The sequence below is a fragment of the Eikenella corrodens genome (assembly GCF_003990355.1).
GTDB classification, from domain to species: Bacteria; Pseudomonadota; Gammaproteobacteria; order Burkholderiales; family Neisseriaceae; genus Eikenella; species Eikenella corrodens_B.
Genome location: NZ_CP034670.1, coordinates 1,088,700 through 1,146,226, shown reverse-complemented (window position 1 = coordinate 1,146,226; position 57,527 = coordinate 1,088,700). Strand labels below are relative to the sequence as shown.

Genomic DNA, 57,527 nt, shown 5'->3' with positions numbered 1-57,527 from the left:
CGGCGAGCCGCAGACAGTACACACGTTACGGCAAGGCGAGCCAACACCGTACTGGTTTTTGTTAATTCACTATACCACGTTGCCCTGTCTTGCCGAACTTCTGTACCACCTTGTTCCAACCTGATTCCAATCCGCCATCCGGATGAGGCTGCCTGAAAAAAGTTTTGGCTTTCAAGCAGCCTTCACGCCCGAAGGCCGTCGCAGCCACTTCCGCCATCCGTCCCGCCGGCGGCTGCGCTATAATAGCCACCCCGCAACCACCCGCAGGCAGCCCGCTATGCAACCCTTTCCCCCCATCGTCCGCCCCCTCAAATTCTACGCCGTCGTGCCCGATGCCGATTGGGTGGCACGCATGGTCGAGGCCGGCGCAGACACCGTGCAGCTGCGCAGCAAAACCCTCACCGGCGAAGCCCTGCGCCGGGAAATCCGCCGCGCCATCGCCGCCACCCGCAGCTCGCACAGCCAACTTTTTATCAACGACCACTGGCAGCTCGCCCTCGAAGAAGGCGCCTACGGCGTGCACCTCGGCCAAGAAGACATGGACAGCGCCGACTTCGCCGCCCTCGCCCGCGCCGACATCCGCTTGGGGCTGAGCACCCACGACGAAGCCGAAATGGCCCGCGCACTAGCCGTGCAGCCCAGCTACGTGGCCTGCGGCGCCGTGTTTGCCACCCACACCAAAGCCATGCCCACCGAGCCGCAGGGGCTGGACAAGCTGCGCCGCTACGTGCAGCAGGCCGGCAATACCCCCACCGTGGCCATCGGCGGCATCACGCTGGAAAACGCGCCCGCCGTGCTCGCCACCGGCGTATCCTCGCTGGCCGTGGTCAACGCCGTCACCCACGCCCCCGACCCCGCCGCCGCCGTGCGCGTCTTCCAGCAATTGTGGCCGGAATAAGGCCGCGCACCATGCGGCCATCCGCAAGCGCAAACTGCCGCGTAAATTAAATCCCAATATCCAAAAGGCTACCTGAAACCGCATCCGCTTTTTCAGGTAGCCTGTATCACGAAAGCAAACCATATGTCCAACCGCCGACTGATTTACGGCTTCCACGCCGTCAACGCCCGCCTGTGGCAAAACCCCAAAAGCCTCACCGAGCTCTACGCCCTGTCCGGCCGCCACGATACCCGTATGCAGCAGGCTTTGGAAAAAGCCGCGCAGGAAAATATTCCCGTTCACTTCGTGGAAGCCGCCCGCCTCGATAACCTGTGCCGTCACGCCCGCCATCAAGGCATCGCCGGCTTTATCGACGCTTCACACAATCACGTCCACCTCGACGACGTGCTCGACAACCTCACCGAGCCGCCCCTGCTGCTCATCCTCGACGGCATCACCGACCCGCACAACCTCGGCGCCTGCCTGCGCGTGGCCGACGCCATGGGCGTGCATGCCGTGATTACGCCGAAAAACCGCAGCGTCGGCCTGAACGCCACCGTGAGCAAAGTGGCCTGCGGCGCCGCCGAAACCGTGCCCTACATCGCCGTCACCAACCTCACCCGCACCCTGCGCGAACTCAAAGAGCGCGACATCTGGATCGTAGGCACCGACATGGGCGGCGAAGCCGACCTGTTCCACTACGACATCCCCGCCGCCGTGGCCTGGGTGATGGGCAACGAAGGCGAAGGCATGCGCCGCCTCACCCGCGAACACTGCGACGCGTTGGTGTCCATCCCTATGCTCGGCACGGTGGAAAGCCTCAACGTTTCCGTGAGTACCGGCATGGTGCTGGCCGAAACCCGCCGCCAGCGCGTACTGAAGGCAGGTTGAAGCTAACAGCTATGAGTTTCAGGTAGCCTCAGGCCATCTTGGCTAGCTGAAAGCCCGGGCTTCAGCGAAACCAAAGCACTTCCCCACCGACACTCTATGCAGGCAGTTTATTCCGCCTATCCCTAAAATTTTCAAGTAGCCCGTCTAAAAGGCTACCTGAAACCCCAAACCCCAGCCAATATCATGCCCACCCAACGCCTCATCCTCGGCATCAGCGGCGCCGACGGCTTCCAATACGGCCACAAAGCCCTGCAACTGCTGCAAAACGCAGCCGATATCGAAACCCACCTCGTGATTTCCGAAGGTGCGGAACACACCTGCCGCCACGAAACCGCGCACCGCATCGAAGATGTTGCCGCGCTGGCAGACGTGGTGCACCCCGTCCGCAACCTCGGCGCCGCCATTGCCAGCGGCTCGTTTGAAACCGCCGGCATGCTGGTGGCCCCCTGCTCCATGCGCAGCCTCGCCGCCATCGCCCACGGCCTGGGCGACAACCTGCTCACCCGCGCCGCCGACGTTACCCTCAAAGAGCGCCGCCGCCTCGTGCTGATGGCGCGCGAAACCCCGCTCAACCTCGCCCACCTCGACAATATGCGCCGCATCACCGAAATGGGCGGCATCATCTTCCCGCCCGTGCCCGCCCTCTACCTGCGCCCGCAAAGCATAGACGAACTGCTCGCCCACAGCGTAGGCCGAGCCCTCGGCCTGTTCGGCATCCGCATTCCCGATTTGCCCCATTGGAGCGGCGGCACACCTTGAAACGGGAAACCGCCTGCACAATCTGGCAAAAGGCTACCTGAACATACCGGCAGTCACGCAGCCGGGATATTTCAGGTAGCCTATGAGACAGGCAAGAAAATAAATTCTTACTGCCCATACAATACAGTTTATATTTCTCAGGCTACCTGAAAGCCTGTGGGCATCCATGCCTGCCTTTATCGCCCTACCTATTTTTCAGGTAGCCCAACTCTGCCACTATAAGGAGTACCCATGTCCTTCCACACCCACGAACACAACCATGCCCACGCCCACAGCACCAACACCCGCATCCTGCGCGTATCGCTGGCCGTGATTGCCGGCTTCATGCTGGTGGAAGCCGCAGCAGGCTGGCTCAGCGGCAGCCTCGCACTCTTGTCGGACGCGGGGCACATGTTTTCCGATGCCGCCTCTCTCGCCCTCGCCCTGTTCGCCTTCAAATGGGCGGAAAAGGCTGCCAACTCGCAAAAAAGCTACGGCTACCAGCGCGTGGAAATCCTGGCTGCCGCACTCAACGGCCTCACGCTGGTGGTAATGGCGGCATGGATTTTGGTCGAAGCCGTTATCCGCGCCTTCAAACCCGTGCCCGTGGCGGGCGGCGCGATGCTGACGGTGGCTGTGCTCGGGCTGCTGGTGAACCTATTTGTCGCGTGGTATATGCTGCGCGGCGAGAAGGACAACCTGAACATGCGCGGTGCGTTTTTGCATGTGGTGGGCGATTTGCTCGGCTCTGTTGCCGCAGTGGCAGCCGGCCTGCTGATACAGTTGTACGGCTGGAACTGGGCGGACTTGGCGGCCAGTGCGGCGGTGGCCCTGCTGATTGGCAAAAGCGGCTGGGGCGTGCTGGCAGGCAGCCTGCACATCCTGATGGAAGGCACGCCCAAAGGTACGGATTTGGTGAAAATTGCCGAAGACATTCAGAAAATCAACGGCATATTGGGCGTACACGACTTGCACGCCTGGACGATTACCAGCAAAAAACACGCCATGTCCTGCCATGTGATTGTGCCCGGCAGCCTGACTGTGGCGGAGGCCGACATGCTGGCCAAACAGGTGCAGGCTGCAGTTCGGGCGCACGGCATAGGCCACATCACCGTGCAAACCGAACCCGCCGGCGGCGGCACGGCGTGCTGCCAAGCGTGCGAGCAGACGGCACACGAACACGAGCACATGCACGAGCATTAGCATTTTCAGGCAGCTCGAAAACCCGAACTCAGGCTACCTGAAAATCCGAAAAGCATCAGGCAGCGGCAGCTTTTGTTTGAATTGGCAATAGCCGTAGGTTGGATTCTCGAATCCGACACTCACTCAGAATGCCCTATTTCAAAGGCTACCTGAAACTTTCAGGTAGCCTTTTGTGATGCCGAAAACGGCTATTAAGCCTTACGCGGCTTCGGGCAATTCGAAGATTTCGCGCAGCAGTCTTTTGTAGAAGGCAAAAGCGGTGAGTGCGCCTTGCAGGGCTTGTTTGCGTTCGCTATCGGAAATGTCCAGATTGTTCAGCTGCTCGGCAAAACGGCGCCAGTGTTTGCCCCGGCCGTCGGCGTGCGGGCCGAGGTGGCGGGCACCGTGTTCGGCGTTGTAGCCGAGGTTGTTTTGCGCATCTTTAAACAAGAAGGCGGCACCCACGTTGGAGCCTTCGGCGCAATAGAGCCAGCCCAATGCTTCTGCACCTTCCGGTTTGGGAATAGGCAGGGAAACGGCTTTTTCGGCAGCGTTCAGATCTTGCAGGTCGAGGATGACGTCATCGTAGCGGGCAAGCTCGGCCAGGCCGGTGATTTTTTCGTTGAGCTGCGGGTTTTTGTAGATGTCGTCCACAATTTTGTGGAACACGGCTTGCAGCTGTAGGAAGCGGATGTAGTTTTCGGTGTTGTCGAAAGGTTTAACCGACATCACCAGCTCGTCCACGCTGTCGTGGGTGGTGCGGCAGTTTTCTTTCAGATATTGATTGAACGGGATATCTTGCATGGTTTGTTTTCCTTGTTTAGGTGTGTTGCTAACATCAATTTCAGGTAGCCTCCAAAGAAGTGCAGAGGCTACCTGAAAACATAAGCTTCAACGTAGTTGAAACAGTTTCCTTACTGCCAAGGTTTAAAACTTGGCTTCGATAATAAGACCGAAATTACGGCCGGGCGCGCTGAAACGCTCAAGGCCGGCATGGGCGCAGCCATCGTGGTGGGCGACACCGCTTCGGTCGGTACAGTTATCCACACGGTTTACTGTGCCGAATTCGCGAATGCTGCGCAGGGTTTCCCAAGTGTAGTAATGACGGTTGAACAGGTTGTAAATGCCCGCGCTAATCGTTACATGTTTCCTAAACTGGTAGCGGGCGGTTAAATCTACCAACCAGATATTGCTGCTGTGGCGTGCATAAGGGAAAACCCTGCCCGTATTGTCGTAGGAGGCAACGGTGTCTTCCGGTTTTTTGCGCGCAAAATAGCTAACGTTCAAATCCACGCCCCAACGGTTATCCGGCTGCTGGTAACCGATACCGATCACGCCGTTAAACGGCTGGATGGCGTTAATCGGAATATTGCCGTCGGCGTCGCCTTTGGTGTAGTTCGCGGCCAAGGTGGTGTACATACCGGCGGGCAGGCCGATGCTGTCGAGATTCCAGCGTGCTTTCAGCTCCAAACCTTTGATTTCGGCCTGGGAACGGTTCACGTTTTGGTAAACGTCGGCGTATTCGCGGTTACTCAAAGTTTTAGTGGTGTAGTTCCAGGTCATCACCTCTTTGTAGCCGCGATTCACGAAATCGATGAAATCGGTGTAGCGGGTGCGGTAGCCGGAAAGGCGCACATGTCCCCAATTGCCGTGCACATCGATGCCCAGCTCAACGTTTTTGGAGCGTTCGGCTTTCAAGTTCGGATTGGGCTCGACATAAAACAGAGTGTTGGGGAAATAGAACCACATTTCATCGGTGGTCGGCGCGCGGAAGCCGGTGCTGTATTTACCTTGCAGGGTAACCGACGGGCTGATGTTCCAATCCAATGCGGCCACATAGCTGGGCGAACTGAAGCGTGCCTGTTGGTTCCACAGGCCTTTGGCTTCAAGCTGGCCTTTCACGTCGGGGTTGAAACTTTCCGTATCCAGGGTGTGCATTTTGATGCGGTCATAGCGCACACCGAGGTTCAGCTTAAAGCGGTCGCTAAAGCGCAGGGTGTTGTTCCAATAAAGATTCGTGTTATTGGATTGGGTGCTGACCAAGAATTCTTTTTCATCACGGTCAGAAGCCAGGCGGTCGGGATAGAAAACATATGTCCAATAACTGGTGTTGCTATTGGTGTTGCGTTTGCGCGATCCGCCCACGCCGTAGGCCATATCCCATGTCAGGCTTTTGCCGAAATCGAAATGTTTTTCGGCGGCCACTTTGAATTGGTCGGTATCGTAACTCAGGCTGCGGCGGATAAAGTAGTTTTCGGCACTCCGCCCCATCCGTTGAATGTAATCTTGAGTGGGAATATCCCAAGTCAGGGTGGTCATGCGGATTTTCTGCCGGTCTAAGCTCACAGTCAGCTTGTTCCACGGCCCCCATTCCAGTAGGTTTTCGTATTCCAAGCCAACGCGGCGGCGGTAGGCCACGTCTTGGCGGTAGCGGTAGCTGGTGCTGTCATAAGCACCAAACAGATTAGAGAACTCATCCGTTTCCCGATCCTGTCGGGTGGTTTCGTAAATACCACTCAGATAGTTGCTATCGTTGAAGTGATAGCCGAGGCGGAACAGGTCGGCATGATCTTCAGTGTTTTGCGGGTCGGGGGTACCGCGTGCCACACCGCTATAGGTGGTGTAACCAAAGCGGTAGTTGTTGTTAAATCTCAGGTTTACATTTTCGGCTTTGCTGTGGTTTTTAGTCTCATGCCCGTTACGCACAGTGCCCACCACAAGGCATCAAACCCGCCCAGCCGACCGGCAGCGGTAATGCTGGCCAACCATTGTTCGGAGCGGCTCAGGTAGCCGGTTTTCATACCAACATAGTATGGCTTGTCTTCATCCACATAATCACGCGGCGATTTGGTGCGGTAAATCACCGCGCCGCCCAATGCGCCACTGCCGGCGGTAATGGAATCAGCGCCTTTGCTGATGGTTACCTCGCTCATGTGCTCCAATTCGGCAGCGTTGCGGTTGGTGTTGAAGTTGCCATATGCGCCAAACAGTTCTTGGAAAGCAGAAGAAGAGCGGCTTTCACCTTGGTCGAGGCCGTCCACTACGATAGCTACGCGATCTTTATCCACGCCGCGGATACTGAAACCATTGGAGCCGGCACGGCCGCCTTCGGCCACACTGATGCCGGGATCGTAGCGCACCATATCGCGGATGTCCTGCACCATTTCTTTATCCAGCTGCTCGCGGCGGATGCGTTCGCGGCCAAGCTGGCGCGGCGCATGCCTGCGACCTTGGATTTCGATGGTTTCCAATTGGGCGGAACCGGCATCGCCCGTTTCGCCCGCCGCCCAAACCGGAGCGGAGAAGATGCTGCACAGAGCCAAGAACAAAATACTTGGCCGGTGTTGGTGGATATGTGTTTTCATAATTCTGTTAGCGAATTGAAAATGGAATAAAGGCTACCTGAAAATAGGATTAGGGATTAACGGGAGTTAAATCGGTGGCCGTGGTATCCGGGTCGCGGCGAGGATCGGTGGCCGTGCCGCCAAATACGCTGTCGAGACTGCGGTTGCCGTTGAAAGTAACCTTGCCGCCGATTTCCGTACCGGCCGGGTTGTACCAACCGCTCGCGCCATAGAAGCCGCCGCTCACCTGGCCGCTCACTCCGCCGGAAGAGGCTGTGCCGCTGAACGTATTGCCGTTTACAGTAACATCGTTGAAATCGATGTCCGCGCCAAAATCGGCATTGCCTTTAATCGTGCCGCCCACTTTCCCGGTGTTGAAGTTAACGGTTAGCAGAGAGTTAACCCTACGTGCCGGATTGCTGTCGGTATTGTAGGACGAGGCCACAACCGAACCGTTTTTCACGCGGAAGGCCCAAACTTCGTAGGTAGCTTTGCCGGTGGGTGCGGTGGCGCCACCACGTTTCTGCATATCCGCCGTGTCGGCCAATATGCCGCCCGCGAATAGGTCGGTTTGCCCGTCGGCGCCAATCCATGCGCCATAACGCAGAGACTGCAGGTAACCTGCGGGGAAATTGGCATCACCGTTTTCACAACACACCAGCAGCTTGTTGCCATCGCTTGAGGTTTGCGGATTAAGCTTGGTGGGTTGGTTTTTGTCGGGCGTAAAACGGCTGGAGAAGTTTGGTGGATTAGTGAATCCATTGAAGGCATAACTTTTGCCGTTTGGCGCCTGATAGATGAATTTGTTTTCAGATGACGGCGTGCCCCAATACTCCACATACCACGACACATAGCGCAGCTGCCCGTTACCGGTTTGGAAGGTGGTGGGTGTTTCGCCCGTGCTGGCCGGGCCGAGGATTTTGCTGGAATCGGCCGGAGTCAGCGGCGGTACGGGAGCGGTACCGTCTGGAATGGTTACCCCGCCGCTGCCGGCACATCCTGCCAACGCAGCAGCCACAGACAAAGATAAAATCAGGTGTTTCATGCTTACTTAAATCCTGCCATTCGTTAAAAAGAATGGTAATATATCTCATTTCTATAAATAAGAAAACTGCTTTATTTGCACGAAATATCTAAACTTAACGAAACCTTATCTATTATATTTCATTATTTTCAAACAATTATTTATCATATGCAGATGAAAACGAGTGCGCTTCTGATTATTTCTACGTTGTGTGCAGCGCAACACAGCTGGGGCGATACCACGCCAGAACAGGACCAGAAGCGTTTTTTGCAAACGGGGCAGCAGCAGTGGCTGCGGCAGTTGGAAAACAATGCGCAAACGCCTGCAGCCAAAGATGGGCAGCAAGCCGCGCCGGTGCTCACACAGCAGGATTTGCTGGCACGGCCGCAGCTCTTGGCGCGGATGTTGGTGCAGGTATTAAACGGCCCGCCGCAGCCGGAATTGTTGGCGGATTTGACTTCACTGTATGCGCAAACGCCGCAGCCGGACACGGTATTGCTGCGGCGGGCGCAGGGGATGCAGGCTAGATATGCGGGCGACTATGCGCGCGCAGTGCAAATTTATCGGGAACTGGCGGCAAAAGAGCCGCAGGATGTTCGCATCCGCCTGGATTTAGCGGCAATGCTGGCAGAAGATAAGCAATGGCGCGAATCAGCACAGCTATTTGAAACTGTGCGGAGCGAGCAGGAGGTGCCGGCGGAAGTGCAGAATAATGTGCAGCATTATCTGAACCATATTGCCAAACAGCAGCAATGGCAGTGGAGCGGCGGGTTTTCGCCCTCGTTTGATAACAATGTGAACAACGCACCGCCGCCGCATTGCAGCCCGTTCGGTTGCAGCCGCGAACGCGCAGAAGATGCTGTGGGCGTGGCTTACAGCCTGGGGGTGGCGAAAAACCAGCCGCTGGCCGGGCATCATAACTTGCACGTGCAACTGGATGTGAGCGGCACCAATTATTATTGGAGCAACAAATCGGCCTACGACAGCGCCTACGGCCGTTTGGGTGCGGGCTGGTTCTGGCAGGATGCGCGGCAGCGGCTGTTGGTGATGCCGTTTTACCAATTCCAGCTCAGCGGCACCGACAACTGGGATGGCCGCAAACCGCAAAACAACCACACGCTGAAAATGCACATGTGGGCGCACGCCCCCGGGCTGCGCACGGAATACAGCCGCCTGCTCACCCCGCGCTGGCAGCTGCACACCGCACTGGATGCCTACCATCAACGCTATCGGATGGATACCAAAGCCGAAATGTATAACGGCTGGTATTTGGGCGAAAGTATTTCCCTAGCCTGGCGTGCCACAGCGCGCAACACGCTGTATGCCGGGCTGAATTTCAACCAGATGCTGCCGGAGCAATCCACCCTGAGCGGCAAGCCGAACAATGCCGCCTACCGCCGCCACGGCATCGGCGCCGGTTGGATTCATGATTGGGACGCACTGGGCGGCCTCTCCACTCGGCTCAACGTATCCTTTGCCGAACGTCGTTTCCGCGGCACCGCGCTAAACATCACCCCGCAAGGTTTCCCGCGCGAACAACGCCGCGACCACGAAATCCAATACTCCGCTTCGCTATGGCACAGAAATTGGACCATCCTCGGCCTCACCCCGAAGCTGAATTTCTCCTGGCAACACACCCGCAGCAGCCATGTGTGGGCAGAACGAAAAAGCCGGCAAGTGTTTGTGGAATTGGAAAAGCAGTTCTAGCAGAAGGCTGCCTGGAATTATTTCAACTTCACTTTCAGGTAGCCTTTTGCCTGTGTGATTGGGAAGGCTACCTGAAATCCTGCCTGCACCGTTTTAGCTTCATTGCAGCCCACGTTTTCAGGTAGCCCTTCCCTACGCCAAGCGATAAAATGCCACCCGTTTTCCACCCTAATCAAGCCAAGGATCAATATGCAATTCCACCTCCACTCCGCCGCCCTGCCCGCCAACCAAGCCGCCCGCCTGTATTTGTGCACCGCCGCCCCGGCCGATGAAACCGCCGCCCTGCTCTACGGCACGCTCACCGAAAGCGAACCCTTCGCCGCCGCCCACATTCCCGTTAACGGCAGCTTTGTCGATACCGCCGTGCTCAAGCTCGACAACACAGGGCGCGATACGCTGGCCAAAGCCTTCCGTCATGCCGCCGGTTGGGCACAGAAGCAGCCCGTGCTTACCATCGATTTGAGCGCCTTCTCCGCCGCCGAATTGGCCAACGCCCTCAACGTGCTCACCACCGCGCTGGGCGAAGCCGTATACCGTTTCGACCGCTTCAAAAAAACCGCCAAACCCGCCGCCTTGCAACAAGCCGATTTCTACGCCCCCGCGGCCGACCAATCCGCCCAAGATGCGCTCGGCCGCGCCCAAGCCCTGCTGCACGGCATCAATCTGTGCAAAGACCTCGGCAACACCGCCGGCAACATCTGCACCCCCGCCTATCTGGCCGACACCGCCCGCGCCGAAGCCCAAGCCGCCGGGGCGTCTGCCAAAATCCTCGGCACCGACTACATCCGCGAACACATGGGTTCGTTCTGGTCGGTAGCCAAAGGCAGTGCCCAAGAGCCGCGCCTCATCGAGCTTTCCTACTTCGGCGCGCCCGATAAAAACGCCGCACCCGTCGTGCTGGTGGGCAAAGGCGTAACCTTCGACAGCGGCGGCATTTCCCTCAAGCCCGGTGCCGAAATGGACGAAATGAAATTCGATATGTGCGGCGGCGCCAGCGTAATCGGCACCTTCATTGCCGCCGCCCGCGCCAAACTGCCTGTCAACCTCATCGCCGTCGCCCCCGCCTGCGAAAACATGCCCGATGCCGCCGCCAACAAGCCCGGCGACATCGTAACCGCCATGGACGGCACCACCATCGAAATCCTCAACACCGATGCCGAAGGCCGCCTGATCCTGTGCGACGCCCTCACCTACGCCGCCCAATTCAAGCCCGCCGCCCTCATCGACGTGGCCACCCTCACCGGCGCCTGCGTCATCGCGCTGGGCAGCGCCGCCAGCGGCCTGGTGTCCAATAATCAGGAACTGGCCGACAGCCTGCTCGAAGCTGCCCGCCAAAGCGGCGACAAAGCCTGGCAGCTGCCCTTGTTTGAAGAATACAGCGAGCAGCTCAAATCCAACTTTGCCGACCTGCAAAACATCGGCGGCCGCCCCGCCGGCACCCTCACCGCCGCCGCCTTCCTCGCCCACTTCACCCAAGAACAAACCTGGGCGCACCTCGATATCGCCGGCACCGCCTGGAAATCCGGCAAAGAAAAAGGCGCTACCGGCCGCCCCGTGCCGCTCCTATGGCAATACCTCTGCAACCTAGCAGGCGTGTAAGGCGGCAGTCATAAGTTTCAGGTAGCCTGTGGCAAGAAGCAGGTTACCTGAAAAATAAGCCATCATCTCCAAACTAGTAAAGAAAACGTCATGTTCCCAAATCACTTAAAACTCACTGCCATCCTACTTGCCCTCACTGCTGCCCTGGCCGTTGCGCCAGCATCAGCCAAACCAAACATACAGCCGAACCAAACTACCCAAAATACCGGCCAACGCAGCCGCCCGAGTGCCGAAGAACTGCTCAAAGAATACGGCGCGGAAAACAATCCGGCCTTCCAAAACCTGCTCGGCAACATCTATGCCTCCGACCAGGCAGGCACCCCCGACTATGCTCAGGCCAAAGCCATGTTCGAACGCTCCGCCAATGCAGGCGACCCGGAAGGCCAGGCCTCGCTCGGCTTGATGTATTACAGAGGCTCAGGCGTACCACAAGACTACCGGCAAGCCAAATTCTGGCTGGAAAAGGCCGCCGCCCAAGACCAGGCCGATGCCCAAACCCTGCTCGGCAGCCTGTACGACAACGGCTGGGGGGTGAAACAAGACTTTGCCCAAGCCCGTGCCTGGTACGAAAAAGCCGCCGCGCAAAACGAGCCCGCCGCACAAAATAACCTCGGCCTCATGTATTACGAAGGCAGGGGCGTGCCGCAAGACTATGCCCGAGCCAAAACGTGGCTGGAAAAAGCTGCCAACCAAGGCCTGCCGCAAGCCCAGTTTGCCCTCGGCAACCTGTACGAATCCGGCCAAGGCGTGCCGCAAAGCTACCGACAGGCACACCTTTGGTACGGCAAGGCTGCCGCGCAAGGCGAAGCAAACGCCCAAGTCAATTTGGGCTCCCTTTATTACGAAGGCAAAGGCGTGCGCCGGAACTACACCCAAGCACGCTCTTGGTTTGAAAAGGCCGCCGCACAAGGCAATGCCGACGGCCAAATCTTGCTCGGCCTACTTTATATGCAGGGATACGGTGTAAAACAAGATTACGCCCAAGCCCGTTCCTGGTTTGAAAAAGCCGCCGCACAAGGCAACGACGTCGGCCAAAGCATGCTCGGCTTTATCCATGAGCACGGCTTGGGGGTTCCGAAAAACTTAGAACAAGCCCGCGCCTGGTACGAAAAAGCCGCCGCACAAGGCAACGAAGATGCCAAAACTGCTTTGGAAGGGCTATAGCAGGCCGCCCGCTGAGCGCATTATAGTGGATTAAAATCGCAATGATACGGCGTTGCCAACGCCCTTATGTACTATCCGTACACGGCGGGCGTTGCCGCCTTGTCTCATTTTTATTTTAATCCACTATATTTTTCAGGTAGCCCCCGAAAAGGCTACCTGAAAATAAAGCCGCAACAAAATTAACCCTGTTTTTCTCCAATACCAAGGATTCCCATGAAAAAACTACTCCCCCTCCTCCTTGCCCTCACCGCCCTGCCCACCGCACTCTATGCCGCACCGGCCGACGATGCCGCGCGCATTAGTACGCTGGAGCGGCGTATTGCCGATTTGGAAGCGCGCATTGCCGTGTTGGAGCGCAATCAATCTGCCCGCAACGGCAATGTGCGCGAAGTCATCATTGAGCACCGCACAGGCCGCAATCCTGCTTATGTGTGCAGCATTACCCCGTTTAGCAAAACCTATGAAGCCACCAGCCACAACGAAGGCCTCGCCCGCGCCCAAGTCCGCCGAGCCTGCCAAGCTGAGCAAAACGCGATTTTCTGCGAGGATTCCGATATTAAATGCCGCCGTTATGATTGATTCGGGCAAGTGCGTCCATAGCCGATCAAATGGCAATCGATATAAGGCGGGTTAACGCCATATCGGAAGTTCAATGGATTCGCCATAAAGCCCCATAAAAACAGGCTACCTGAAAGCATAGCTCCAGCCGAGCTAAAACTTTCAGGTAGCCTCTTGCTCTTAGTGCAACGTTTCAGCTAGCTTTTTTATCCTGAATGGCAAACTGGCCATCGGCCGTATCAAGCCAGCGCATCCACAACGGGCGCAAGCCATACTTTACGGTTAAAGCCGCCAACAAACCCACCAGCAGCGCCCCGGCCATATTCAGCGGCCAATGCACGCCCAGATACACCCGCGACCACGCCACGCTCATTGCCACCATCAAACTGGCCACGCCCACCAGACGAGTTGGCACAAACAGGCACATGCTCATCAGCGGGGCAGTCAGCGAAGTCATGTGTTTGCTGGGGAACGACGAAGTGACGCTGTGCGCCAAAAAATTAGTGCCCAGCTGCATATCAAACGGCCGCGGCACATGCCAGCCCTTGCGGATCAGATAAGTTGCCGCCATGCCCAACAGCAGGCTGCACAGCACATTCAAGCAGATAACGCGCCGACAACGATGTTTCCAAACCAAATAAACCGCCACCGCAGCCAGCGTGATGGCGGTTAAATACTCTGCTATCAGCAAAGCCATCACTATGGTGCCGGGATGGTCATCATGATCGGCATTAATCAACAGAAACAAAGATTGGTTGATTGCGTGCAGAAACTCCATACCCAGCCCTTCCCTCTCAAGATCATTTAGATAAGTCGAACTATACTTATCTATAATTAGCAAAGAATTAGGGAATGTTTTATCCTGTTTGTCCGGCCAACCATGTATAACCATATTCCGCCTTTTCTATGCAGAAAAATACCTACCGGCGCAACAAGCTGCCGCCAAACGTCGCGCCGCAGAATTTTGCTGCGTTTTTCAAGTATTTTGGCCAATCCCCATTTAACTGTCCCCTATTCCCCTTTCTGCCACACATATAACCAAGATATAGTGAATTAAATTTAAATCAGGACAAGGCGGCGAGCCGCAGACAGTACACACGTTACGGCAAGGCGAGCCAACGCTGTACTGGTTTAAAGTTAATCCACTATATTATGAAGAAACAACTATTTCAGCAATAGATAAAGGCTACCTGAAAATTTTCAGGTAGCCTTTTCCCACCTACAACCAATCAACTCCGCTTCCGATACGGCATTGGCTCGTCTTACCGTATTGCTGCCCCACCTCGCCGCTTGTCCTGATTTTTGTTAATCCACTATAAGTTGGTTTGCTATATATGGCCGAACGGATCGCCAGGCGGGGTTGTGACAATTTGGTAGGCGGCAGGATTGTCGATGCCGAAATATTCGCCGTCGAACAGGTCGTTCCAGATTTCTTCGCAGCGCCGGCGGATTGGGGTTTGCCCGGTCGGGTCGAGCCATTCTTCGGCGCAGTGTTGCAGGGTATCGTCCGGCCAGAAATTGAGGCCGTAGCGAAAGCTTTCTTTGATGCGGATTTGCCGGGCAATGGGACACCCGAGGAAATGGGGGCGCAGGTATTCGTGCGCCCAACGGCGGACGCTGCTGCGGTTGGCCAGGTTGAGGGCGGTCAGCTCGGGGTAGAGTTCTTCGCTGTAGTAGAACGGGGAGATGTCGAGGAAGTGGCGGAGGTAATTCGGGCTGATTTTGAAGGTTTTCATGGTGTGCGGCCAGTTGGCAAAATTTGCCGTTATAGTGGATTAACAAAAATCGGGCAATGCGGCGAGCCGCAGGCAGTACAAATAATACGGCAGGGCGAGCCAACGCTGTACCGGTTTTTGTTAATTCACCATATTGTTTTCAGGTAGCCTGTTGCGGGAACGGGCTACCTGAAATTTTCATATCCGTTTGATTCGGGCATGTGGCTCAGGCGGCTCTGCCAAACTTGGTCTGCCCACCCGCCTGAAGGGAAATCATATGCTGTGCAGCAAGGCGGTCATGTCTTCGCGGCTGAAACCGGCTTCTACGGCGGCTTGGCCGAGCCGTTTGAGGATGACGAGGCGGATTTGGCCGGCTTGATTTTTTTTGTCGTGCTGCATGTGGGCAAGCCAGGTGTCGACCGCAAACTCCGGTGGGGCAACGGGCAATCGGGCGGCTTGCAGCAGGCGGATGATGCGTTCGGTATCGGCGGTTTTCAGGTAGCCTTTGCGCTCGGACAGGCGGGCGGCGAGTACCATGCCGGCGGCTACAGCTTCGCCGTGCAGCCAGTTGCCGTAGCCCATTTGGGTTTCGATGGCATGGCCGAAGGTGTGGCCGAGGTTAAGGAGGGCGCGGATGCCCTGCTCTTTTTCGTCCTGCTCGACGATGTCTGCTTTCATCTGGCAGCAGTGGCGAATGGTGTCGGCAAGGGCGGCGGGCTCTTGCCGCATGATGCCGGGCATGGCGTGCTCGAGTTTGGCAAGGAAATCAATGTCGCCGAGCAGGGCGTATTTGATGACTTCGGCCAGGCCGGCGGAAAACTCGCGCGGGGGAAGGGTTTGCAGGGCGGCGGTGTCGGCGATGACGGCTTGGGGCTGGTAAAACGCGCCAATCATGTTTTTGCCGAGCGGGTGGTTGATGCCGGTTTTGCCGCCCACGGAGGAATCAACCTGGCTGAGCAAGGTGGTGGGGATTTGGATGAAGGGAATGCCGCGCTGGTAGGTGGCGGCGGCAAAGCCGGCCAAATCGCCGATTACGCCGCCGCCGAGGGCGAGGATGGTGGTACGGCGGTCAGCATGGTGCTGCAACAGGCCGGTGTAGATTTGCTGGAGGGATTCGCTGTTTTTGTATTGTTCGCCGTCGGGCAGGATGATGTCGCAAACGCTGATGCCGAGTTGTTGGTAGGCTGCTTTGACGGGGGCAAGATAAAGCGGGGCAACGGTTTGATTGCTGATGATGGCGGCTTTGCCGCCGATATGTGGGCGGATGAGTTCGGCCAAGTTGTCGAATAAGCGGAAACCAATATGGATGGGATAGCTGTGACCGGGGGTATGGACGTGCAGGGTTTGCATTATCGGTTTTCTTTGATATGTTGTTGAATCAACTGCAACAGCTGCTTGGTGATTTGCGGACAGGAATGTTGCGGCGAAATATTGAATATAAGGTGGGCGGTTTCTCGGTAAAGCGGGTCGCGCTGTTGGTAGAGTGCTTGCAGCTTGTCGAGAGGATCGGCTACCTGAAGCAGCGGGCGGTTTTTGTCATGCTGGATGCGCCGATATAGGATTTCAGGGGTGGTGTGCAAATAGATCACCGTGCCTCGTGTATGCAAACAACGGCGATTATCGGGAGATAAAACAGCCCCACCACCGGTAGCGAGGGTAATGTGATGGCGGCGGGTCAATTCGTCAATAACAGCAGCTTCGCGCTTGCGAAAGCCGCCCTCCCCTTCCAGCTCGAAAATAGTAGGGATGGAAACGCCGGTACGTTGGCAAATCAGTTGGTCACTATCAATAAAATCGCGTTGCAACAATGCTGCCAACTGTTTTCCATGAGTGGTTTTGCCCGCACCCATCAATCCGATCAAAAAAATATTGCCTGCCATGGTATTCATGGCAGGCATTGTAACCGAATCAATCGGCAAAGTGTGGTTTAGTAGCGCAGAACGTTACCTTCAGTACCCATGATGCGCGGGGTGATGAAGATCAGCAATTCATTTTTGCTGTTATTGCGTTTGGTGCCACGGAACAAGTTACCAACTACAGGAATATCACCCAGCAGCGGTACTTTGTATTGGGAGTTAGAATTGTCTTCCTCATAGATACCGCCCAAGATGATGGTACCACCATCTTCCACCATCGCACGAGTGTTAAGTTCCTTGGTACTGATACACGGTGTTCCTAGCACACTACACCCCTGATCCACAGAGTCTTTATTCAGTTTGATATCCATAATCACATTACCGTCAGGTGTGATTTGGGGAGTAACAGTCAAGCCCAATACGGCTTCTTTGAAGCTGGTGCTGGTAGCTCCACTGGAAGAAGCTTCCTGATAGGGAATTTCCCGACCAGCTTTGATGGTCGCCTCTTTCCGGTCTTGAGTCAGCACGCGCGGGCTGGAAATAATCTTACCGCGGTTTTGTTCCTGCATAGCAGTCAATTCCAACCCCAACGCACCAGAGGACAACGCACGGACAATGGTAATGGAAGAGGTTGCGGCTGCAGCCGGCAAGTTCACGTTAGGGGCAATAGAAAAAGCTGTTCCGGTACCACCATTATTAGTGCCTAACCCGCTACCAATCTGAGTTGAGCCTGATGTTTTGTTATAACCAAACTTCACACCTAAAGCACGGGAAAAACCATCCGTAGCTTCAACAATACGAGCCTCAATCATCACTTGACGGGCAGGGACATCCAACTGTTCAATTAAACGCTCAAATTCCTTGATAACATTTTGGTTATCCTTAATAATCAAGGTATTCGTAGCCGGATCAATAACAGCAGAACCACGATTGCTCAACAAAGAGTTATTATTACCAGTATTTGATCCGCCATTCTCATTAATATTCAGTATTTTACGGAATTCATTAACATCTTTGTATTTCAACTGGAACGTACGAGATACTAGAGGACCAAGTTCTTCAATACGCTTAGCATTTTCCAGAGTCTCAACATCAATTTTACGGAACTCTTCAGCCGGAGCAACACGGATAATATTACCGTTACGACGCGATTCTAACCCGCGTGACTGCATTACCAAATCCAAGGCCTGATCCCAAGGCACATCCTTCAACGACAAGGTCATTTTGCCAGAAACGCTATCGCTGGCTACAATGTTCATATTGGACTCTTTAGCCAAAATCTGCAGGATGGTACGTACATCTACATCTTGGAAATCTAAAGAAACGCGTTTACCAGTAAAGTGATGATTACGGTTACGCAGACCATCTTCAGCTACGACAGATTTTGGAGAAACGGTAATAGTATATCGACCAGCAGACTGACTGGTTTTATGTTCCCAACCACCCTGGTTCTTAATGGTAATCTCTGTATCATTACCTAAACGGCGTAGACTGATAGTACGAACCGGAGTACTGAAATCGGTTACATCCAAATTACGTTGTGCAGCAATCGGCAATTGGTTATTTTTCAGCAAAATAACCAAGTTATTGGAACGCTGTTTGATTTCAGGAGTACCACGATAACCGGCAGTATTAATTTCAATCACGCCAGAATTACTTGCACCTTTGTGAAAATCAACGGCTACGTTGGCAGTATTGCTACCAAGAGCATTCTGACCAGCAGCAGGACGAGTTTCCGTTATACCAAGAGATTCTTGTTGAATTTGGTTGCTGGGAGGAGCAGCTCTTACAGTTGTAGAAACCCCTTGGCCAGATTCATTCAGATAAATCCAAACCTCATTGCCTCTGACTTCAGCATTGTATTGCCCCGGTCTATTCAAGTTAAGTAGAACACGGGTTTTATTGCTATCTTGAGCGACAGCAATTTGGTTAAGCAGAGCGTCGTTATATTGCAGTACTGGTTGGTTAAGATTGGCACCCGTATTTGGGAAATCCAAAGCAATCCGGGCAGGCGTAGTAGTAATAAAACCGCTCGGCTTCAACATATCCCGATCGAAACGGATTTTAATAACCTTCTGATTATTTGGTAAAGCAGAGACGTTAATATCTGTAATATTACCAGCCAGTACGCCTTGCATGGCCAAGCTCATACCTAAAGCGGTTAGATATTGCAGTTTTTTGATTTTCATAGCGTAAATCCCTTAGTAAGTTTAATTAGATTTTGATTGGTTAGAAGCGTCTGAAGCATTTAACTCCAATTCCGCTGTTCGACGTTGCCATGCACCATAGCTATCTTCAGTTACCTCCGACAAAATCAGTTTGTCCGGAGTAATAGCAGTAATCTGCCCATAGTTTTGGCCAAGATAATTGCCAACGCGTACGGTATAGGTGTGACCTCCTGCCTCAACGAAAGCGGAAACTTGCCCACCTCGTTTAATAGAGCCTACATAACGCAAGCTTTCTAAACTAAAGTTTTCCAAAATCTCTTTTGGTCTATCAGGATTTGGAGCATTAATACCAGATTGTTGGTTCACACGCAGCCGTTTAAGATCAAATATATTCAATCCATTAATGACAGGATCCACATACTCAGGAGACTTTGAAATAGTCGGTATCTGTGGTTGGCGCACCTTACTTTTTGCTTCCGCCTGAGCATTATCCATCCACTGCTGCAGATCGCCCTCGGTCAAAGAACAGGCCGTCAGCAAAAGAACTGCTGAGCACCATAGTATATTTTTCTTCATTATAAAGTCCTTTATAAAGAATCAGTCTTATCATTCAGCTTGTGACGCAGCCGAGGCAGCAGCTATCTCACTCAGAGCTAGCGCCTTATAAGTATTAGCGTTAGCAGTTAAGGTGAGTATGCCATTACTATCTTTTGCATCTGCAGGAGCAAGATTGATCTTATCTAAGGTTACGATACGGGACAGACGACCTACATCACGTATAAATTGTGCAATTTGCTCATAATTTCCTGAAATAGAAATTTCATAAGGTAATTGTTGTACGTTATCAAGATCCACCGGTGGCAAAGGTTTCACACTATTCATACGCATACTGTTTTTCGCCCCTGCCTGATGTAATTCCTGAATCAAATTTGGAATTTCTGCATCTGTAGGCAATTGTTTTAACAATACGTTGAATGCAGTACGGATTTTTTCCAACTCATCCTTCAAAACTGGCAGGTTGGCTGCCTGATCAGCTTTGCTCTGATACTCTTGCTTCAGCTGCTCTTCTTTTTGCTGCAAACCCTCATATTCCTCCCATTGTCCTTTAAACAAAGCAAAGTAGCCCGCAATCAAAAGGAGAACAACGATAACGATACCAGCACCAAGCTGAACCAGCTTGTTTTGTTTATATAGAGTATTAAGGTCAATTTTTTGTGCCATGATTTCACCCTTCCATTAATTTGCAGGAGAGGAAGTGGCTGTAGCGGATGATGCAGGTGCTACAGACGTATTAGGTACTGATGCAGGAGTATTGCTGGCAGTAGAAGCAGATTCTGACGACATTACAACGGGAGCAATATTTATTGAATCTCCGCTCATTGGTGCGGAAGCAACTGCTACAGTCAACTCAAACTCTTGTACAGACTCTACTTTATTGATGCTATCCAATGAAGGCTGGCCAAATACATTGGTACTTGGAATTACCCGCATAAAATCAGCAATTTTACTATCACTGGTAGCCTTACCAGACAGAGTATAAGTGCTAACATCCTTAGCCTTAATACCTGTTAGATAAACACCTTCCGGCGCAACAGTGTTCAGTGAATCAATCATCCTAGCTGCCTCAAAACGCTTATTCTCCAACTCTTCCACTTTCGCTTTCCGAGCTAAGAAATCACGCTTTTCAGCTTCTAAGGTTTCTACCTCCTTGATCTGAATATTTAACTGTTCAATACCGGCAGTTAGCTGTTGGTTGCGTGACTCTTGATTTAAGATTAGGCCACTAAGCGATACATACGTAAATACCAACAAACCGACACCAATCAAACCAGAAAAAATCATCAATCTAGTGAACTGGGCTTTTTTCTGCTTATCCTGCTCCTCACGGTAGGGGAGCATATTTAGTTGAATTAATGGAATCATTTCACAATCCTCTTACAGCCAATCCAAATGCAACGGTCAGTTGCCCGGATTCCAAATTAAATTTCGAAGTTCCGGCTTGTTTGCCGCCTTGCGTGCTAGCAATAGGCTCTACTTGCTGAGTAGAAATATTGGTTTGAGCATACACGCTTTTTGCAAGACCGAAAGGCTGCATAAACGGACATCCAGAAATTAAGATATGTTTAACGCTATCTTGGTAATCACTACTAACCGTGGTGTAATAAAATTGCAGAACCCTTTGAATTTCCTGGGTAAGCTGACTATTAAAATGATCAGCCACAGTACCTTGAAAATCTGCAGGTTTATTGCTTTTAAAACGCATACTCCATGCATCATCCTCACTCAATTTATATTGGCGTTGGATGTTATGAGTTAGCTGCTTATTACCAAAATTGGTTTCTTGCTTATATACAATATTGCCATTTTGGAGAATTAAAGCTTTGGTCTGATCCTCATCCACATGGAAGATAGCCAGTTTTTGATGCTCCAAATCGGGAGCGAATTGATCAATCCACACAGAGAACGCATTTACAACAGCAAAAGTATCCACATCCAGCTGTGACAACGGGATATCAGCATCCACGAACAAATCTGTGCGCAGATCCACATCATCACGTTTAGCGGCAGCCATGACGATTTCCTGCACATTACCGTTTTGCAGCTCGGCGGTAACTTGGAAATCATAGCTCAGGTTATCAGAACCGATGGTTTGGCTGGCTTCCAACTCAACGAACTCATCTATCGGCAAATCAGAACTACGGGCATCGTAAGTAATCGTTTGTATATTGGTTAAAGCCTGCGGCAGGGCTGCTGTTACATTCTTACAACTACTACCAAGCTGTTGGTAAGCTTGTTGTAAATATGACACGAGTTGGTCATGATCTTCGATGTTGCCGTTTATAATAACGCCTTTGGGTAGGGGCTGGATGGTGTAATTTTCCAACCGGAGATTACCCGGAACACTGCCGGCAAGATGTACCATATTAATGGCAGTTGGCGTAATATCCACGCCCAAGCAGCCTTTGCTGCCAAAAGACATTTTTGTCTTTTGTTTTGATTTTCTTGGTTTTTTTGATATTCGCATCTTTAAGCCTCCCTTTAAAAGACCAGCTGACCGGTCACAGGTAAATTTATATCAGGTTTAGCGTTTTCTTGCATAAATTAAGGTATAGTTTACTTTAGTCAAAGTACTTATTGATAGAAAATTTGTAACTATGTTTAGAAAAATACTTAAAACGGTTTTTGGACTACTGCTGGGACTAACCTTGTTCGGTGTTGGGCTACTGGCTATTGCAGTATTAGTGACCTACCCGAAACTCCCCAGTTTGGAGACGGTAACAAATTATCAGCCGCGGATGCCGCTGACTATTTATTCATCAGACGGCAAACTCATCGGCATGTATGGCGAAGAGCGGCGTGCATTTACCAAAATTGACGAATTCCCGCCTGTGTTGATCAATGCCGTTATTGCTGCAGAGGATAAACGCTTCTACCAACACTGGGGGGTAGACGTTACCGGTGTGGCTCGCGCCCTGATCGGCAACTTCCGTGCCGGCGGCGTACAGTCTGGTGCCAGTACTATCACCCAACAGGTAGCCCGCAACTTTTACCTCACCAACGAACGCAGCTACCGCCGTAAGTTCAATGAGGCATTATTGGCCTACAAGATTGAGCAATCCCTAAGTAAGCAACAGATTTTGGAGCTGTATTTCAACCAAATCTACTTAGGCCAACGCGCCTACGGCTTTGCTGCCGCTTCACAGATTTACTTCAACAAACCGGTAAAAGAGCTGACTTTGGCTGAGGCCACCATCCTAGCCGGACTGCCTAAAGCACCCTCCTCTTTTAATCCAATCGTGAACCCCGAGCGTGCCCGCTTGCGCCAGCGTTACATTCTCAACAATATGGTTGAAGAAAAGATGATTACGCCCGCAGAACGCGATCAGGCACTGGCTGAAGAACTGCATTACCGACGCCAACAGGTAGAGATTGACCAAAACTCTCTATATGTAGCCGAAATGGTTCGCCAAGAAATGTACGACCGATACGGCGAAGATGCCTATACTCAAGGCTTCCGCGTGTACACCACCGTTAGCTCCGAAAGCCAGCGCGTGGCCACCCTAGCCCTGCGCCGAGCCCTGAAAGGCTTCGGATTAGGCGCTTATCGTGGTGCAGAAGCATTTATCGATTTGAACACGATAGAAGCCGAGACCTTGGATGAAAACCTAGACCAATATTTAGATACGGTTTACACCGTAGACGGCCTACAACCGGCCGTGGTATTGCAGGCCAGCCGCTCTTCGATTGAAGCCTATACGCAAGGCGGCAACCGCATCAAAATCAGCGGCAATGCGCTCAATTATGTAGCACGCACCATCAACAACGGCAAAGACAACGCCATCCGCCCAGGTGCGGTTATCCGCGTGCGCAAACTTGATCGCGGTTGGCAAATCAGCCAAATGCCCGAGTTGCAAGGCGCATTTGTGGCATTAGACAGCAAAACCGGCGCCATCCGTGCTTTGGTGGGCGGTTTCGACTTCCATAGTAAGAGCTTCAACCGTGCCACTCAGGCCGAGCGCCAACCGGGTTCTACCTTCAAACCCTTTGTCTACTCAGCCGCTTTGGCTAAAGGTATGACTGCCGCCACCACCATCAACGATGCCCCGATCGAATTGCCCGGAATGGGCACCGGCGGTCGGCCATGGCGCCCGAAAAACTCCGATGGCCGCTATTCCGGCTTCATCACCCTGCGCCAGGCATTGACCGCGTCTAAAAACATGGTTTCCATCCGCATCGTGATGGCGCTTGGCATACACGAAGTACATCAATACGTGCAGCGTTTCGGCTTTAATGCCCGTCAGATTCCCGATTCGCTGTCTATGGCTCTGGGCAGCGGTGTGGTTACCCCGTTGCAAATGGCGCAGGCCTATGCCGTGTTTGCCAACGGCGGCTATAAAGTGTCTCCCTATGTAATCGACCGCATTGAAGACAGCCAAGGCCGATTGCGCGCCCAGATGAAGCCCTTGGTGGCCGGAGAAAGTGCGCCGCAGGTTATCGATCCGCGCAACGCCTACATCATGTACACCATCATGCAAGACGTGGTACGCCGAGGCACCGGTGCCCGTGCCAGCGCGCTCGGCCGGAGCGATATTGCCGGCAAAACCGGTACCACCAACGAAAACAAAGATGCCTGGTTTGCCGGTTTCAACCCCGACTTAGTAGGCGTGGTGTATATCGGTTTCGACAAACCGCGCAGCATGGGCCGTGCCGGCTTCGGTGGCACAATCGCCCTGCCCGTATGGGTGGAGTACATGCGCTACGCACTCAAAGGCGTACCGCAAAAAGGCATGCCGATGCCCGCAAAAATCGTACGCAAGGGCGGCGAATACTTCCTGCAAGAGCAGCAGAGCACCAGCCCGCGTCTGGCCATCGACAACCGCGGCGCCACACCTGATGCCGAAGATATCCAAGCCGCAGGCGGCGATCCGGTGATACCGGAAGAAAATACCGTAGAACCGGTACCGCAGCAAAACAGCGGTGATGGCGGCGCCGCACCCTCGCAAGAGATTGACGCCCTGTTCTAAACCAATCACCCCGCCTGATTGAAAAGGCTACCTGAAACCCTATCCGGTATTTTCAGGTAGCCTTTTTCTATGGTCGAAACCATGCGGCATCACACAGCCAATATGGTGGCAGCATGGGCATCAAGTTACTTGTTGTGCACCACAGGCTACCTGAAAACATAAGGCTTCAACCAAGTTCCAGCGAACTTTAACCGTTTCCGCGAAGCTAACAATTCATTTTCAGGTAGCCTACAACTCAAGCAGTATGTTCTGCCTGCCAGACGTCATCCAAGCAATAACATGGCAACAAACCTAAATATTAAAAACTAAGCACCATTAAATAAGCAATAACGTGAAAATCTGCCAAACCTTCGGCTCGCAAAACCGTAAACCATATAGTCAAGCCAAGCCCCTGCCCTGTATAATTCCGCCTCCAGCCGCTACAGATTTGGGCGGCCGTTTTATTTTCCTGCTCCAGGGTGTGGCGGAAGCAATGATTTATTCCTACACAGCGGCGAGCCGCAAACAGTACGGCAATCAGCAAGATAAGCCAACGCCGTAGGAAGCAACCCAGTGCTTTAACCATACCCCAAACCCACTCCAGACCCACATCACCATGAATCAAAAACCCTCCGTACTCGGCGGCGCCATGATCATCGCCGGCACCGTCATCGGCGCAGGCATGCTCGCCAACCCCACCGCCACCGCCGGCATCTGGTTTGCCGGCTCGCTCATCGTGCTGCTCTACACCTGGTTTTCCATGCTCTCCAGCGGCCTGATGATTCTCGAAGCCACCACCCACTACCCGCCCGGCGCCAACTTCGACACCATCGTCAAAGACCTGCTCGGCCGCGGCTGGAGCATCATCACCGGCCTCTCCGTGGCCTTCGTGCTCTACCTACTCACCTACGCCTACATCTTCACCGGCGGCAACCTCACCGCCCAAGCCCTCCAAGCGCCGCTCTGGGTGGGGCAAATCGTGTTTTCCCTGATCTTCGCCGGTTGCGTATGGTGGTCCACCTTCTGGGTAGACCGCGGCACCACCATCCTCATCGGCGGCATGATCATGACCTTCCTCTGGGCCAACGGCGGCCTGCTCCTTTCCGCCCAACCCGCCGTATTGTTCGATACCGCCGGCAGCGGAAACGGCAGCTACTGGATCTACCTCGGCACCGCCCTGCCCGTCTGCCTCGCCTCCTTCGGCTTCCACGGCAACGTGTCCGGCCTGTTCGACTACTTCCGGGGCGACGCCAAGAAAGTGGCCCGCTCGCTCTGGCTCGGCACTTTGGTGGCACTGGTAATCTACGCCCTCTGGCAGTTTGCCGTACAAGGCAACCTGCCGCGCGGCCAGTTCGGCCCCGTGATTGCCGCGCAAGACAACGTGGCCGCCCTGCTCGCCGCCCTCGCCCAAGTGGCGGGCAGCGGGCTGGTGCGCGTGCTCTCCCTGTTTTCCTACATGGCCATCGCCTCCTCCTTCCTCGGCGTAACCCTCGGCCTGCTCGACTACCTCACCGACCTGTTCGGCTTCGGCACCAGCCGCGCCGGCCGCAGCAAAGCCGCCGCCCTCACCTTCCTGCCCCCGCTCGTTGCCTGCCTGCTCTTCCCCACCGGCTTCGTGCTCGCCATCAGCTACGTCGGCTTTGCCGCCACCATGTGGACAGCATTCGTGCCCGCCCTGCTGCTCTATGCCTGCCGCAAAAAATTCGGTGAAGGCAAAGGTTACCGCGTATATGGTGGAAAATGGCTGATGGCCTGGGTGTTCTTCTTCGGACTAGCCAACGTGGCCGCCCAAATCCTCAGCCGAGCCAACATCCTACCCGTGTTTAACGGCTGATACCTCCCGAAAAATTTCAGGTAGCCTACCAAAGGCTACCTGAAAACAAAATCCCAATAGAATCAGTGCATAATCCCGTTTATTTTAAAGCACATCACGCCATACTCCCTGCACAAACCACCTCCAAACTTTTGCCACAATTCTGCTCTCCATATCCTCAAAAAAGAAGCTCATCATGCCAGCTTACGTTATAGTGGATTAACAAAAATCAGGACAAGGCGGCGAGCCGCAGACAGTACACACGTTACGGCAAGGCGAGACAACGCTGTACTGGTTTTTGTTAATTCACTATACCTGCAACTGGGTGTGCCCACCCTCGCCCCTTCCGGCGGCGAAATCTTGGTGGCCAACGGCGATCATGAAGCCTTTGAAAGCCCGATCTCGATGGCTCCGTTACCTTGCGATTCCCTGCTATGGCCTCTGCCCGTGCTTGGTATTACAGCCCGGAATATGAACAATGCAAAACCATCCGCCTAGGTGCAACTACCGGCCGGGCTGTATTGCCGGATGTGGTGAATTAGAAGTATCCATTATTTTCAGGTAGCCTCTTCCGCCCCGCAGCTTGTATGCAAAAAAAACCATTCGCTATAATCCGCGCTTTCACATTTTCGGCTGCATGCCGAAAACCATCACCCTCCAAGAGGCTACCTGAAAGAATAAATATGAATGCTATGAACAACATCGTCGTCTATTGCGGCTCCAATCTCGGCGAAGACCCGAGCTACAGCCAAGCCGCCCGCGAGCTGGGGCGTGCTATTGCCGAACGAGGCAGCCGGCTGGTATACGGCGGCGGCGGCATCGGCCTGATGGGCGAAGTGGCTTCTGCCGCCCTGGCTGCCGGCGGCCAAGTAACCGGCATCATCCCCACTTTCCTGCGCCACGAAGAAATGGCGCACGGCCGCCTCACCGAGCTTATCGTCACCGACAATATGGCCGACCGGCGAACCAAAATGATTGAACGGGCCGATGCCTTCATCGCCCTGCCCGGCGGATTGGGCACATACGAAGAGCTGTTTGAAGTGCTCTCGGCCGCCCAGCTCAAACTGCACAGCAAACCCATCGGCCTGCTCAACGTAAACGGCTTTTTCAACCCTATTATCACCCTGTTGCAGCACACCGCCGATCAAGGTTTCATGCCTGCCGCCAATACCGGCTTGGTGTGTACGGACAGCAGCATCCCCACCCTGCTAGACAAAATGGCCGCCTACCGTTTTCAAGACGCGCCCAAATGGAAACGCCCCGCCTGGCAGGAACAGGCAGAGGCTACCTGAAAATCAAATATAGTGAATTAAATTTAAACCAGTACAGCGTTGGCTTGCCTTGCCGTAACGTGTGTACTGTCCGCGGCTCGCCGCCTTGTCCTGATTTTTGTTAATCCACTATACTGCTTGTTTCTCTTAAATACTCCGCAACAAACTTACTTTTCCAACGGCAGGCACTCTCAAAGCCTGCCGTTTCTACTTTTATAGTGAATTAACAAAAACCAGTACGGCGTTGGCCCGACTTACCGTAACGTGTGTACTGTCTGCGGCTCGCCGCCTTGTCCTGATTTTTGTTAATCCACTATACAAATCCGCACCAAATCCCTCGCCAGCACCGCCTTCCACCCCTTTCCCTCCACCAGCCCTGTACCTTTGCTCTAAAATTTTCTGACTAAAGTCAACCCATGACATTATATTTTATGATATGATGTATCAATAAATAGATAGGCATCAAAATAAACTGCCAATTCAGCCACATTTCAAGATATTGTTCTTTAAAATCAACCAGCTTTAATGCAGGCAAGGTGTGTAAATAATTTTAATATTTACATACTTGAGTGCAACAGAAAAAGCAGCTGTTAATTTTTCTTAGCAGTACTTAACTGTAATCCGATATTCCGTCCGCCGCCAGTCTTGGGTGCTGAAATTCTATAATCCCACACCAAGCTGCCCAGCCAAAATATCATTAATCCTCTATCAATCACTTGCCTGCATATACCAATGCAGGTTTATTTTTTGCCCTTGTTCCGCAAGCGGCAAAACACAGGTTGCCACTACTGCCGCTGCGCCCTCCGACACGGCGGCAACGGTAGCAAAAGCCAGCCTACCGGCCGGCAAAAGCAGTTGTTTCTTAATTTACTTAAAGGATTTAGATCATGAAGAACATCTTATTAGGCTGTGGTCATAAGGAACTTGGTGACTATCTGAAGAACTTGATTGAAACTTTGGAAAAGGGTGGTCACACCATCCGAATAGCCCATGACCCGCAAGAAATACTGACGTTCCTAAAACATGACGCCAGAATAGGCTCAGTGCTTTGTACACTGGATATTTTCAACCGAGAATTAGACGAACAAATTATCGCGCTCAACGACGAGCTGCCCGTATTCATCCTGAAACCCACCGATTGCGACAAACCAGTGGATTTCAGCGCCGTAGGCGACCACGCCACCTTCATCGATTGCCACCTGTTCAGCAACGAAGACGTTGTGGACAAAATTGAAAAAGCCATCCGGCACTATATCGACAACATCACACCGCCCTTCACCAAAGCCCTGTTCGATTATGTGGTTGAAAACAAATACACATTCTGTACTCCGGGTCACATGAGCGGTACTGCTTTCCTAAAATCTCCCGTAGGCAGCCTGTTCTACGACTTCTACGGCGAAAACACGTTCAAATCAGATATTTCCGTTTCTATGGGCGAATTGGGCTCCCTGCTCGACCACTCCGGCCCGCACAAAGAAGCCGAAGAATACATCGCCGAAACCTTCAATGCCGACCACAGCTACATCGTAACCAACGGCACTTCCACCGCCAACAAAATCGTGGGTATGTACTCCGTACCGGCCGGCAGCACCGTGCTGATTGACCGTAACTGCCACAAATCATTAACCCACCTGTTGATGATGAGCGACATTACCCCGGTGTATCTGAAACCGACCCGCAACGCCTACGGTATCTTGGGCGGTATTCCGCAAAAAGAATTCACCAAAGAAGTCATCACCGAGAAACTTGCCAAAGTTCCGGGCGCCACTTGGCCGGTACATGCCGTGATTACCAACTCCACTTATGACGGCCTGTTCTACAACACCGACAAGATCAAAGACACCCTGGATGTGAAATCCATCCACTTCGACTCCGCCTGGGTTCCCTACACCAACTTCAGCCCGATCTACAACGGCAAAACCGGTATGGGCGGCAAACAGGCCAAAGACAAGGTCATCTTTGAAACCCACTCCACCCACAAACTGCTGGCCGCATTCTCACAGGCTTCCATGATTCACGTTAAGGGCAACCTGAACACCGCCACCTTCGGCGAAGCCTACATGATGCACACCTCCACTTCCCCGTTCTACCCCATGGTAGCCTCTACCGAAGTGGCGGCAGCCATGATGCGCGGCAATGCCGGCAAACGCCTGATGCAGGATTCGCTGGAGCGCGCTGTTAAATTCCGTAAGGAAATCAAAAACCACAAAGCCCATGCCGATTCATGGTATTTCGACGTATGGCAACCTGAAAACGTGGACAACATCGAATGCTGGGAATTGCACCAAACCGACAAATGGCACGGCTTCAAAGACATCGACGCCCAGCACATGTACCTCGACCCGATCAAGGTAACCCTGCTCACCCCGGGCTTGGATAAAAACGGCCAGCTGGAAAAAACCGGTATCCCCGCCAACCTCGTTTCCAAATTCCTGGAAGACCGCGGCATCATCGTGGAAAAAACCGGCCCCTACAACATCCTCGTGCTCTTCAGCATCGGCGTGGACGACACCAAAGCCCTCAGCCTGCTGCACGCATTAAACGAGTTCAAAAACCTGTATGACGCCAACGCCACCGTGGAAGAAGTATTGCCGCGCGTATTCAATGAATCGCCCTCTTTCTATAAAGACATGCGGATTCAAGAATTGGCACAAGGCATCCACAGCCTGATCTGCAAACACAACCTGCCCGAACTCATGTTCAGCGCATTCGAAGTGTTGCCGACCATGGTGATGAACCCGCACAAAGCCTTCCAGCTTGAGCTCAAAGGCCAGATTGAAGACTGCTACTTGGAAGACATGATAGGCAAGATCAACGCCAACATGATTCTGCCCTATCCTCCCGGCGTACCGTTGGTAATGCCTGGTGAAATGATCACCGAAGAGAGCAAGCCCATCTTGGAATTCCTGATGATGCTGTGCGAAATCGGCGCCCACTTCCCCGGCTTCGAAACCGACATCCACGGCGCTTACCGCCAGGAAGACGGCCGCTACAAAGTTAAGATCGTTAAAGCTTAACCCACGCAGTACGGGGCTCCATGCCCCCGCAGCATAAACCAACCAGCCTGAGCAATCAGGCCGGTTTTTTATCTGCCGATCTAGCCGGGCAAGCAAAGGCTACCTGAAATTTTATAGTGGATTAAATTTAAATCAGGACAAGGCGGCGAGCCGCAGACAGTACACACGTTACGGCAAGGCGAGACAACGCTGTACTGGTTTTTGTTAATTCACTATAACTGCGCAGAAACTCTGCTGCGCCGTGCTTTCAGGTAGCCTCTTCCATACAAACTCCAACATCAAAATCATCACATAAACTTTCAGGTAGCCTCTCCATGCGAAAAGGCTACCTGAAGGCGTCAGTTTCAACCCAGTCAAAACCAACGAAACGGGTTACTGCTAAGCTAAAAGCCTGCTGCAACCAATCTTCGCTTAACGCTGCTGTCCGTGCACTGCCGTCCAAGCCGCGTCCAACCGGCGGCCGGCTTCTTCCAGGATGGTATTCGATTGTTGCGCGGCCACATCCGCCTCATTCAATTGCGTTTGCAACTTCGTGATTTCCGCCTGTTTCTGCTGCAAGGCAGTTTGTGCCGCTTCCAAGCGGGTGCGCAGTGTATTCACACGGCTGCCGTTATCGGTTTGCGCCTTCAATGCTTCCTGATACGCCATCTGCGCACTCAACAGCTCGGTTTGCGCCGCATCATCCGCCCAAGCGGGCGCAGCGGCGGCCAGCAGGCACAGCCCGGCTAAAATTCCCTTGATCCGCATATTTCCTCTCCTTAATTCTGCAAAAATCACAAAGTTTTGCCGCAGGCAATTTCAAACTGTTTGCCACCGGCCGAACCTTTCACCACCGGCTTGGCAGGCAGCCTGGCCGTTTCATATTGATTGGCAGCCAGCTTGTTGCCGGAGGCATCCCACATCTCCACTGCCGTCAAACGGCGCGTGCGCGCCTGGCAATCGAACTGCCATTGGTTGACCGCCGTTTTGAAATGCGGCGTGTTCACATAATGCTCGCGCCCCACATCCGACACCGTCATCCGCTCGCGGAAGCTAACCCGGCTGCCTTCTTTCCGAATGCTGGAAGTGTCTATTTCGTAACGCATATTACCGTTCTGGCTCAAGCCCACTTCCCTCCAGCTGCCGCCCAGGCTCGGCCCGCTGCCCATACTCGAACAACCCGCCAACACCAGCGCCGCACACAACCCGGCCCATCTCTTCAGTTGCATAAAAATCCTTTCAGGTAGCCTTCAAACGCTATAAAATCCGCGCCATTATATCCAACAAATCCCGCAAACGGAAAACTGCTCATGCCACAACCCTCTGCCCTCAACATCCTGCGCGAAGTTTTCGGCTACCACGCCTTCCGGGGGCGGCAGGAAGAAATCGTGAACGCGCTGGCAGAAGGGCAAAACCTGCTGGTGCTGATGCCCACCGGCGGCGGCAAATCCCTGTGCTATCAAATTCCCGCCCTGATGCGGCGCGGGCTGGCCGTGGTGGTGTCGCCGCTGATTGCCCTGATGGACGACCAAGTGGCCGCCCTGCAGGCCGCAGGCGTGGCCGCCGCCAGCGTGCACAGCGGCATCGGCAGCAGCCAGGTGCAGCAGATTGCCGACACCATCGAAGCAGGCTACCTGAAACTGCTCTACGTTTCCCCCGAGCGCCTGGTGAGCGAACGCTTCCTGCGCTTTCTCGACCACACCGAAATCAGCCTGTTCGCCATCGACGAAGCCCACTGCGTGAGCCAATGGGGGCACGACTTCCGCCCCGAATACCGCCAGCTCGGCCTCCTGGCCGACCGCTATCCCGCCATCCCCCGCATCGCCCTCACCGCCACCGCAGACGCCGAAACCCGTGCCGACATCAAACACTACCTCAAACTGGAAAACGCCGCCGAATACATCGCCAGCTTCGACCGCCCCAATATCTACTACCAAATCATCGAAAAAAACAACGGCAAAAAACAGCTGCTCGATTTTCTGAATAGCCGCCCCCACGGCGAAAGCGGCATTGTTTACTGCCTAAGCCGCAAAAAAGTGGAAGACACCGCCGCCTTTTTAAACGAACACGGCTACCGCGCCCTGCCTTATCACGCCGGCCTCACCATGACCGAGCGCAACGAAAACCAACACCGCTTCACCCGCGAAGAAGGCTTTATCATCGTGGCCACCGTCGCCTTCGGCATGGGCATCGACAAACCCGACGTGCGCTTCGTCGCCCACCTCGACATGCCGCAAAGCATCGAACACTTCTACCAGGAAAGCGGCCGCGCCGGGCGCGACGGCCAGCCCGCCGCCAGCTGGCTGTGCTACGGCCTCAACGACTATTCCCTGCTGCGCGAACGCATCCAAACCGGCAACAGCAGCGACTTCCAAAAGCAAATCGAACAGCAAAAACTCGAAGCCATGTTTGCCGTGTGCGAAACCTCCGGCTGCCGCCGCGCCGCCCTGTTGCGCCACTTCGGCGAAGCAATCCCCCCCTGCGGCCACTGCGACAACTGCCTGCACCCGCCCGTCCTCTTCAACGCCACCGAAAACGTGCAGAAACTCCTCAGCTGCGTATACCGCGTCGGCCAGCGCTTCGCCGCCGGCTACGTCATCAACGTATTGCGCGGCAAAGCCGACGACTGGATCCGCCAAAACTGCCACGACCAGCTCTCCACCTACGGCATCGGCACCGCCCTGTCCGACAAAGAATGGCGCGGCATCATCCGCCAATGCATCGGCCAAGGCCTGCTCGCCACCGACCCGCACAACTACCACGCCCTCATGCTCACCCAAGCCGCCCGCCCCGTGCTGCAAGGCAAGCAGGCCGTGATGCTGCGCCCGCTCAAACGCGAAAAATCCGCCACCCGCACCCCGCGCGAACAATGGCTGCGCACCGAGCGCGAAGAACGCCTCTGGCAAGCCCTGCGCCAATGGCGCACCGAACGTGCCCGCGCCGACAACGTGCCCTCCTACATCGTGTGCGGCGACCGCACCCTGCAAGACATCGTACAACAACGCCCCGTCAGCCTCACCGAACTGCAAAACATCTACGGCTTGGGCGAAGCCAAAATCCAAAAATTCGGCAGCGGTATCCTCGAAGTCTGCGCCCAATTCACTCAAGACAGCGACACAGCAACCACCCTGCCAGATGCCTAAGTTAATCCATAAAAGGCTACCTGAAATTTTCAGGTAGCCTTTTAAATGCAGACAACACGTTTCCAGCCAATTTATAGTGAATTAAATTTAAACCAGTACAGCGTTGGCTCGCCTTGCCGTAACGTGTGTACTATCTTCGGCTCGCCGCCTTGTCCTGATTTAAATTTAATCCACTATACCTTTGCCAAACATAGTGCAGCCCATATTGTTCGGAGCAAGCCGGGCAATACCGAAGCGGCAAAACCAGCCAATTTAAATATCAAAACACAGGCATTAATCAGATTTGATGTGGCACGAATCAACTAGCCGGGGCACAAACCGCCCTGCTCATACAGAATGATTCAGGCTACCTGAAAGCAGTCTGGCGCTACAAAACTCAGGCGGGGATATCTGCATTGCTCAAGATGTGTGCATCCCCGCCTCCTGCACAACCAAAAGGCTACCTGAAACCCATACCGCATATTTTCAGGTAGCCTTTCACGCAAACCGCCCTGTGGCATGATGCCGCAGGGCGGTATTTCAACAGCAAGAGCAAGTGGAAAACAGAATCCTGCTAAATCCCGCCTTGCGCCTTCACTTTCTCACCGCCTTCCAGCTTGTTCAACGCGGAGAGGTAGGCTTTGGCGGTAGCAGCCAGAATATCGGTATCCGCACCCTGGCCATTGGCCACACGGCCGTTTCTGGCCAGGCGCACGCCGGTTTCGCCTTGGCTTTCCGTGCCGAAGGTTACCGCGTTAACCGAATAAATCTGCAATTCCGCGCCGCTTTGCACCACGCTTTCGATGGCCTTGAAAATCGCATCTACCGGGCCGGAGCCGGTGGCTTCGGCGTGCCGCTCTTCGCCGTCGGCGCTGAACACGATTTCGGCGCGCGGCAGTTCGCCGGTTTCGGTAACGATGCGCTGGGAGATGAATTTGTAGCGCTCGGGCGCGAGGTTCGACATTTCGTCCGACACCAAAGCGTGCAGGTCTTCATCGAAGATTTCGCGTTTTTTGTCGGCCAAATCTTTAAAGCGGGCAAAGGCGGCGTTCAATGCCTCTTCGCTGTCCAATTCGATGCCCAGATCGGCCAGCTTGGCCTTAAACGCGCTGCGACCGGAGAGTTTGCCCAAAGTCAGGCGGTTGGTAGCCCAGCCCACGCTTTCGGCGGTCATGATTTCATAGGTTTGCGGGTGTTTGAGCACGCCGTCTTGGTGGATGCCGCTTTCGTGGGCAAAGGCGTTGGCGCCGACCACCGCTTTATTGGGCTGCACGGGATAACCCGTTACCGTAGATACCAATTTGGATGCGGGCACGATTTGTGTGGTGTCGATGCCGGTTTCCAAACCGAACAGGTCGTGCCGCACTTTCAGCGCCATCACGATTTCTTCCAGGCTGGCATTGCCCGCGCGTTCGCCTAGGCCGTTGATGGTGCATTCCACTTGGCGCACACCGGCTTGGATCGCGGCCAGCGAGTTGGCCACGGCCATGCCCAAATCGTTGTGGCAGTGGGTGGACCACACCACTTTGCCGCCGTTGGGCACACTGCGGATGATGCTGCCGATGCGCTCGTACCACACGGATGGGACAGAATAGCCCACGGTGTCGGGGATATTGATGGTGGTGGCACCGGCATCGATAACCGCCGTGAAGATTTTTGCCAAAAAGTCCAAATCGGAGCGCACCGCATCTTCGGCGGAGAATTCCACGTCGTCCGTGTATTCTTTGGCAATTTTCACCGCCTTCACCGCCGCGTCGATCACCTGCTGCGGCTTCATTTTCAGCTTGTATTCCATGTGGATGGGGCTGGTGGCGATGAAGGTGTGGATGCGTTTTTTCGGCGCGGGCGCAACCGCTTCGCCCGCCTTGCGCACATCGTTTTCCACCGCGCGCGCCAACGAGCAAACCGTGGATTTGGTGATGATTTTGGCAATGGCGTTCACCGATTCGAAATCGCCCGGGCTGGCGGCGGCAAAACCGGCCTCAATCACGTCCACCCCCATTTTTTCCAACTGGCGGGCGATGCGGATTTTCTCTTCCTTGGTCATGGATGCGCCGGGCGACTGCTCGCCGTCGCGCATGGTGGTGTCGAAAATAATGACGCGGTTGCTTTGCGGCTGCACGGTGTTTTTCTCCAAAGTTGTCTGCTGTTGCATAAAGGCATTCAAATCAATCGGCCTGCCCTGCGCTTCGGCCAAGGCGGTCAGCCTTTGCAGTTGCGCCAGCGGCAGCGAGCCGCGCGTGCGCCATTTGTAAATCGCCGCCGTGGAGGCAGCGCCTTCGGGATCATGTTGGCGCAAGGCCTCGGCCAACGCGTTTACGCCGCCGAAATAAGCAATCAGGAGATCGATATCGAGCTTCATAATGGACTTTCAGTCTAATTTAAACCACAAACTTGGCAAGTGCCGCCATAATAGACATGTTTAGACACAAAAGCAAATCTATTTATGCAAAATGATGTCATATAATGAATATAATCTATACTTATTGTCCACACCATTCACTTGTTGCACAAATGTCTTAACTTTTCCTACCACTTCAGTCGGTTACTGGACATAAATGTAAAGAAATCGCTATAATTCAAAACAGATACAGAGGGTTTCCGAAAAAGAGGGGCTTGCTGGCATACAACAACAAACAGCATCCCGCCGCTTACCAAGCGGCAAGCTTTGGAACGCAGGCCTTACGCCGCGATACAAACAGAGAATAAACACCGATTCTGATACCTACAGCCGGACAACTTCATCCCATGCAACCAAGGCTGCACTACACTGCCTTGCCAAGCAAACCAGCAAAATAATCGGAGATGCAAAGTGTTTCGTGCCACTACTTGCGGGGGACAGCGATGTTCGATTTATCTCTCTCTCTTACTTTCTTATTACTGGCATTGTTGCTATGGCTGCTGGTGCGCCTCAAACAGCACCACCGCCAACATAAGCCGCTCACCACGCACGGGCATGACGATTGCAGTTTTTTCACCCGTGAATACCACCGCGACCGACAATAGCCCATTCGTGGCAGCCGCGCGGTGCATATCTTGTTTTATAGTGGATTAACAAAAATCAGGACAAGGCAGCGAGCCGCAGACAGTACAAATAGTACGGCAAGGCGAGCCAACGCTGTACTGGTTTAAATTTAATTCACTATAACTCCGCTGAAGCAGATGCTTTCAGGTAGCCCCACTACAAAAAGGAATCCCATGCCGCATAGCCTCCGCCGGTCTATCTTCCTCAGCCTCGCCTTGGCCGCACTCTTGATTGCCCTGCCCGCCGCCGCGCAAACCCCGTCTGACGAATCCCTTAACCGGCTGATTGAGTTGCAGGATACCCCCTCCCAAATCCGGACCATCCTGTCCTCATCCCCCGATATAGTCAAACAGTACATTACCCGCCGCCTCAGTAATGATACCGAACTGACGCCAACACAACGCACCGCGCTGGCAGAGGTTTTACAGCGCTATACCCTCCGTGCCGACCGTGAAATTTTCCAATCGGAAGAGGTTTTGAGCGAATTACGCCGTATTCAGTACGATGCCATGCGCAAAACTTATACTCAAGAAGAAGTAGATGCCATGATTGCTTTCTACGGAACGCCAATCGGACAAAGCGTATTGCGCAAGCAAGGTGAATTTGCAAAAACCTATATGCCATCGCTGATTAGCATGATAGATAGGCATAACCAGCAAGCTTTCCAACGCCTGTGGCCGGATCTCCAACGCGAAATAGAAGTCATCATGCGCCCAAACCGCCCCGGCAGCGGCAAACGCCGTTAAACAGCCGAACAGCACAACGGCACGGCCAATTTCTCCCTGCAAACCCTACCCCGCCAAGCCGCTGTGCGGGTAAAATACGGCCATGCCAACAGGCTACCTGAAAATAAAGCCTCTACGCGGTTCAAACCCGGCGTAGCAGCGCGGCCAAGCCAAACTTTTCAGGTAGCCTTTAACACAGATAACCCGCAAAAATATCCTGATTGAGTCCCCATGCCCACCCTGTCCCAATTTCTCCAGCAACACCTCTCCGAACACCACCTCCCCGCCGAATTAGGCAGCGTGGTTTCCACCATCGTCCAAGCCTGCCAAACCATCAGCGTCCAAGTGCGCCAGGGTGCGCTCGCCGGCGTGCTGGGCGAGGCAGGCAGCAGCAATGTGCAAGACGAAGCCCAGAAAAAACTGGACGTTATCGCCAACCAAATCCTGATTGACGCTTTGCGCGCCAACTCCGCCGTGGCCGGCCTGGCCAGCGAAGAAGAAGAGCAGTTCGTACCCGCCGGCGATCAAGGCCGTTATCTCGTGCTGTTCGACCCTTTAGACGGCTCGTCCAATATCGACATCAATATTTCGGTCGGCACTATTTTCTCCATCTTGGAAAAACCCGCAGGCCCGCTCTCCGCCCACTCCTTCCTGCAAAGCGGCCGTGCCCAAGTAGCCAGCGGCTATGCGCTCTACGGGCCGCAAACCCAGCTCGTGCTCTGCCTGCGCCACGGCGTGGCCGTGTTTACCCTGGATGCGGGCGGCCAATTTGTCCAAACCCAGCTCAACCCGCAAATCCCGCAGGCCACGCGCGAATTTGCCATTAATATGTCCAACCAGCGCCATTGGCAGCCGCCCATGCAGCAATACATTGCCGAACTGCTCGCTGGGGAAACCGGCCCCCGCGGCAAAAACTACAATATGCGCTGGGTGGCCAGCATGGTGGCCGAAATCCACCGCATCCTCATGCGCGGCGGCATCTTTATGTATCCCAAAGACGCGCGTGACCCGGCCAAGCCCGGCAAACTGCGCCTGATGTATGAAGCCAACCCCTTGAGCCTCATCATCGAACAAGCAGGCGGCGCAGCCACCAACGCCCGCGAAAACATGCTCGATATCCAGCCCGAAGGCCTGCACCAGCGCGTGGCCGTAATCATGGGCAGCCGCGAAGAAGTGGATTACGCCACCCGCTTGCACCAACAATAAACCCTAGGGCTACCTGAAATAATTTCGGCTTTGCCGAAACAGCCGCCCGCAACAAAATATTGCTTTAACCCGTTGAAGCAGATGCTTTCAGGTAGCCTCTCCCCTTAAGTTTTTAATCCGACATCGAACACACCATGCAAACCATCCGCGCCGCCGCCATCCAACTCGTTTCCCACACCGACCCCGCCGTCAACCGCCGCAGCGTCGTACAGCAAGTGGCCGCTGCCGCCCAAGCAGGTGCCGACTGGGTGCTGCTGCCCGAATACTGGCCGCTGATGGGCCGGCACGACACCGACAAACTCGCCCAAGCCGAACAATTCGGCCGCGGCCCCCTGCAAATCTTCATGGCCGAGCTGGCCGCCCGCCACCGCATCGTCTTATTCGGCGGCAGCATCCCCCTGCTCGCCAACGAAAGCGGCAAAATCATCAACAGCCTGCTCGTATACGGTCGCGACGGCCAATGCCTCAGCCGCTACGACAAAACCCACCTCTTCAGCTACACCGGCATCGGCGAAAGCTACCGCGAAGCCGACACCATCGAAGCCGGCAACCGCATCCCCCCGTCGGTGGAAATCGACGGCTGGCGCTACGGCCAAGGCGTGTGCTACGACCTGCGCTTCCCCGAAATCTTCCGCGCCCAGCAGCCGTTCGACGTACTCCTCCTGCCCGCCGCCTTCACCTACACCACCGGCAAAGCCCACTGGCAAACCCTGCTGCAAGCCCGCGCCATCGAAAACCAATGCTACGTTATCGCCGCCGCCCAAGGCGGCCTGCACGACAGCGGCCGGCGCACCTATGGCCACAGCATGATTATCGACCCCTGGGGCGAAATCCTCGCCGAGCGGCCAGAAGGCGAAGGCTGGATCATGGCCGAACTCAAGCCCCAACGCCTGCACACCGTGCGCAACCAACTACCCGCCCTGCAACACCGCCGGTTTTAAACAAAAAGGCTACCTGAAAAACTATTTCTTATTTTCAGGTAGCCTTAGCACAGCCAGCCAAGCGAATTAAAACCCTCCCCACCATCCGATAGGAGAAAATATGAGAGCCGTCCGCACCATTCTGAGCACCGCCCTTCTCATTACCGCCCTAAGCGGCTGCCAAAACGTGGCAGACATCCTTGAAGAAGTGAATAACCTAACCACCAGCGTTAACGAGTTTGCCAACGGCCAACCCATCAGCAGCAAGAGCGCACCGATGAGCAGCGGCACCAGCGCCTCCATCACCCAATCCCTTAACCGCGCCGTGCCAAACCGCGGTGCCGCCCCGCTCTTCAACGATGCCAAACCGGCCATTGCCAACTATATCGGCCTCATCGCCTGCGGCGCATCGTCTGGCCGTCTCCAGCGCTATAGCGCACCCGGCACTCAAAGCGGCAACCTTGCCCTGCCGCACGGCAATATGGAGCATCACACCGGCGGGTGCCTGCGCATTTTGCGCGTAAACAACATCCGCAAACTCGCAGCCAATACCCTCTCATTCGATGTGTACTATATGTCGCCACAAAGCAAAGAAGTGGTGCGCCGAACCCATCGCGCCATCAAGCAACCGGATGGCGAGTGGCTGTTTAATTTCTACGGTTGGTAATCCAACAAGGCTACCTGAAAGCCTGAGCCGCAAGGCAGTTAAAACCACACGGCAACCCATTCACAAGAAAGCAAACCATGCAAAAAATCGTCGTCCTCACCGGCGCCGGCATCAGCGCCGACAGCGGCCTGCGCACCTTCCGCGACACCGACGGCCTGTGGGAAGGCTACAAAGTGGAAGAAGTGTGCACGCCCGAAGCCTTCGCGCGCAATCCCAAGCTCGTGATCGACTTCTACAACGAACGCCGCCGCCAAGCGCGGGCCGCCGAGCCCAATGCCGCCCACCGCGCGCTGGCCGAACTGGAAAAATATTATCAGGTTCAAATCGTTACCCAAAACGTGGACGACCTGCACGAACGCGCCGGCAGCAGCAACGTGCTGCACCTGCACGGCGAATTGAACAAAGCCCGCAGCAGCGCCGACGAAAACTACGTAATCGAATGGACGGGCGACCAATCCGTCAGCGACACCGACCCGCAAGGCCGCCCCATGCGCCCGCACATCGTTTGGTTCGGCGAGGCCGTGCCGCTGATTGAAACTGCCGCCCGCCGGGTATCGCAAGCCGATAAAATACTGGTGGTCGGCACCTCGATGCAGGTGTATCCCGCCGCCGGCCTGCTGGAATACGCGCCCTACGAGGCCGAACGCTATCTGGTCGATCCGCGCCCGCCGAAAGGCTTGGCAAACATCAGCATTATCGAAGCCAAAGCCAAAGACGGTGTGCCGCCGCTGGTGGAAAAACTGATTGCCGAAGCCGCGCGGCGCTGATTGCCGCCAGGCCGCCAGAAACATACGCCGGTTTCGCCGAAACCAGCCCGCTGTTTTCAGGTAGCCCCTCCTGCGGCAAAAGGCTACCTGAAAACCATAACCCTTTATTTCAAAAACCACTTACCTAAAATACGCCCATGACCACCATCCTGCTTTACTCCTTTACCTACCTGGCTTTCGCCGTTGCCGCCGTGCTCGTCTCCAAAAAACTGGGCTTGGGTTCGGTGTTGGGCTATTTGATGGCCGGTATCGCCATCGGCCCGGTTTTAGGTTTTGCCGGCAAAGAAACCGAATCCATCCAGCACGTTGCCGAATTCGGCGTAGTGATGATGCTGTTTCTGGTTGGTTTGGAGCTGGCACCGCAAAAGCTGTGGCAACTGCGGCATAAGCTCTTGGGGCTGGGCGGATTGCAGGTGCTGCTTTCTGTGGCAGCGATTGCCAGCATCACCATAGCCATCGGCAAAAGCTGGCAGATGGGCGTGGCCGTGGGTTGTATCCTGGCGCTCTCCTCCACCGCCATCGTGCTGCAAACCTATAGCGAAAAAAACCTGATGCAGTCGCCCGGCGGGCAGGCAGGCTTTGCCATCCTGCTGTTTCAAGACGTGGCCGCCATCCCGATGCTGGCGCTCTTGCCGCTCTTGGCCGCCAGCCACCACCACCGGAGCGGCCCGAACACCACCAATCTGCTGGCCGACCAGCCCGGCTGGGTGCTTGCCGCCGTGAGCATTGCCGCTATTTTGCTGATTGCCGTAGGTGTGCGTTATCTGGTGCCGCGTATGTTCCGCTTCATCAGCAAAGTCCGCCTCAACGAAATGTTCACCATGTTCACCCTGGCCGTGGTGGTGGGCATTGCCACGCTGATGTCGCTCGTCGGCCTCTCCCCTGCTCTGGGCGCGTTCGTGGCCGGCGTGGCGCTGGCCAACAGCTCCTACCGGCACGAAATGGAAAGCCACCTCGAGCCCTTCAAAGGCCTGCTTTTAGGGCTGTTTTTCGTCACCGTGGGCGCGGGCATGAATTTCGCCCTGCTGTATAAAGAATTTTGGGTAGTGGCCGCCATCACCTTGGCCACGCTGGCGGTAAAAGGCACCATCCTCTTTATCCTCGGCCTGCTGTTCCGCCTGCCGCGCATGGGCAGCAAACTGCTCGCGCTCAGCCTGGCGCAGGCCGGTGAATTCGGCTTTGTGCTGCTTACCATCGCCCGCCAGAGCCATGTTCTGCCGCGCGCCATGGCCGACCGCATCTCGTTGGTGGTTGCTCTCTCCATGCTGCTCACCCCGCTCCTGTTTATCTTCTATGACAAAGTGGTTGCCCCGCGCGGCATCGTGGAAGAAAACCAAGAGCGCCCGCAAGACGTGATTGAAGAGGAAAACCCCGTCATCCTGCTCGGCCACGGCCGCTTCGGCCAGCAAATCAACAACCTGCTCACCGCCTGCGGCTTCCACACCACCGTGATCGACTACCAGGCCGACACCGTGGAAGGCCTCACCAAATACGGCAGCAAAACCTACTACGGCGACGCCACCCGCCCCGAACTGCTCAACTCCATCGGCCTGGCGCACGCCAAACTGCTCATCATCTGCATCGGCAACCGCGAGCAGTCCACCGAAATCGTGGAATTCGTCCACCGCCACTATCCCAACCTGCCCATCATCGCCCGCGCCCACGACCGCATCCACGCCTACCACCTGCACCATGCCGGCGCCAACTACATCATCCGCGAAACCGTAGATGCCGCCATCCGCAGCGGCCGCCTCGCGCTGGAAAAACTCGGCATCAACTCCGAAAAAGCCCAAGAGCTCAGCGAGTTCTACGCCGCCCGCGACCGCTACCAAATGGACAAAATGGCCGAGAAATATACCCCCGACCTGCCCGTGTTTGCCAACGAGCCCCTGCTCGAAACCGCCCGCGAAATCGACGTCGAAACCGCCAAAATGATGCAGGCCATACTGCGCGGCGAAAACGTAGAATGGCAGGAAGACCCCGAAAGCTGGACCCGCCTGAAAAAAGGCCTTGCCTAAACCGCCATGCCAAGCAAAAAAGACCTCCGCCGCCACTTCCGCCGCCAACGGCAAAGCCTGCCGCCTGACGAACGGCGGCGCGCCGAAAAGCGCATCAACAGCCTGCTCAAAGGCTACCTGAAACGCGGCAAACGCCTGGCCGTTTATTGGCCCATCGGCAGCGAGCTGCGGCTCGACAGCCTCACCGCCGCCGCCCGCCGCCGCGGCACCAAGCTCTACCTGCCCTACATCGAACCGCGCCGCCTGCGCCTGTGGTTTACCCCCTTCCCGCAGCAGGGCCGCCCCGAACGACGACGCCGGGGCAAGCTGCACATCCCCCAGTTTGCCGGACGCAAAATCCGCATCCACAACCTGCACGGCATCGTCATCCCCCTAGTCGGCATCGACCGGCGCGGCTACCGCCTCGGCCAAGGCGGCGGCTACTATGACGTTACCCTCGCCGCCACCCGCCACCGCCTCTGCCCACGCAAAATCGGCGCAGGCTTCGCCTGCCAGGAAACCGACACCCTGCCCGCCGAAAAGCACGATATGCAGCTGGACGACTGGGTGTGCGAAAACGGTATCCGGCATTTCCGCCCAACCCACCGACAACAGTCGGAAACGGCCATCAATACGGCAGGGCAAGCCAACGCGGGATGAAACGTTTGAGCATGAATTGAAATAACCCTGCTGCCGATAAAATTACCGAAGAAACCCACCCTTTGGGTTCATTGGATAAGAAAAGGCTACCTGAAAGATTTCAGGTAGCCTTTTCTATTATTCAAATGTGCCTTATGCACCCAAGAACCAGAATTTCAATGCCCACAGCACGGCCACGCCCCACACCATCGGCGGCACGTCGCGGAATCGGCCGCAGCACAGTTTCACCAGGGCATAGCTGATGAAGCCCATGGCGATGCCGTCGGCAATTGAATAGGAGAAGGGCATAAACACCATGGTGAGGAAGGCGGGCGCGGCTTCGGTCATGTCGTGCCAGTCAATTTCGGTAGCCGAGCGCATCATGTGGATGCCGATATACAGCAGCGCGGGCGCGGTGGCGAAAGCGGGCACGGCTTCGGCCAGCGGCGAAAACCACAGGCAGGCGAGCATCAGCACGCCCACGGTAACGGCGGTAAGCCCGGTGCGGCCGCCCGCAGCCACGCCGGAAGCGCTTTCCACATAGGGCGTGGTGGAGGAAGTGCCCAGCGCCGCCCCGGCCACAATGGCTACTGAATCGGCAAACAGGGCTTTTTTCAGGCGCGGCAGTTTGCCGTTTTCCAACAGACCGGCACGGTGCGCCACGCCCACCAGCGTGCCGGTGCTGTCGAACAAATCCACCAGGAAAAAGACGAAAATCACCGCAATCAGGCTACCTGAAAACAGATGGTTGAAATCCATTTGCATAAAGGTGGGCGCCATGCTGGGAATGGCCGATACCACGCGCTCGAAGCGGGTCAGCCCCAGCGGCACGGCCAGCAGGGTAACGCCCAAAATGCCGATGATGATGGCGCCGCGCACGCGGAAATAATCCAGCACCACAATAATGAAAAAGCCCAGCAGCGCCAAGAGCATCGGCCAATTCGGCGTATACACGCCCGGCTGTCCTTCCACCGGCAGGCGGAATTCGCCCATGTGCACCAGCGTGGCCTCATTGCCCACCACCACGCCCGAACCTTTGAGCGCAATCAGCGCCAAAAACAGGCCGATACCGGCGGCAATCGCCATTTTCAGGCTCATCGGCAGCGCGTTCACCAACATTTCGCGCACTTTCAAAAAGCTGAACAAAATAAAGATGATGCCGGACACAAACACCGCCGCCAGCGCCACCTGCCACGGCACGCCCATGCCTTTGACCACGCTGAAGGTGAAATAGGCATTCAGCCCCATGCCGGGCGCCAGCGCAATTGGATAGTTGGCCAGCGCGCCCATAATCAGGCAGCCGATGGCGGCGGAAATACAGGTAGCCACAAATACCGCGCCAAAATCCATCCCCGCCTGCGACAGGGTGTGCGGATTCACCACGACGATGTAGCACATGGTGAGGAAGGTGGTCAGCCCCGCCATCAGCTCGGTGCGGATGGTGGTTTGGTTTTCGGAAAGTTTGAAATAACGGTCTAGAAAGGATTGCATGATGTTTCAAGTGTGGTTGGGAAAGGGTTGAGATAAAGGTTTCTTACAGGATTAAGCTCCGGTTTAATTTTTCAGCTAGCCTCTGTCTCTTTTGCTTTGTGTTTGACGCGTTATAAAGGCTACCTGAAATGTCTGCCGAACATTTTTCAGGTAGCCTCAGTGGTTAGCTGCGCGACCGGCGTACGGTTTTATCCATCCAATCAAACAGTTCGTCTAAGTCGTAATCGCCGCTGTGCGGCACGTCCCACGGCAGGGCGAAGTCCACCCGTTTGCCGCTGTTTTGCAGCTTGGCGGTGAGGATAGCAGCTATGGCCAGCGAGGTATCGCTATCGGCAGTGCCAACGCGGATGCGCCAATGCTGTGGCGCGGTGTGGCGGCTGATGTAGTGCATCGGATTCATCAGCTTCACGGTATGCGGGTCGGCCAGGGTGGCTTGTGCATTGGTACGGTGTTGGTAGGAGAAGGCGGTGAAGTGCTGTTTGTCGGTAGTAGCGGTGCCGAACAGTTGGTTTTCGCCGCTGCTCAAATCCAACGCATCGAAAGCGGGCGGGGTTTTCTGACGGCCGGCGGCACGGGCATAGGCAGCAAAGTCCACGGCACTCACTTTACCGTTGCGGATAGTGAGCCAGTTGCGGCTGCTCAAGTCTTTGCCTGCATCCAGCTGGCTTTGGGCCGAGCGGCGCAGGAAGGAGGCAACATAGTTTTTGAAGCTGCCGTTACCCTGCGCGTCTAACCGCAGTGCCCGGCCTTGCGGATCGCGTAGGCGCAGGCTGTTCACATAGGCTGGGAATTGGGCTTTAAGGCTACCTGAAATTTGGATTTGCTCATTGGTGAGCATGCCGTTTACCAATTTGCGTTCAACATGGTAATCGATCATCGAGATATCCATTTTTTGGTAGTCATTCACACCATTAAACTGCCATTCATAGGCAGCATCGGCATGATCCAGAATGGAAATCGGGCAATAGGCGGAAACGGCGAAAATATGGTCTTTGGCCGGAGCGGCGCTAAGCTGTTGCAGATAGGGCTCGTAGTCGGCCTGATTGCCGCTGGCACCGAGCAACACAGATAAAGCCCCGCCCGCGCTGGTGCCGTTGGAGATGATTTTTTCGGCATCCCCGGCCATCACTGCATCGTTGAAACGCAGGTAACGCACGGCTGCTTTCAAATCAACAATCGCGGCAGGCGCTTTGCCGGTGGCGGCGGTGCGGCCGCGCGCGCCGGGCGAGGCCACCACATAGCCTCTGGCCAAAGCAGCCTGCATGGCGTCCACCTGCCCTGCTTTGCGCGGGCCGAAACCACCCTGCCCCGGCACACCGGCTTTGGCCGGCATATAGCCGCCGATTTGGTTGGGCAGGAAGATGGGCGCGGTTTGCGCGGTGTAGCCGTTGATGCTGCCGCCGTTGAAATAGGCTTCGGGGATGTAGATATTGATGGTTTGATAAGCACTGTCGGCCGGATTAGCCACATACACGATATTTTCATAGGCACGATAAGCTACGGTTTGGCCGTTTACTACGGTGCTTTGGCGGGTGTAGTTTTGAGTGCGGAAATCGAGGCCGTGCCCTTGGCTGACTTCGACGGTTTTTGCCGCACTGCTGCCGCAAGCTAACGCCAAGATACCGGTTAACAGGGTGGTTTTGAATTTCATCATGTTATTCCTTTCTGCATGCTCGAAAAGCACGATTGTACGCCTAAAATGCTGACAGGCTACCTGAAAACGTTCGCCAAACATTTTTCAGGTAGCCTGTTATTTACTCCATCAGTTCGCCGCGTAACGAGAAGGTGAAGGCTTCGGTGATTTCGATCTCCACCATTTGGTTGATGAGCGATACATCACCGGTAAAGTTCACCACGCGGTTGTTGGCCGTGCGGGCTTGGAGCTGGTCGGAGTCTTTTTTGGAGATACCTTCCACCAGGCAGCGCTGTACCGTGCCGAGCATAGTTTGGTTGATGCGGGCGGTTTCGGCTTCGATGACTTCGTTCAAGGCTTCCAAGCGGCGCACTTTTTCTTCGTGCGGCGTATCGTCCGGCAGGTTGGCGGCGGGCGTGCCGGGGCGCAGGCTGTAAATGAAGACGAAGCTCAAATCGAAGGCGATGTCTTTCACCAATTTCAGCGTTTGCTCAAACTCGCGCTCGGTTTCGCCGGGGAAGCCGACAATGAAGTCGCTGCTCAGGCACAAATCGGGGCGGATGGCGCGCAGTTTGCGGATGATGGATTTGTATTCCAAGGCGGTGTAGCCGCGTTTCATCGCGCTCAGCACGCGGTCTGAACCGCTTTGAATCGGCAGGTGCAGGTGCGACACCAGCTTGGGCAGGTCGCGGTAGCATTCGATGATGGCATCGGTAAACTCGCGCGGGTGGCTGGTGGTGAAGCGCAGGCGTTCGATGCCGGGGATTTCGTGGGCGATGCGCAGCAGGGTGGCGAAGTCGCAGATTTCGCCGTTGTCCATTTCGCCGCGATAGGCGTTCACGTTTTGCCCCAGCAGATTGATTTCTTTCACGCCCTGCTGTGCTAGGCCGGCAATTTCGGTGAGCACGTCGTTCAGCGGGCGGGAAAATTCTTCGCCGCGCGTGTAGGGCACCACGCAGAAGCTACAATATTTGGAGCAGCCTTCCATGATGGAGATAAACGCGCTGCCGCCGTCCACGCGGGCGGGCGGCAGGTGATCGAATTTTTCGATTTCGGGAAAGGAAATGTCCACCTGCGAGAGGCCGGTGGTTTCTTTGTCCATAATCATTTTGGGCAGGCGGTGCAGGGTTTGCGGGCCGAACACCACGTCCACATAAGGCGCGCGTTCGATAATCGCCGCGCCTTCCTGCGAGGCGACGCAGCCTGCCACGCCGATGATGAGGTTGGGGTTTTTCTGTTTGAGCGGTTTTACGCGGCCGAGGTCGGAAAATACTTTTTCCTGCGCTTTTTCGCGCACGGAGCAGGTGTTGAAGAGGATGATGTCGGCGTTGTCGGGTTCGGCAACCTGTTCGATGCCGCCATGTTCTTCGGCGAGGACGGCGAGCATTTTGTCACTGTCGTATTCGTTCATTTGGCAGCCGAAGGTGCGGATAAAGACTTTTTTCATGGTTTGGTTCTTCTTTCAGGTGTCCCGTAATTGCGGGGCTGATGGTTTGCGGAGGCGGCATTATACGCAGTGTGCCTCTGGATGAAAAGGCGGAATTAAAACAAAATGATGTGGCATGATTTAAGGCTACCTGAAACCCTGCTAAAGCGAGGGATTTCTTTCAGGTAGCCTTATTGCATAAGGCGGACAGCCCTATTCTCTGTTACGGCCGTGCCAAAAATAGCGTAGCACGAAGCCGGGAAAGGCGAGCACCAAATAAAGGCACACCACCGCCACATAAAACTGCCAATGCTGACGGTGCACGCTGCCGGCCTGCGCCTCCAGCATATAGGCCAGCAAAGCCACAAAGGCAAAACCGGCCAGCAGCTCCGGCAAATGGTGGATAAAGCGTTTTTCAGGTAGCCTTTTGTGGCCGAACCAGCGCACCGTAACAAACGGCAGGTTGGCGCACACCAAGGCCAGCAATAGCAGCAGATACATCGCCGCCGTCATCGCCCTGCCCTACCCAATGTTGGTTTAGAAGGTTTTTTCCAGCGCATATACGCACCAATCCATCAGCAGGCTCGGCATCAGGCCGAACAGAAGCAAAGCCAAGGCGCAGGCGGAAAGCAACACCCTGCCCCCTACACACATAACCGGGGCTTGTGCCGGCTCGGCGGCCTCGTCCATATACATCACTTTCACCACGCGCAGGTAGTAGAACGCGCCAATCAGCGACATCACCACCGCAAACACTGCCGGCCACACAAAGCCTTGTCCCACCAATGCTTTCAACACGCTGAATTTGGCATAGAAGCCGGCCAGCGGCGGAATGCCGGCCATACTGAACATCACCAGCAGCATCAGGAAGGCATACCAAGGATAGCGTTGGTTCAGGCCTGCCAAATCGGCGATTTCCTCGCAGTCGCGCCCTTCGCGCGAGAGCAACATCAGCACGCCGAAGCCGGTGAGCGCCATCAGCGCATAGGTGAGCGCGTAATACAGTGCGGCGCTAAAGCCTTCAAGCCCGCCCATAAACGCCAGCAATACGAAACCCATATGCGATACCGTAGAATAGGCCAGCATACGTTTGATATTGGTCTGCATCACGGCAGCCAGGTTGCCCACCAAGAGCGAAGCCAGTGCCAACATATTCAGCATCGGCACCCAATCGGTGTGCAACGCGCCCAAGCCGGTAACCAAAATGCGGAAGGCAAACACTGCGGCCGCGATTTTCGGCGCCGTGCCCACCAACGCGGTAACAGCCGTGCTGGAGCCGTGATACACATCCGGCACCCACATATGGAACGGCACCGCGCCCAGCTTGAACGCCACCGCCACCACCACAAATACCAACCCAAGCTTCAACAGCCACGGATTGGCCGCCTGCCCCACCCCTGCCATCAGCACTTCCGGCAAGAGCAGCGAACCGGTAGCACCGTAAATCATGGAGATGCCATACAGCAGCAGGCCGGAAGCCAGCGCACCGAGCACGAAATACTTCAAGGCCGCCTCACTGGCGCGGGTATCCTCGCGGCGCAGTGCGATCAGCGCATACAGCGACAACGATAGGAGCTCCAAACCGATGTACAGGGTGAGGAAATGGTTGGCGCTTACCATCACGCACATGCCCAGCAGCGCAAACATAGTGAGCGAATAGAATTCACCTTTATAAATCTGACGTGCTTTCAGGTAGCCTCTCGACACCACGAACAACACCAGCACCACGGCATAAACCGCGAGCTTGGCCACATACGACATGCCGTCCAACACAAACATCGCATTGAAGGTTTCCACCGGTTCTCCCGGCCATAAGGCTACCTGAAAAACCGCAGCGGCCAGCACGCCCAATATGGCCAGGCCGGCAGTGATGCCGCGTTTTTCATCCGGCAGCCACAAATCCACCAGCAGCACCGCGCACAATGCCGTGAGCAGCACGATTTCGGGCATGGCGGGGATTAAGTTCAGATCAGTCCAGTTCATTCACACACCTCAAATCTTGCTTTGCGCCACATGCGCGATCAAATCGTTGGCCGCCTGATGCACCACGGCGATAAACGGCTCCGGCCACAGGCCCATGCCCAGCACGGCGGCGGCGAGGATGGCCAGAATGGCAAATTCGCGACGGTTGATGTCTTTCATTTCGGCCACATGCGGGTTGGTCACCGCACCGAAAATCACGCGTTTGTACATCCACAGCGTGTAGGCCGCGCCCAGAATCAGCGTCAGTGCCGCCAGCGCGCCCACGATCAGGTTGTAGTTCACCGCGCCCATAATAACCATAAATTCACCCACGAAGCCGGAAGTGGCGGGCAGGCCGGCGTTGGCCATAGCAAACAGCATCATGAAGGCGGCAAATTTCGGCATCACGGTAACCACGCCGCCGTAGTCGGCAATGTTGCGGCTGTGCAGGCGGTCGTACATCACGCCGATGCAGAAGAACATGGCGGCGGAAACGAAGCCGTGCGAAATCATCTGCATAATCGCACCTTTCAACGCCCACGGCTGCAACTGCATCTGATTGGTAAACAGGAACATACCCAGGGTAACGAAACCCATATGGCTGATGGAGGAATAGGCCACCAGTTTTTTCATATCGGTTTGTGCCAAAGCCACCATGCCAATATAAATTACCGCAATCAGGCTGAGCACGATGATGGCGGGCGCGAAATAGCGCGACGCATCAGGCAGGATGGGCAGGATGAAGCGCAGAAAGCCGTATGCGCCGAGTTTCAGCGTAATCGCCGCCAGCACCATCGAACCGCCGGTGGGTGCTTCCACGTGCGCGTCGGGCAGCCAGGTGTGCACCGGGAACATCGGCACTTTCACCGCAAACGACAGGAAGAAGGCGGCAAACAGAATCTGTTGGGTAAACAGCGGAATCTGTTTGATGTTTTGGAAATCTTCAATCGCGAAGCTGCCGCCGGTTTGGAACGACAAATATACCAAGGCCACCAGCATCAGCAGCGAACCCATCAGCGTGTAGAGGAAGAGTTTCACCGAGGCATACACGCGGCGCGGCCCGCCCCACACGCCGATAATCAGATACAGCGGAATCAGCATGCCTTCGAAGAAGATATAGAACAGCATGGCATCACGGGCGGCAAACGCGCCGTTGATCAGGCCGGACATAATCAGGAAGGCCGCCATGTATTGTGCCACCTTTTTCTGAATCACTTCCCAGCCCGCCAGCACCACCATCAACGTGATGAAGGCGTTGAGGATAACAAACAGCACGGAAATGCCGTCCACGCCCAGCGCGTAGTTGATGTTGAGCGCGGGAATCCACGCATAAAACTCGGCAAACTGGAAGCCGCCGCTCAAGCGGTCGAACTGGGTAAACAGCGGCAACGTAACCAGAAAACCGGCCAGCGCGCCGACAACAGCCAGTATCCGCGCCAAGGGAGCACGGCGGTCGCAGCCGGTAGCCAGCACCAATAATCCGGCGGCTATCGGCAGCCAGATTGCCAAGCTGAGAAGATGGTTAGAAAACATAGTTGTAACCTGTGGTTTGAATAAATAAATCGTCGTTTTTCTGCGTTTGCCGCTTTTCAGACGGCCTCAAACAGCTTAAACGCTGCCCTCTTTCTCAATCACCAAAATCCGCGCTTCGCCGCGCGGGTGGGCGACGTGTTCCGCGCCGATGCCGGCATAGAAGATGTCGCCGCTTTGCAGCCGCGCCACGCGCTCTTCGCCGTTTTCGCGGTAGTGCATGTCCACTTCGCCGTCCATCACGGCAAACACTTCCTCGCCGTCGTTCACATGCCATTTGTAGGGCCGGTCCGTCCAATGCAGGCGCACGGTGATGCCGTTCAGATTGGCGATGCTGCGCGCGCCCCATGCCCTCTCGGCGGTGAATTCGGCGGCGCGGATGATGTCGGTTGCGCTCATTTTTTCCTCTGTGTGTGGTGTTTTCAGACGGCCTTTTAGTTTTTCAGGTAGCCTTAATTAGCTGTCCCGCCCGAACGGTTTACTTTCTGCTCGAAACGGATAAAGGCGGCAATCATGGCCTGCCACACGGCTTCCGCCACGTCGGGCGATAAGCCTGCCGCCGCAGCCTGTTCGCGCCGTGCCTTCAGCACCTGCGCCACCCTCTCGGGCGCGACCACGGCCTGCGTGTCGTGCTTGGGTTTCAGACGGCCAGCCTGTGCAACCAACTGCTGCCGCCGCGCCAGCAAGCCGATGAGTTGGCTGTCCAGCTCGTCAATCGCCTGCCGCACTTCGGCTAGGGTATCGGGCAAAATATCGGCATCCATTTTTCAGGTAGCCTTTATCTGAACCAAAGCTGCCAGAAGAACACCACAATCAGCACCAACACGCCGGAAACCATGGCGGCGGCGTAGGTGTAGATGAAGCCGGTTTGCAGACGGCGCACCTGCCCTGCCACCGCGCCGACCAGCTTGGCTGCGCCGTTTACCAAGCCGTTGTCGATGATTGCGGTATCGACAGCCTTCCAGAAAAAAGTACCCAGCGCGCGCGTGCCTTTGGCAAACACGGCAAAGTAGATGTTGTCGAGGTAGTATTTGTTTTCAAACAGCACATACACCGGGCGGAAGGTCTGCGCGATTTTGGCGGGCAGCTGCGGCGCTTTCACATACAGGAACCACGCGGCCAATACGCCGCCGACGGCCAGATACAGCACGGGCGTGTGCAGGCTGTGCGACACCATGGCCATTGCGCCGTGGAATTCTTCCTTCATGATGTGCATCACCGGATGCAGCTCGTGATTGACATAAATCACGTCTTTGAAGAAATCGCCGTACAGCATCGGCTCGATGGCAATGTAGCCGATAATCACGGACGGAATCGCCAGCAAAATCAGCGGCAGGGTAACCACCCACGGGCTTTCATGCGGGTTGTCGGACGGTTTCAGGCCGTGGTGTTGGCCGTGGTCGTCGTGATGGTCATGTTTGGCCTCGCGCCAGCGTTCTTTGCCGTGGAAGACGATAAAGTATTGGCGGAAGGCGTAAAACGCGGTAACGAACACGCTGGCCAGCACGGCGAAATAGGCGAAGCCGCTGCCGGGCAGGTTGCTGGCGTGCACCGCTTCGATAATCGAATCTTTGGAATAGAAACCGGAGAACAGCGGCGTGCCGATGAGGGCGAGGTTGCCCAGCAGCATGGTGAACCAGGTAATCGGCATGTATTTGCGCAGGCCGCCCATATTGCGCATGTCCTGGTCGTGGTGCATACCGATAATCACGCTGCCCGCCGCCAAGAACAGCAAGGCTTTGAAGAAGGCGTGGGTCATCACATGGAACATGGCCACGGAATAGGCGGACACGCCCAAAGCCACGGTCATATAACCGAGCTGCGACAGGGTGGAATAGGCCACCACGCGTTTGATGTCGTTTTGAATTGTGCCGAGGAAGCCCATAAACAGCGCGGTAATCGCGCCAATCACCATAATCACGCTCAGCGCGGTGGTGGATAACTCATACATCGGCGACATGCGCGACACCATAAACAGGCCGGCGGTTACCATCGTAGCGGCGTGAATCAGCGCGGAAATCGGGGTCGGGCCTTCCATGGAATCGGGCAGCCACACATGCAGCGGGAATTGGGCGGATTTACCCATCGCGCCGACAAACAGCAACAGGCAGGTGATGGTAATCAAATCCCAGCCGAACAGGGTACTGCCGACCACATTGGGCAGATAGGCGAACACGTCGGCATAGCGCAGGCTGCCGCCGAAATAGGCCAGCACCAAACCGATGCCGAGCACGAAGCCGAAGTCGCCCACACGGTTGACCAAGAAGGCTTTCAGGTTGGCGAAAATCGCGCTGTCGCGTTTGAAATAGAAGCCGATTAGGAGGTAGGACACCAAACCGACCGCTTCCCAGCCGAAGAAAAGCTGGATGAAGTTATTGGACATAATCAGCATCAACATGCTGAAGGTAAACAATGAGATATAGCTGAAGAAGCGTTGGTAGCCGACTTCTTCGTCCGCCATATAGCCGATGGTGTAGATGTGCACCATGAGCGACACGGAAGTAACCACCACCATCATCAGCGCGGTAAGGCTGTCCACCAGGAAGCCGACCGAGAAATCCAGCCCGTTCATGGTCAGCCAGGTATAGACGTTTTCATCGAACTTAGCACGGCTGCCGTCGATAAACCCGCACAGCACATAGGCCGACAGCACGGCGGATACGGCCACGCCGAGTATGGTAACCGTGTGCGCGCCCCGGCGGCCGATGGTATTGCCGAACAGCCCGGCCAGCAAACAGCCCGCCAAGGGCGTGAGGGCGATGATGAGGTATAAAGTCATGTCAGTCATGTTGTTGCCATCCTTACGGATAAATCTTTCAATTTTGTGCGGCCCGTTTTCAGACAGCCTCTTTGGCTGTCCGTCAGGCTACCTGAAAAAATAGATAATTTTACGAATTGCAAACGAGCAAATTCACTGCTTTTCAGGAAATTTGAATTCAGCTCGCTCCAATCGTTTATATGCCACTGCTAATTGCTCTTCAGTAAACAAATCACACCACGGCTTCTGTAACACTAAATATTCCATACTGTACTGTAAAGCGTGTATTCCACCACCGCTCAGAATCAGTTCTGCAAAGCCACTTTGAGTACGATCGCCTGTGCTCAATAATTTATCAGCTGCCTTTTTCCCACCCAACTCATTTACCATTCGAAAAAATCGTGTTGCACGGTATGGCTTCGGAAAATCTAAAGCATTGTAATAAATGTCCAGCATGGCTTTGTGAAATTCTTGTTTCAACTGTTCTTCGCCCATAACCTCTTATCTTCAGCCAATCACTTAATTTATGTTGGAACCTACCTTAGTTATGATAAGGCTACCTGAAACTTTCAGACGGCCTGTTTTCAGGTAGCCCTAGCCTTTGAGGCTGTCCAAATCCGTTACGTTGATCGTGTTGCGGTTGCGGTATACCAAAACCATAATCGCCAGGCCGATGGCGGATTCGGCCGCGGCCACGGTGAGCACGAAGAAAACGAAAATCTGCCCCGCGCTGTCGCCGAGGTAGCGCGAGAAGGCGATAAAGTTGAAGTTCACCGCCAGCAGCATCAATTCGATCGACATCAGCAAAATCAGCACGTTTTTGCGGTTCATGAAAATGCCCATCGCGCTGATGCCGAACAACAGGGCGGACAGCACCAGATAATGCGTAATCGTAATCATGCTTTGCCCTCCCCTTCGGCGGCGTCGGATTCGGCGGCTTCGCCGTTGTTTTCTTCGCTTTCAGACGGCCTCTGCACCACGGCTTCCATTTTCACCATACGCAGGCGGCCTTTTTTCGCGTCCACTTTAACCTGATCGGCCGGATTGATGTATTTCGGCTTGAAGGTTTTGCGGTGCACCAGCGCGATGGCGGCCACCATACCCAGCACCAGCAGCACGGCCGCCAGCTCGAAAGGCAGCAGGTAGGTGGTGTAAATCTGCGTGCCCAGCTCGCGCACGTTGCTGTGGTCGGCCGGCACATCGTTCATCTGGCCGAAGGCGGCCAAATCGGTGGCAGGCGCAACCAAAATCATAATCAGCGCCACGGCCATCAGCACGCCGACCACGGCGGCCACCGGAGCGTTGCGCCAGAAGCCTTTGCGCATTTCCTCCACGTCGATGTTGAGCATCATCACCACGAACAGGAACAGCACCATTACCGCGCCCACATACACCACCACCAGCGTGATGCCGAGGAATTCGGCCTGCATCAGCATCCACATCATCGCGCTCATGCAGAAAGTGAGTACCAGATACAGCGCGGCATGCACCGGGTTTTTCACGGTTACGGTTTTCAGCGCGCCGAACAGGATGATGGCGGCCAACAGGTAAAACAGAATAAGTTGAAAGTTCATATTTTTGCACTTTCCGTTTCGGGATATTTCAATCGGTTTTGCTTTGCGTTCCGGCTTGGCCGGACGCGGTTTATTGGCTGCGCCATTGGCTGCGCCAATAGCTTAAGAATTCATCTGCCAAACCTTCCGGGTTGGCGCGTTCCGTCCACAACAAGGGGGCATCGTAATACTCCAATTCGTGTACCAGCACGGGAATATTTTTGCCGAACGTTCCGGCAATCACGCCCTCGGCAAACAGGCGTTGCACCACGGCGATTTGGGTTTCGACAAAGGCCTGGTAAAACTCGTTCGATTTCTTGTCTGTTCCACTGCTTTCGTCTTCATCGTCGCCATCAAACATGGCTTCGTATTGTTCTTCGGTGTAGGCAAAGGGCGCACTTGCCAGCCATGCTTGGAGTTCTTGGTTGTTTCTATATGCGTCTACGCCCAACAATTCGGCTTCGTCTTGCAGCCAATAGGCATAATTCCACTTGGCTTCGTCATCCTGATTAAGCGTCTTACCCTTCTTGCCTTCAAACTGCTCGCAAGTGTTGTAACTGACCGAAAGGCCGGGCAGCCACTCATCGCCGCCCCGAACCCAGAACGATAAGGCATATACATCATCCCGAATCTCTTCAGACAGTCCGGCCAATGCGGCAACGGTTTTCTGAAAAACCATATCGGCAAAGGCTTGTTGCGTATCCATTCTGTATTTCCTTCAATCACAGCAGCCGGAATATTGGGCTTCAGGCTACCTGAAAACTCTGCGGGCGTTCCGTTCTTTAGCGGTACGGCGCATCGGCCGCTTTGCGTTTGGCGATTTCGGCTTCGTATTTATCGCCAATGGCCAGCAAAATCGGCTTGGTCATGTGCAAATCGCCTTTTTTCTCGCCGTAGTATTCAAAAATATGGGTTTCCACAATCGCATCGGTGGGGCAGGCTTCTTCGCAGAAGCCGCAGAAGATGCACTTGGTTAAGTCGATGTCGTAACGGGTGGTGCGGCGGGTGCCGTCTTCGCGCTCTTCGCTTTCAATATTGATTGCCATGGCGGGGCAGACGGCCTCGCACAGTTTGCAGGCGATGCAGCGCTCTTCGCCGTTCGGATAGCGGCGTTGGGCGTGCAGGCCGCGGAAACGCACAGATTGCGGCGTTTTTTCTTCGGGGAAGTAAATCGTGTCTTTGCGGGCGAAGAAGTTTTTGAGCGTTACGCCCATGCCTTTCACCAATTCGCCCAGCAGGAAGGTTTTTACTAAATTAGCCATTACTCTTCACCATAATAAAACAGATTCATGATATATATCACTGAATAGAAAAATAAATTAATAGTTGTGGAATTCTTCCAAGTGCTTGGAAATTGCCTTTTCCATAGTTGGATATCAATCCATAAACGGTGCCATCATATATTTATTTCACAAAAGAGATATGGCCAACTGATCAGAATTATCTTCTTTTAAAATAATTTCTGACTTTGGTTCTATATTTAAGACAACCGAACGCAATATCTCAAAAGCCAAATATCTATAAATCGACTCAGGAGGGCTATCTGTTTTTACGTACTGTATCTTTTTTATAAAAAAGCGTTTCTCAAATTCAGCATATATATCTGATGTAGCCATCAATACCTGCCGCATAATTTTCTTTTCATCCAACTTGTTTTTATAGAAATTATCAGAATCTAATCCAACTAACATAACAGATG

55 protein-coding genes (1 of these 55 only partly in view) are annotated in these 57,527 nt (G+C 54.8%); 23 read left to right on the top strand and 32 right to left on the bottom strand.

The features are described 5' to 3' along the window. The first annotated feature begins 277 nt into the window (after nt 1-277). From thiE to ELB75_RS05720, 4 genes are all read left to right on the top strand, one after another. Entirely contained in the window at nt 278-898 is a 621-nt protein-coding gene (thiE, locus tag ELB75_RS05735) for a thiamine phosphate synthase (protein ID WP_126983099.1), read from the top strand. A 123-nt stretch (nt 899-1,021) separates the two neighbouring features. Further along, a complete protein-coding gene (gene rlmB, locus ELB75_RS05730; RefSeq protein ID WP_126983098.1) occupies nt 1,022-1,768 on the top strand; it encodes a 23S rRNA (guanosine(2251)-2'-O)-methyltransferase RlmB in 747 nt (248 codons plus the stop codon). 183 nt (nt 1,769-1,951) lie between these two features. After that, complete coding sequence (locus tag ELB75_RS05725) at nt 1,952-2,527, top strand: UbiX family flavin prenyltransferase (protein WP_126983097.1); 576 nt, start codon at nt 1,952-1,954, stop codon at nt 2,525-2,527. A 231-nt stretch (nt 2,528-2,758) separates the two neighbouring features. Further along, nucleotides 2,759-3,709 (top strand): cation diffusion facilitator family transporter, encoded by a 951-nt coding sequence (locus tag ELB75_RS05720; protein WP_126983096.1) that lies wholly within the window; start codon nt 2,759-2,761, stop codon nt 3,707-3,709. Between the two features lie 198 nt (nt 3,710-3,907). Here the strand turns inward: ELB75_RS05720 and ELB75_RS05715 are convergent, their stop codons facing one another. The 4 genes from ELB75_RS05715 to ELB75_RS05705 all read right to left on the bottom strand — a co-directional run bounded on the left by ELB75_RS05715 (nt 3,908) and on the right by ELB75_RS05705 (nt 8,077). Beyond that, entirely contained in the window at nt 3,908-4,492 is a 585-nt protein-coding gene (locus ELB75_RS05715; RefSeq protein WP_126983095.1) for a biliverdin-producing heme oxygenase, read from the bottom strand. 123 nt (nt 4,493-4,615) lie between these two features. After that, nucleotides 4,616-6,394, bottom strand: a complete 1,779-nt coding sequence (locus ELB75_RS05710; protein ID WP_431306054.1) for a TonB-dependent receptor domain-containing protein — start codon at nt 6,392-6,394, stop codon at nt 4,616-4,618. Then, nucleotides 6,346-7,053, bottom strand: a complete 708-nt coding sequence (locus tag ELB75_RS13220; protein ID WP_431306053.1) for a TonB-dependent receptor plug domain-containing protein — start codon at nt 7,051-7,053, stop codon at nt 6,346-6,348. Before ELB75_RS13220 ends, ELB75_RS05710 begins: the two co-directional genes overlap by 49 nt. 49 nt (nt 7,054-7,102) lie before the next feature. After that, entirely contained in the window at nt 7,103-8,077 is a 975-nt protein-coding gene (locus ELB75_RS05705; RefSeq protein WP_126983094.1) for a Slam-dependent surface lipoprotein, read from the bottom strand. Nucleotides 8,078-8,323: 246 nt separating this feature from the next. Between ELB75_RS05705 and ELB75_RS05700 the strand changes: the two genes are divergently transcribed. From ELB75_RS05700 to ELB75_RS05685, 4 genes are all read left to right on the top strand, one after another. Next, nucleotides 8,324-9,763, top strand: a complete 1,440-nt coding sequence (locus ELB75_RS05700) for a porin family protein (RefSeq protein WP_241236117.1) — start codon at nt 8,324-8,326, stop codon at nt 9,761-9,763. Between the two features lie 189 nt (nt 9,764-9,952). Further along, on the top strand, nt 9,953-11,362 hold the full coding sequence (locus ELB75_RS05695) for a leucyl aminopeptidase (protein ID WP_126983092.1): 1,410 nt from the start codon (nt 9,953-9,955) through the stop codon (nt 11,360-11,362). Nucleotides 11,363-11,452: 90 nt separating this feature from the next. Further along, nucleotides 11,453-12,526 carry an SEL1-like repeat protein gene (locus ELB75_RS05690; RefSeq protein ID WP_126983091.1) on the top strand — a complete coding sequence of 358 codons (1,074 nt, stop codon included), beginning with the start codon at nt 11,453-11,455 and terminating at the stop codon, nt 12,524-12,526. Between the two features lie 213 nt (nt 12,527-12,739). Then, complete coding sequence (locus ELB75_RS05685; protein ID WP_126983090.1) at nt 12,740-13,105, top strand: hypothetical protein; 366 nt, start codon at nt 12,740-12,742, stop codon at nt 13,103-13,105. 172 nt (nt 13,106-13,277) lie between these two features. Here the strand turns inward: ELB75_RS05685 and ELB75_RS05680 are convergent, their stop codons facing one another. The 9 genes from ELB75_RS05680 to pilM all read right to left on the bottom strand — a co-directional run bounded on the left by ELB75_RS05680 (nt 13,278) and on the right by pilM (nt 21,848). After that, the gene (locus ELB75_RS05680) at nt 13,278-13,862 is read right to left on the bottom strand and encodes a phosphatase PAP2 family protein (protein WP_126983089.1); all 585 of its coding nucleotides are present in this window, start codon (nt 13,860-13,862) and stop codon (nt 13,278-13,280) included. 550 nt (nt 13,863-14,412) lie between these two features. Next, a complete protein-coding gene (locus tag ELB75_RS05675; protein WP_126983088.1) occupies nt 14,413-14,820 on the bottom strand; it encodes a hypothetical protein in 408 nt (135 codons plus the stop codon). A 252-nt stretch (nt 14,821-15,072) separates the two neighbouring features. Beyond that, a complete protein-coding gene (gene aroB, locus ELB75_RS05670; RefSeq protein ID WP_126983087.1) occupies nt 15,073-16,149 on the bottom strand; it encodes a 3-dehydroquinate synthase in 1,077 nt (358 codons plus the stop codon). After that, a complete protein-coding gene (locus tag ELB75_RS05665; protein ID WP_126983086.1) occupies nt 16,149-16,697 on the bottom strand; it encodes a shikimate kinase in 549 nt (182 codons plus the stop codon). Before ELB75_RS05665 ends, aroB begins: the two co-directional genes overlap by 1 nt. 29 nt (nt 16,698-16,726) lie before the next feature. After that, nucleotides 16,727-18,844: a type IV pilus secretin PilQ gene (locus ELB75_RS05660; protein ID WP_206501495.1), complete on the bottom strand. Its 2,118-nt coding sequence runs from the start codon at nt 18,842-18,844 to the stop codon at nt 16,727-16,729. Between the two features lie 21 nt (nt 18,845-18,865). Beyond that, complete coding sequence (locus tag ELB75_RS05655) at nt 18,866-19,399, bottom strand: pilus assembly protein PilP (protein ID WP_164726817.1); 534 nt, start codon at nt 19,397-19,399, stop codon at nt 18,866-18,868. A gap of 30 nt (nt 19,400-19,429) precedes the next feature. Beyond that, nucleotides 19,430-20,044: a type IV pilus inner membrane component PilO gene (locus ELB75_RS05650; protein WP_126983085.1), complete on the bottom strand. Its 615-nt coding sequence runs from the start codon at nt 20,042-20,044 to the stop codon at nt 19,430-19,432. 15 nt (nt 20,045-20,059) lie between these two features. Next, a complete protein-coding gene (locus ELB75_RS05645) occupies nt 20,060-20,746 on the bottom strand; it encodes a PilN domain-containing protein (RefSeq protein ID WP_126983084.1) in 687 nt (228 codons plus the stop codon). A gap of 1 nt (nt 20,747) precedes the next feature. Further along, nucleotides 20,748-21,848: a type IV pilus biogenesis protein PilM gene (pilM, locus tag ELB75_RS05640; RefSeq protein ID WP_241236116.1), complete on the bottom strand. Its 1,101-nt coding sequence runs from the start codon at nt 21,846-21,848 to the stop codon at nt 20,748-20,750. Between the two features lie 130 nt (nt 21,849-21,978). Here pilM and ELB75_RS05635 point away from each other — a divergent pair, with 130 nt between their 5' ends. Then, entirely contained in the window at nt 21,979-24,348 is a 2,370-nt protein-coding gene (locus tag ELB75_RS05635) for a penicillin-binding protein 1A (RefSeq protein WP_126983083.1), read from the top strand. Nucleotides 24,349-24,646: 298 nt separating this feature from the next. Here ELB75_RS05635 and ELB75_RS05630 read toward each other — a convergent pair whose 3' ends face one another. Next, nucleotides 24,647-24,952 (bottom strand): hypothetical protein, encoded by a 306-nt coding sequence (locus ELB75_RS05630; protein ID WP_126983082.1) that lies wholly within the window; start codon nt 24,950-24,952, stop codon nt 24,647-24,649. Here ELB75_RS05630 and ELB75_RS05625 point away from each other — a divergent pair. The 4 genes from ELB75_RS05625 to ELB75_RS05605 all read left to right on the top strand — a co-directional run bounded on the left by ELB75_RS05625 (nt 24,944) and on the right by ELB75_RS05605 (nt 30,428). After that, nucleotides 24,944-26,161, top strand: a complete 1,218-nt coding sequence (locus ELB75_RS05625) for an aromatic amino acid transporter (protein WP_126983081.1) — start codon at nt 24,944-24,946, stop codon at nt 26,159-26,161. The two genes, ELB75_RS05630 and ELB75_RS05625, sit on opposite strands and share 9 nt — an antisense overlap. Nucleotides 26,162-26,574: 413 nt before the next feature. Then, a complete protein-coding gene (locus tag ELB75_RS05620; RefSeq protein ID WP_241236115.1) occupies nt 26,575-26,682 on the top strand; it encodes a DUF1330 domain-containing protein in 108 nt (35 codons plus the stop codon). 141 nt (nt 26,683-26,823) lie between these two features. Then, the gene (locus tag ELB75_RS05615) at nt 26,824-27,432 is read left to right on the top strand and encodes an LOG family protein (protein WP_488782855.1); all 609 of its coding nucleotides are present in this window, start codon (nt 26,824-26,826) and stop codon (nt 27,430-27,432) included. 866 nt (nt 27,433-28,298) lie between these two features. Continuing rightward, nucleotides 28,299-30,428: a lysine decarboxylase LdcC gene (locus tag ELB75_RS05605; protein WP_126983078.1), complete on the top strand. Its 2,130-nt coding sequence runs from the start codon at nt 28,299-28,301 to the stop codon at nt 30,426-30,428. A gap of 411 nt (nt 30,429-30,839) precedes the next feature. Here ELB75_RS05605 and ELB75_RS05600 read toward each other — a convergent pair whose 3' ends face one another. Beyond that, a complete protein-coding gene (locus ELB75_RS05600) occupies nt 30,840-31,175 on the bottom strand; it encodes a hypothetical protein (RefSeq protein WP_241236114.1) in 336 nt (111 codons plus the stop codon). Nucleotides 31,176-31,201: 26 nt separating this feature from the next. After that, nucleotides 31,202-31,636 (bottom strand): surface-adhesin E family protein, encoded by a 435-nt coding sequence (locus ELB75_RS05595; RefSeq protein WP_126983076.1) that lies wholly within the window; start codon nt 31,634-31,636, stop codon nt 31,202-31,204. Nucleotides 31,637-31,717: 81 nt separating this feature from the next. Here ELB75_RS05595 and recQ point away from each other — a divergent pair, with 81 nt between their 5' ends. Next, nucleotides 31,718-33,550, top strand: a complete 1,833-nt coding sequence (gene recQ / locus ELB75_RS05590) for a DNA helicase RecQ (RefSeq protein WP_126983075.1) — start codon at nt 31,718-31,720, stop codon at nt 33,548-33,550. 45 nt (nt 33,551-33,595) lie between these two features. Then, nucleotides 33,596-33,856: a hypothetical protein gene (locus ELB75_RS05585; RefSeq protein ID WP_126983074.1), complete on the top strand. Its 261-nt coding sequence runs from the start codon at nt 33,596-33,598 to the stop codon at nt 33,854-33,856. A 247-nt stretch (nt 33,857-34,103) separates the two neighbouring features. Here ELB75_RS05585 and ELB75_RS05580 read toward each other — a convergent pair whose 3' ends face one another. Further along, complete coding sequence (locus ELB75_RS05580; RefSeq protein ID WP_126983073.1) at nt 34,104-35,891, bottom strand: 2-isopropylmalate synthase; 1,788 nt, start codon at nt 35,889-35,891, stop codon at nt 34,104-34,106. A gap of 482 nt (nt 35,892-36,373) precedes the next feature. Here ELB75_RS05580 and ELB75_RS12470 point away from each other — a divergent pair, with 482 nt between their 5' ends. From ELB75_RS12470 to ELB75_RS05540, 8 genes are all read left to right on the top strand, one after another. After that, nucleotides 36,374-36,535 carry a hypothetical protein gene (locus ELB75_RS12470; protein ID WP_156503702.1) on the top strand — a complete coding sequence of 54 codons (162 nt, stop codon included), beginning with the start codon at nt 36,374-36,376 and terminating at the stop codon, nt 36,533-36,535. 192 nt (nt 36,536-36,727) lie between these two features. Continuing rightward, nucleotides 36,728-37,300: a DUF2059 domain-containing protein gene (locus ELB75_RS05570; protein WP_164726815.1), complete on the top strand. Its 573-nt coding sequence runs from the start codon at nt 36,728-36,730 to the stop codon at nt 37,298-37,300. Nucleotides 37,301-37,510: 210 nt separating this feature from the next. Continuing rightward, nucleotides 37,511-38,485, top strand: a complete 975-nt coding sequence (locus ELB75_RS05565; RefSeq protein WP_126983071.1) for a class 1 fructose-bisphosphatase — start codon at nt 37,511-37,513, stop codon at nt 38,483-38,485. A gap of 134 nt (nt 38,486-38,619) precedes the next feature. Further along, nucleotides 38,620-39,426 (top strand): carbon-nitrogen hydrolase family protein, encoded by an 807-nt coding sequence (locus ELB75_RS05560; RefSeq protein ID WP_126983070.1) that lies wholly within the window; start codon nt 38,620-38,622, stop codon nt 39,424-39,426. 100 nt (nt 39,427-39,526) lie between these two features. Then, nucleotides 39,527-40,072 (top strand): hypothetical protein, encoded by a 546-nt coding sequence (locus tag ELB75_RS05555; protein WP_126983069.1) that lies wholly within the window; start codon nt 39,527-39,529, stop codon nt 40,070-40,072. Between the two features lie 77 nt (nt 40,073-40,149). Next, nucleotides 40,150-40,839 (top strand): SIR2 family NAD-dependent protein deacylase, encoded by a 690-nt coding sequence (locus ELB75_RS05550; protein ID WP_126983068.1) that lies wholly within the window; start codon nt 40,150-40,152, stop codon nt 40,837-40,839. 137 nt (nt 40,840-40,976) lie between these two features. Beyond that, the gene (locus ELB75_RS05545) at nt 40,977-42,857 is read left to right on the top strand and encodes a monovalent cation:proton antiporter-2 (CPA2) family protein (RefSeq protein ID WP_126983067.1); all 1,881 of its coding nucleotides are present in this window, start codon (nt 40,977-40,979) and stop codon (nt 42,855-42,857) included. Between the two features lie 6 nt (nt 42,858-42,863). Further along, nucleotides 42,864-43,496, top strand: a complete 633-nt coding sequence (locus tag ELB75_RS05540; RefSeq protein WP_126983066.1) for a 5-formyltetrahydrofolate cyclo-ligase — start codon at nt 42,864-42,866, stop codon at nt 43,494-43,496. A gap of 132 nt (nt 43,497-43,628) precedes the next feature. Here ELB75_RS05540 and ELB75_RS05535 read toward each other — a convergent pair whose 3' ends face one another. From ELB75_RS05535 to ELB75_RS05465, 15 genes are all read right to left on the bottom strand, one after another. Beyond that, the gene (locus tag ELB75_RS05535) at nt 43,629-44,966 is read right to left on the bottom strand and encodes an NCS2 family permease (RefSeq protein ID WP_126983065.1); all 1,338 of its coding nucleotides are present in this window, start codon (nt 44,964-44,966) and stop codon (nt 43,629-43,631) included. Between the two features lie 163 nt (nt 44,967-45,129). Continuing rightward, nucleotides 45,130-46,620 carry a subtype B tannase gene (locus ELB75_RS05530; RefSeq protein WP_126983064.1) on the bottom strand — a complete coding sequence of 497 codons (1,491 nt, stop codon included), beginning with the start codon at nt 46,618-46,620 and terminating at the stop codon, nt 45,130-45,132. A 100-nt stretch (nt 46,621-46,720) separates the two neighbouring features. Further along, nucleotides 46,721-48,046 (bottom strand): tRNA (N6-isopentenyl adenosine(37)-C2)-methylthiotransferase MiaB, encoded by a 1,326-nt coding sequence (gene miaB, locus ELB75_RS05525; protein WP_126983063.1) that lies wholly within the window; start codon nt 48,044-48,046, stop codon nt 46,721-46,723. A gap of 192 nt (nt 48,047-48,238) precedes the next feature. Beyond that, a complete protein-coding gene (locus ELB75_RS05520) occupies nt 48,239-48,538 on the bottom strand; it encodes a DUF2818 family protein (RefSeq protein ID WP_126983062.1) in 300 nt (99 codons plus the stop codon). A 24-nt stretch (nt 48,539-48,562) separates the two neighbouring features. Next, complete coding sequence (gene nuoN / locus ELB75_RS05515) at nt 48,563-50,008, bottom strand: NADH-quinone oxidoreductase subunit NuoN (protein WP_126983061.1); 1,446 nt, start codon at nt 50,006-50,008, stop codon at nt 48,563-48,565. A gap of 9 nt (nt 50,009-50,017) precedes the next feature. Beyond that, the gene (locus ELB75_RS05510) at nt 50,018-51,520 is read right to left on the bottom strand and encodes an NADH-quinone oxidoreductase subunit M (protein WP_126983060.1); all 1,503 of its coding nucleotides are present in this window, start codon (nt 51,518-51,520) and stop codon (nt 50,018-50,020) included. A gap of 75 nt (nt 51,521-51,595) precedes the next feature. Further along, entirely contained in the window at nt 51,596-51,916 is a 321-nt protein-coding gene (locus tag ELB75_RS05505; RefSeq protein ID WP_064086129.1) for a cupin domain-containing protein, read from the bottom strand. Nucleotides 51,917-51,969: 53 nt separating this feature from the next. After that, entirely contained in the window at nt 51,970-52,281 is a 312-nt protein-coding gene (locus ELB75_RS05500) for a chorismate mutase (protein ID WP_126983059.1), read from the bottom strand. Nucleotides 52,282-52,295: 14 nt separating this feature from the next. Further along, on the bottom strand, nt 52,296-54,305 hold the full coding sequence (gene nuoL, locus ELB75_RS05495) for an NADH-quinone oxidoreductase subunit L (protein ID WP_126983058.1): 2,010 nt from the start codon (nt 54,303-54,305) through the stop codon (nt 52,296-52,298). 123 nt (nt 54,306-54,428) lie between these two features. Next, nucleotides 54,429-54,770, bottom strand: coding sequence for a hypothetical protein (locus ELB75_RS05490; protein WP_126983057.1), 342 nt, complete (start codon nt 54,768-54,770; stop codon nt 54,429-54,431). 99 nt (nt 54,771-54,869) lie between these two features. Continuing rightward, nucleotides 54,870-55,175 carry an NADH-quinone oxidoreductase subunit NuoK gene (nuoK, locus tag ELB75_RS05485; RefSeq protein ID WP_003773732.1) on the bottom strand — a complete coding sequence of 102 codons (306 nt, stop codon included), beginning with the start codon at nt 55,173-55,175 and terminating at the stop codon, nt 54,870-54,872. Then, entirely contained in the window at nt 55,172-55,849 is a 678-nt protein-coding gene (locus tag ELB75_RS05480; RefSeq protein ID WP_003822937.1) for an NADH-quinone oxidoreductase subunit J, read from the bottom strand. Before ELB75_RS05480 ends, nuoK begins: the two co-directional genes overlap by 4 nt. A gap of 70 nt (nt 55,850-55,919) precedes the next feature. Continuing rightward, nucleotides 55,920-56,534, bottom strand: coding sequence for a hypothetical protein (locus ELB75_RS05475; protein WP_126983056.1), 615 nt, complete (start codon nt 56,532-56,534; stop codon nt 55,920-55,922). 76 nt (nt 56,535-56,610) lie between these two features. Further along, complete coding sequence (gene nuoI, locus ELB75_RS05470; RefSeq protein ID WP_126983055.1) at nt 56,611-57,090, bottom strand: NADH-quinone oxidoreductase subunit NuoI; 480 nt, start codon at nt 57,088-57,090, stop codon at nt 56,611-56,613. A gap of 147 nt (nt 57,091-57,237) precedes the next feature. After that, nucleotides 57,238-57,527 carry the 3' portion of a hypothetical protein gene (locus ELB75_RS05465; protein ID WP_126983054.1) on the bottom strand. 100 nt of this gene lie beyond the right edge of the window, so only the last 290 of its 390 coding nucleotides appear in the window; the start codon falls outside the window, past its right edge — the gene reads right to left on this strand; it ends in the stop codon at nt 57,238-57,240.

Coding starts and splice junctions, on each gene's coding strand:
- ELB75_RS05685 (WP_126983090.1), top strand. CDS start 12,740: ATGAAAAAACTACTCCCCCTCCTCCTTGCCCTCACCGCCCTGCCCACC.
- ELB75_RS05715 (WP_126983095.1), bottom strand. CDS start 4,492: ATGCAAGATATCCCGTTCAATCAATATCTGAAAGAAAACTGCCGCACC.
- ELB75_RS05550 (WP_126983068.1), top strand. CDS start 40,150: ATGCAAAAAATCGTCGTCCTCACCGGCGCCGGCATCAGCGCCGACAGC.
- recQ (WP_126983075.1), top strand. CDS start 31,718: ATGCCACAACCCTCTGCCCTCAACATCCTGCGCGAAGTTTTCGGCTAC.
- ELB75_RS05680 (WP_126983089.1), bottom strand. CDS start 13,862: ATGGAGTTTCTGCACGCAATCAACCAATCTTTGTTTCTGTTGATTAAT.
- ELB75_RS05480 (WP_003822937.1), bottom strand. CDS start 55,849: ATGAACTTTCAACTTATTCTGTTTTACCTGTTGGCCGCCATCATCCTG.
- ELB75_RS05540 (WP_126983066.1), top strand. CDS start 42,864: ATGCCAAGCAAAAAAGACCTCCGCCGCCACTTCCGCCGCCAACGGCAA.
- ELB75_RS13220 (WP_431306053.1), bottom strand. CDS start 7,053: ATGAAAACACATATCCACCAACACCGGCCAAGTATTTTGTTCTTGGCT.
- ELB75_RS05555 (WP_126983069.1), top strand. CDS start 39,527: ATGAGAGCCGTCCGCACCATTCTGAGCACCGCCCTTCTCATTACCGCC.
- ELB75_RS05585 (WP_126983074.1), top strand. CDS start 33,596: ATGCAGACAACACGTTTCCAGCCAATTTATAGTGAATTAAATTTAAAC.
- rlmB (WP_126983098.1), top strand. CDS start 1,022: ATGTCCAACCGCCGACTGATTTACGGCTTCCACGCCGTCAACGCCCGC.
- ELB75_RS05595 (WP_126983076.1), bottom strand. CDS start 31,636: ATGCAACTGAAGAGATGGGCCGGGTTGTGTGCGGCGCTGGTGTTGGCG.
- ELB75_RS05615 (WP_488782855.1), top strand. CDS start 26,824: ATGAATGCTATGAACAACATCGTCGTCTATTGCGGCTCCAATCTCGGC.
- ELB75_RS05535 (WP_126983065.1), bottom strand. CDS start 44,966: ATGCAATCCTTTCTAGACCGTTATTTCAAACTTTCCGAAAACCAAACC.
- ELB75_RS05695 (WP_126983092.1), top strand. CDS start 9,953: ATGCAATTCCACCTCCACTCCGCCGCCCTGCCCGCCAACCAAGCCGCC.
- ELB75_RS05725 (WP_126983097.1), top strand. CDS start 1,952: ATGCCCACCCAACGCCTCATCCTCGGCATCAGCGGCGCCGACGGCTTC.
- ELB75_RS05505 (WP_064086129.1), bottom strand. CDS start 51,916: ATGAGCGCAACCGACATCATCCGCGCCGCCGAATTCACCGCCGAGAGG.
- ELB75_RS05690 (WP_126983091.1), top strand. CDS start 11,453: ATGTTCCCAAATCACTTAAAACTCACTGCCATCCTACTTGCCCTCACT.
- ELB75_RS05490 (WP_126983057.1), bottom strand. CDS start 54,770: ATGGGCGAAGAACAGTTGAAACAAGAATTTCACAAAGCCATGCTGGAC.
- ELB75_RS05475 (WP_126983056.1), bottom strand. CDS start 56,534: ATGGATACGCAACAAGCCTTTGCCGATATGGTTTTTCAGAAAACCGTT.
- thiE (WP_126983099.1), top strand. CDS start 278: ATGCAACCCTTTCCCCCCATCGTCCGCCCCCTCAAATTCTACGCCGTC.
- miaB (WP_126983063.1), bottom strand. CDS start 48,046: ATGAAAAAAGTCTTTATCCGCACCTTCGGCTGCCAAATGAACGAATAC.
- ELB75_RS05580 (WP_126983073.1), bottom strand. CDS start 35,891: ATGAAGCTCGATATCGATCTCCTGATTGCTTATTTCGGCGGCGTAAAC.
- ELB75_RS05655 (WP_164726817.1), bottom strand. CDS start 19,399: ATGAAGAAAAATATACTATGGTGCTCAGCAGTTCTTTTGCTGACGGCC.
- ELB75_RS05560 (WP_126983070.1), top strand. CDS start 38,620: ATGCAAACCATCCGCGCCGCCGCCATCCAACTCGTTTCCCACACCGAC.
- ELB75_RS05675 (WP_126983088.1), bottom strand. CDS start 14,820: ATGAAAACCTTCAAAATCAGCCCGAATTACCTCCGCCACTTCCTCGAC.
- nuoK (WP_003773732.1), bottom strand. CDS start 55,175: ATGATTACGATTACGCATTATCTGGTGCTGTCCGCCCTGTTGTTCGGC.
- nuoN (WP_126983061.1), bottom strand. CDS start 50,008: ATGAACTGGACTGATCTGAACTTAATCCCCGCCATGCCCGAAATCGTG.
- pilM (WP_241236116.1), bottom strand. CDS start 21,848: ATGCGAATATCAAAAAAACCAAGAAAATCAAAACAAAAGACAAAAATG.
- ELB75_RS05530 (WP_126983064.1), bottom strand. CDS start 46,620: ATGATGAAATTCAAAACCACCCTGTTAACCGGTATCTTGGCGTTAGCT.
- nuoL (WP_126983058.1), bottom strand. CDS start 54,305: ATGACTGACATGACTTTATACCTCATCATCGCCCTCACGCCCTTGGCG.
- ELB75_RS05705 (WP_126983094.1), bottom strand. CDS start 8,077: ATGAAACACCTGATTTTATCTTTGTCTGTGGCTGCTGCGTTGGCAGGA.
- ELB75_RS05545 (WP_126983067.1), top strand. CDS start 40,977: ATGACCACCATCCTGCTTTACTCCTTTACCTACCTGGCTTTCGCCGTT.
- ELB75_RS05570 (WP_164726815.1), top strand. CDS start 36,728: ATGCCGCATAGCCTCCGCCGGTCTATCTTCCTCAGCCTCGCCTTGGCC.
- ELB75_RS12470 (WP_156503702.1), top strand. CDS start 36,374: ATGTTCGATTTATCTCTCTCTCTTACTTTCTTATTACTGGCATTGTTG.
- aroB (WP_126983087.1), bottom strand. CDS start 16,149: ATGCAAACCCTGCACGTCCATACCCCCGGTCACAGCTATCCCATCCAT.
- ELB75_RS05500 (WP_126983059.1), bottom strand. CDS start 52,281: ATGGATGCCGATATTTTGCCCGATACCCTAGCCGAAGTGCGGCAGGCG.
- ELB75_RS05720 (WP_126983096.1), top strand. CDS start 2,759: ATGTCCTTCCACACCCACGAACACAACCATGCCCACGCCCACAGCACC.
- ELB75_RS05665 (WP_126983086.1), bottom strand. CDS start 16,697: ATGCCTGCCATGAATACCATGGCAGGCAATATTTTTTTGATCGGATTG.
- ELB75_RS05660 (WP_206501495.1), bottom strand. CDS start 18,844: ATGAAAATCAAAAAACTGCAATATCTAACCGCTTTAGGTATGAGCTTG.
- nuoI (WP_126983055.1), bottom strand. CDS start 57,090: ATGGCTAATTTAGTAAAAACCTTCCTGCTGGGCGAATTGGTGAAAGGC.
- ELB75_RS05520 (WP_126983062.1), bottom strand. CDS start 48,538: ATGACGGCGGCGATGTATCTGCTGCTATTGCTGGCCTTGGTGTGCGCC.
- ELB75_RS05620 (WP_241236115.1), top strand. CDS start 26,575: ATGGCCTCTGCCCGTGCTTGGTATTACAGCCCGGAATATGAACAATGC.
- ELB75_RS05645 (WP_126983084.1), bottom strand. CDS start 20,746: ATGATTCCATTAATTCAACTAAATATGCTCCCCTACCGTGAGGAGCAG.
- ELB75_RS05600 (WP_241236114.1), bottom strand. CDS start 31,175: ATGCGGATCAAGGGAATTTTAGCCGGGCTGTGCCTGCTGGCCGCCGCT.
- ELB75_RS05605 (WP_126983078.1), top strand. CDS start 28,299: ATGAAGAACATCTTATTAGGCTGTGGTCATAAGGAACTTGGTGACTAT.
- ELB75_RS05650 (WP_126983085.1), bottom strand. CDS start 20,044: ATGGCACAAAAAATTGACCTTAATACTCTATATAAACAAAACAAGCTG.
- ELB75_RS05635 (WP_126983083.1), top strand. CDS start 21,979: ATGTTTAGAAAAATACTTAAAACGGTTTTTGGACTACTGCTGGGACTA.
- ELB75_RS05625 (WP_126983081.1), top strand. CDS start 24,944: ATGAATCAAAAACCCTCCGTACTCGGCGGCGCCATGATCATCGCCGGC.
- ELB75_RS05510 (WP_126983060.1), bottom strand. CDS start 51,520: ATGTTTTCTAACCATCTTCTCAGCTTGGCAATCTGGCTGCCGATAGCC.
- ELB75_RS05565 (WP_126983071.1), top strand. CDS start 37,511: ATGCCCACCCTGTCCCAATTTCTCCAGCAACACCTCTCCGAACACCAC.